Below are 57,671 nucleotides of genomic sequence, written 5' to 3' on the forward strand. Positions count from 1 at the left end.
CGCACTGCTCTTCGGGCTGGGCGCGCTAGCAGGTGTCGCCGCGGTGTGCGGATGGGTGGCCGACACCTATCACGATCAACACGTCGCTGATCAGCAGGAGGCCGCTTACCTGCAAACCGCACGCCAGGGTGCTCTGAACCTGACCACCATCGACTGGCAGCACGCCGACACCGACATCGCGCGCATCCTCGATGTGTCCACCGGCCAGTTCCGCGACGACTTCTCCGCCCGTGCGCAAGACTTCACTACAGTGGTCAAACAAACCCAGTCCCGCACCGAAGGCACGATTGTCGATGCCGGCATCGAATCCGAAACACCCACCGGTGCACAGGTTCTCGTTGCAATCAACGTCACCAGCACCCAGGGCAATCAGCCAGAACAGCGCAGCCGAGGATGGCGCATGCGGATCCTCGTCGAACGCGACGGCGAGAACGCCAAGATCGCCAACGTGGAGTTCGTTCCATGACCAACCCATCTACAGACGCGCCCCCGCAGGCCGCCCCCCTAACCGACTCGCTCACTCCCATCGAGACGGCGCTCGTCGAACAGACCTCCGTCGCTTCTGAGGCCACACCCGTAGATGAGCACTCCGCGCGCGCTGGCGACACGGGCTCCACTGACAGTCATCCTGGCCCTGGCCGGATAACCCGCGTGGCAGTGTTCCTGGTGCTGCCGCTGCTCGTGTTTGCGGTAACCGGCGCAGCCGGCTGGTTGAAGTACCTCCAGCTGCGCGATCACGCGCTCGCCGCTGCCCGCACAGAATCGGTCAGTGCCGCCATAGACACCACGGTAGCCATGCTGTCCTATAACTCCACCGACGCCGCTGACACCCTCAACGCGGCCCGTGATCGACTCACGGGCGCGTTACGCGACTCCTACACGTCGCTGATCAATGACGTCGTCATCCCGGGTGCGCAGCAGAAGCGCATCTCGGCAGCCGCGAACGTCGCGGCCGCCGCCTCGGTCGACGCCTCCCCTCAGCACGCCGTGGTACTGGTCTTCGTCAACCAGTCGATCACCCAGGGTCAAGACGCACCCAGCGGCACCGCCTCCGCTGTGCGGGTCACCCTTGACAAGGTCGGAACCCATTGGCTCGTCAGCGGTTTCGACCCCATCTGATGTCCCATGAGTTATCAAATCATCGCCGATACCCGTCCCCGCGGCACAGGATGACGCCCCACACGATGACAATACGACCCACCCGAGCCGCCGCGGACCCGCGCTGCACTCGACGCTGGCGAATCACTGCGCTTGCCTGCTTAGGCATCGCCGCGCTACCGGTCGGCGCCGGTGCCACGGGCACCGCGCAGGCTGATGCCGTCGCCTACCTCGTCAACGTAACGGTGCGCCCGGGCTACCACTTCGCTCACGCCGACGCCGCGCTGGCCTACGGGCGCAGCCTGTGCGATGCGCTGGCCAACGGCGTTGGCTACCCGCAGCTGGTCTCCACCATCGAGCGTGACTTCGCCACCACTGACGAGTACCAGGCCACCTATCTGCTCGGTCAAGCCGCCAACGAACTGTGTCCCGCCCAGATCTGGCGGCTACGCCGATCCGCAGCCGACAGCCACATCCAATGACCGCAGCCTCGAAGGCCACGCTTCGTCGCGGCGCCCACCTGCTCACTATATGTTGCGCCGCAACGCTGTTGGCGACACCGGTAGCGCACGCGGACAACAGGCGGCTCAACGACAGTGTGGTGGCCAACGTCTACACCATCCAGCAACAGGCCGGCTGTTCCAACGAGGTGCACATCAACCCGCAACTGAGGCTGGCCGCCCAATGGCACACGCACGACGTGCTCGCCAACCGCGCTTTGGACGGTGATATCGGATCAGATGGCTCTATGGTGCAGGACCGCGCCAACGCCGCAGGGTTCCGCGGTGTGGCCACGGAAACCGTGGCCATCAACCCCGCGTTGGCCATCAGCGGCATCGAAATACTTAACCAGTGGTACTACCGCCCCGACTATCTGGCCATCATGGCGGACTGCGCCAACACCCAGATTGGCGTGTGGTCGGAGAACAGCTTCGACCGCAGCGTCGTCGTCGCCGTATACGGTCGCCCCGCCTAGCGACCCGACCACGACCACCGCGCCACTTCGACACCTAGGAGTCATCGATGGACCCCAACCCCGATTACGATGTCAGCGATGAACTCGAATACGGCATGAACTGGTTCGCCTGGATCCTGCGCGGCGTCTACCCGCCTCCGGCCTACCCGCCCGTGTAATCCAGCCGGATCAACACGCTGTGACGGGGCAGCGCCGCGACACCACCCACGCATGCAGCGAGACGCCGCCACAATGGAACTCGGCATTACCGTCCAAGCCGGCCGCGCGGCGCCAGTAGCCGTCGTGAGCTTATGGACTGCATCTGAGGCGACGACTATCCCGTCGAATATCTACTGGTGCCCTCGGCGGCCACGGGTGGCGACATCCCCCGTCGACTTCCAAGGCGGTGGCCAGCACGACGTGTTCTGCTCGACGTGTTCAACGCCGCACCCGAGGTCAGCAACTGGGTCACGGCGGACGACGCATGGCAACCCTGGCCGGTCGCGGGTTTTCGGTCATCGCCCCCGCCGGCGCCGCGCGGAGCCTCGACATCTGCACCGACGGGGAATTAGGCGGCAGCCGCCAATGGAAGACCTTCCTGTCCGCTCAACTGCCAATCAAATGGCTGGGCAAAGGAATTGACGGGATCCGGACATCCCGTCGTGGGCGCGGCCCGAGGCGGCACTGCCACGGCCACCACTCGCCGCCTTCCATCTCGGCCGGTACCGCTCGGCCGGTTCGCAGTCACGGGTTCACATCTCCTCCGACATCACCTGGAGCCGGTGATCACCGCCGGGCCTACCTATTATCTCGAGGCCAACACCCACCACATGTGGCGCACCGCCGCACCGTGGTCGCTGGAAAGGGCGCCACCCCGACGGACACGTGCAAACTGCTCACTGACAACAACTCTCGGCTGTCGGCCACAGTCCCGCAGCCGTCACCTGCAGCGGTCCAGCCGCGATGGTCGGCTACTGCGACGAAGGAGAAGGCAGCAGCCTGCTTCTGCGCCCACTACCGTCGGGTAGGCGGTCACAACCTTCACGTCGATATTTCGATCGTAATCGCCGAGCTTTCACAGTCATTCTGCATTGGGTAACGAACTAGGCGAAACGGACCGGAGCAGGGTCCGCAACCATCGATGGGCAGGGTCGTTGGTCAATCGCGGATGCCACAACATGGCGTAGTCCAGTGACGCGAATACTTCTGGAGGGCGGGCCATTCGGAGATTCCCGGTCAGGTGTCTCAGTGCGTATCGTCGCGGTATCACTGCGATCAGCGTCGTGGACATCAACGCAGTGATAAGCGTCGAGAAGTAGGGAACCGTGACGGCGTGACGAGGATGCACGCCGAGCTCAGCCAAGGTGGCGTCCACGAGCATCTGTTGGCCATGCAACATCGCCACACGTGCATGCGGGTACGCCCGTAGCTGTTCCACCGTGAGCGCGTCGTCGGTGACAGGATGCCCGTCAGACATCAGACAGACGAATTCGTCGGCGAACAGGGTCTCGGCGATCATCGGTTCCGGTGGAGCCAAAGGCCCGAGGACCAGGTCGACGCGCCCTCGTTGCATGTCCTCGTAAGTCGACGGAACGACCTGATCGATGGTCAGTGACATGTTCGGCGCCTGCCGGAAGAACTCGCGAAACAATCCGTCGGCGAGCACGTCGGTAGCGTAATCGCTTGCAGCCAAACACATCGTGTTGCTGGCCAGCGCCGGGTTGAATGTGTCGGCGGCGATGAGTGCACGCAGTTGGGGCATCACCTCGGCCATCTCGCTGCGCAGGATTCGCGCTCGGGGGGTCAGCTCGTAGCCGGCCGGAGTTTGGACTAACAGTTCATCATCGAAGGTTCTGCGCAGGCGGGCAAGCACGCGGCTCATCGCCGACTGACTCAAATTTCGGCGTTGCGCCGCACGTGAGACCTGCCGCTCGTCCAGCAGTGCCTCTAGCGCGGGAAGTAAGTTCAAGTCCACGTTATCGAAATGCATGGGATGCATAGTTAAGGTTACCAATATGCATTTGACGCATGATGTGCTCGGTCGAAGGATTGGAGGTGCAGGACCAACCGCAACCCAGGAGGCAGTACTGATGACAAGTAGCGCCGCAGTTGATTCCATCATCGACGGATCGACACCACCCACGTATCGCTGGTACGCCGACGGGCAATTCCGCGATGCGCCCGCTGGAACCTTCGAAGACTTCAACCCCTACACGGGCGAAATCCACGCCCACGTCGCACGGTGCGGACGCGCTGAAGCCGCCGAAGCCGTCGCCGCGGCAGAACGCGCCTTCGATGAGTGGTCACGGATGTCACCCGGAGCCAGAGCGGAACTCTTCCGCCGGGCGGCCGCAGTCGTTCATCGGCGCCGCGATGAATTGGTCGCCCAACTGGCCCGCGAAACCGGTGCGGCCGCTTTCAACGCAGGCTTTCAGATTGATCTGCTCGGCACCTTGATGGAACAGGTCGCCGGGTGGGGTTACAACCCAACCGGCGAGAGTCTCCCGTCGGATCTGCCGGGCGCCCGGCACTACGTCGAACGGCGGCCACTCGGCGTCGTGGTCAACTTCGTGCCGTGGAACGGCGCGTCCCTGCTGAGCTGGCGTTCTGCGCTGGCCCCGTTGGTCTTTGGCAATACCGTCGTGATTAAACCGTCTGAGTTGGCTCCGTTGTCTGCTGGGCTTCTCATCGCCGAGGTGGTCCACGAGGCCGGCTTCCCGCCTGGCGTGATCAATGTCGTGACCCATGCCCCGGGAGAGGCCGGACCAATTGCAGACGAGTTTTTCGACAACCCGGCCGTGCGCTGCCTCAATTTCATCGGCAGCGTCGCTACTGGCCGCCACCTAGCCGAGAGGGCCGGCAGAGCCCTCAAGCGCACGGTGATGGAGCTCGGCGGTTACAACCCACTGCTCGTAATGGACGACGTCGACCTCGACTACGCCGTGCAGGTTGCCACGTTCAGCGCATTCTGGCATCAGGGCCAAGTCTGCATGAACGCGCGAAAGATCCTCGTCCACGAGCGAATCTATGAGGAGTTCACCCAACGGCTGGTGGCCTCGGCGCAGACGCTGCCGACCGGAGATCCCAGTGACCCAACAACGTTCATCGGGCCACTTATCACCCCGGCCGCAGTTGAACAGGTTGACCGCCGGGTCCGCGAGGCGACTGATCTCGGTGCCCGGGCGCTCTGCGGGGCCACCTACGAAGGGCAGATTTACTCGCCCACCGTGCTCATCGATGTTCCGGATTCCGCAACAATCAATCATGAGGAGACATTTGGACCTGTGGTCGTCGTGCAACCGGTCCGTGACGAGACCGAAGCCATCGATATCGCCAACCGCCCCATGTACGGGCTGTGCGCCGGCGTTCTCTCCGAACAGACGCGTGCATTGGAGATCGCGGCCCGCCTGCAGGCCGGAGCGATCCGCGTCAACATGGTCACCATCAGCGATGAGATCCACCTCCCGCTGGGTGGCGTCCGTGACAGCGGTTGGGGCCGCAGCGGCCCGACAGGCTATCGCGATGATTTCACCGACGTCATCGCCATCACCATTCAGTCTGGCCAGCAACAGCTTCCGATCAACTGACCTATCAGCAGCGCCTTCCACCCGCAACCGGGGTGGAAGGCGCTGTCCCATCGCCCACGCAAAGGAGTAGTGGTCACCGTGCTTACCCATGAGCAGCTCTCGTCGCTCGATATCGTCACTATCAATCAAATACTGGTGCAGGAACGACAGGCGCGGGATCGCGGATGGTGGTCGCAGATGCTGACCTTCTTCCACGACGACTCACGCGTCACCATCAGCTGGTTTGATGGCAGCGGAGCCGATTTCGTTGCCAGCTCGCGGGCCCTTGCCGAGCAGGGCGCCGTCGGATGCCACCGGCTTGAGCCGCCGGCCATCCACGTGCACCAGGATCGCGCCGTCGCGGTCATGCCTGTCGTGGTCGAGACCTACCCCACCGTGGAGGGTGTCGGCACTGTGCTGACCGGCTACGCGCGTCTGGTCTACCAACTCGAACGACGCTCCGGAACGTGGGGAATCGTTCGGATGCAAGCCATTTACGAGCGCGATGAACTGCACTCCACACCGGCTGCCTCGGCACCGTTGGTGCCAGCCGACGAGCTGAAAGCGTTCCGGCCAAGCTATGCGTGGCTGGCGTGGAGCCTGAATCGACTCGGACTTCGCGTCCCTGCCGATCTCCCCGGCGACGATAAGCCTTCCTTGGCAGAAGCGTTGTACGACAACGCCTTTGCGTGGATTACCGAGTGACCATCCCGTCAACCAGTCGACGCAGCGATGGCCTCACCGACTGACTCGGGTGGATCCACGACACGGACCGCCGCTAGGGCGTTCGACTCGGCGGGGGTCCTCAACCGCGACCGTCGCTGTCGACCTCCGGCTCTGCGGGCTTTGTCGGCTGGAGATGACCGCTGGCCAGTCGGCAGGCAATGACCGACTGTGAGAGCCCGGCGAACGAACGCGCTTCGAGTCCGGTGAGCCGGGACCAGCGTTCAAGCCGGTAGGTGACGCTGTTGGCGTGCACGTGGACCGCCTGCGCTGCCGCCGCGATCGACATGCCAGCCGCCGCGAAGGCCAGGACTGTCTCGGTGAGGTGTGGGTTGGCTTGGGCCACTTCGACCGTCGGGGCCAGCAGTACATGTAGCCGTTCCCGTTGAGCGAGCAGGACCGCCTCATTCCAGTCGTGCTCGAAGGTGCGAACCGGGTGCGCAGTGGACGTGCAGGTGAATGCCAGGCGCGCGTCGCCGAGACTTTCACCTGCGCCGGCAAGTCCCGGCCGCGCCAACCCGATTCCCCAGCGCCCGGCAAGGCTTCCCTCGGCCGGGCCGTGAACCACGATCTCCGGTAGCCGCCCGACCTGAGTGATCATCTCCAGCTGACCGCCGGCCACCGTACGACTGACGACGTCGGTGGCCAAGTGCGGCGGCAATGTCACTACGCTGCCATGCACTGAGAACTCCGTGACGCCCGGGGCGGGCTGCCAGACCAGCCCCACGAACTTCCCTCGCGGGTCGAGCCGCAGCCGCGCGGCGATGACCGCGGCGGCCGACTGTTGCTCGGGGTCCTCCAGGCACTCCAGGAATTGGTGAGCCAGGGTGATTCTGTCACCGTCGATTGCTCGGGCAACGCTGCTGTGTGCCCCCGCCATCGCTGTGGTGGTTTCACGGATCGCCTCGAACATGAGGGTGCCGATGCGGGGTAAGAGGGCAACCATCGGAGGGCTCGAGCGCTCAACCAGGATCCGCCAGATCTCGGCATCGGCCACCTGATAGGCCGCGATCAGCGCATCGATGGGTACCCCTCCCGCGGCGCGCTTGGCAGCCAGATCGGTGGCCGCCGTGAGCTCGGAGGAGCTCAACCCCCGTTGTTCAGACAGCGCGTGAAGTCGGTTGAGCACCTGCAGCGCGACGGCGCTGCGATGTTCGGGTTCGGGGACGACGGCGTACACGGGTTGGGCACTGCGAATGGAACTGGTGACGGTGTCCGCCAAAGCCGACACCTCATCGACCATGACGCTCAGGGTGCGCTGTACCGCCACCCAACCCTCACGGTCGGATCCGTGATTTCCACTAATCACTTGAGCTCCTTACTGCCTAAAACTGGGAATCGGCCGTAGATCGCCGTGCCGTAGAACACAAATAATAGGGATAAGCCCAAATGATGTGCAGCAGAAGGACCTTTCATGACGACTCAAGCAGCCGCGGCCGACCGCCCTGTCGCCAGCGGTAGTCCGCTCGACGATCGCTACGATCTGCTCGACGGAGAAGTCCACCTGTCCGGGATCCAGGCCCTTGTCCGACTCCCCCTGGACCTGCGGCGTCTGGACCAGCAGCAGGGACTCGACGTCGCCGTCTTCATCTCCGGATACGAGGGCTCGCCCCTTGCTGGGCTCGATCTCCAACTGTCGCGGCAGAAGAAGCGCCTTCTCGAACATCGCGTCGTCTTTCAGCCCGGCGTCAACGAGGAGCTGGCCGCCAACGCGGTCCAAGGAACGCAGATAGCGTCCGCGTCGGCAGACCGGATCGGAGACGGTGTGGTCGGCATCTGGTACGGCAAGGCGCCGGGCCTGGATCGAGCGACCGACGCCATCCGCCACAGCAACCTTGGCGGAACCCATCGCAGCGGCGGCGTTCTCGCCCTGGTAGGTGACGACTCGATAGCGAAGTCCTCGACGGTGCCGAGCAGCTCGGAGTCTGCCATCGCCGAGCTTGGGATGCCGTGTCTGTCCCCCGCCGACCCCCAAGACATCCTCGATCTCGGCCTCCATGGTGTTGCGATGTCACGGATATCGGGATTGTGGATTGCCATGAAGCTGGCGACCAACGTCGTCGACGGTTCGGGCACGGTGCGCCTCGATCCCGCCCGGGTCAGACCGGTCGTTCCCGACACCTCGTTCGACGGCGCGGCGTTCGAGCATGAACCGACGGGACACCTTCTGCAGCCCACACTTTCACGGCTTGAGGCCACGCAGGTTCGCCAGCGCTTGGAACTCGCGCGACGCTATGCCGCAGCCAACCACCTCAATCACGTCATCGGCGATGAGGCGGCAACGCTGGGGATCATCTGCGCTGGGGCCACCTATCTCGACGTCCGGCAGGCCCTCTCTGATCTCGGCATCACCGACGACAGCCTCGTCGGCAGCGGCGTGAAGATCTTGAAGTTGGGGATGATCCATCCCCTAGAGCCAGGCGTCATCGACGCGTTCAGCTCGGGGCTGCGCGAAATCGTCGTGGTCGAGGAGAAGAAGGCGTTTATCGAGCTCGCCCTGAAAGACTTGCTCTACGGAACGTCCGAAGCGCCACGCGTCGTCGGCAAGCGAGACGAGCTGGGCCGCGAACTGTTCCGAGCCGACGGCGATCTCCCTGCCGACTATATTGCGACGCGATTGGCTCCACGCATCCGCGACCACGGGGGACCTGCCTCAGTGGCCACGTGGCTCGAGCAACGATCGGCGCGGCGGGTACCTACGCTGCTACCGATCCTGCCGCGGCGCCCGTCCTTCTGTTCCGGCTGCCCCCACAACAGCTCGACGAAAGTTCCCGATGGCTCGCTCGTGGGCGCCGGCATCGGTTGCCATGCCCTGGTCGCCTTCATGCCCGAGAGCCGGATCGGCGACTCGATCGGTCATAGCCAAATGGGCGGCGAAGGGGCTGCGTGGATCGGCATGGCCCCGTTCGTCACGCGGGATCACCTGTTCCAAAACCTCGGCGACGGCACTTTTCACCACTCGGGCTCCCTGGCCATTCGCGCCGCCATCGCCAGCGGCGCCCACATCACCTACAAGCTGCTGTACAACGACGCCGTCGCCATGACCGGTGGCCAGCAGGCGATCGGCAAGATGGCCGTCCCGCAGATCGTCTCTGAACTCCTGGCCGAGGGTGTTGCCCGCATCGTGATCACCAGTGACCAACCCAAGCAGAGCCGTCGAGCGTTCGGACGCCGTCTGCCCGCCCGAGTGTCGATCCGTCACCGCGACGACATGATCACGGTGCAGGAAGAGCTGGCTCACACTGCCGGGGTGACAGTGCTGATCCACCAGCAGGAGTGCGCCACCGAGCTGCGTCGCAAGCGCAAGCGGGGGCTTGTCGAGTCGCCTAGCCGTCGCATCTTCATTAACGAACGGGTCTGCGAAGGGTGCGGCGACTGCGGCGATAAATCGGGCTGCCTGTCGGTCCGCCCGACCGAGACCGAGTTCGGCCGAAAGACCGAAATCCACCAAGCCTCCTGCAATTTGGATTTCTCCTGCCTCAAAGGTGACTGCCCGTCCTTCGTTGAGGTCGTCCCGCGGAAAGCATCGAAGAAGCGCAACCACCGGCTTCTATCGGCGACGCCGACAAAGACACCAAAGCCTGAGACGACGGACCTGCCCGATCCGCAGCCGCTGGTCACGGCTGAGGACTTCTCGATGCGCATCACGGGCGTCGGCGGCACCGGTGTGGTGACCGTGGCACAAGTCATCGCTGCCGCCGCATCCCACGCCGGACTCCAAGTCAAAGGGCTCGACCAACTCGGTCTGGCCCAGAAAGGTGGGGCGGTCGTATCTGACATCCGCCTGTCGACGTCAAAAATCCTCGGCACCAACAAAATCGGCCCCGGTGGGTGCGATCTCTATCTCGGCTGCGACATCCTGGTAGCCGCCACCGAGACGAACCTGGAGGTGATAGCCCCAGAGCGCACCTACGCGGTGGTCTCGACCTCGATCACTCCGACCGGCCGGATGGTGACCGATACCGCCACGCTCTTCCCGGCGATCGAAGATCTGATCGGGCGAATCGAGTGGTCGGGCGCGCGGCCTGAGAATGTCTTCGTCGACGCTCACGCCGTGACCGGCGCCGCGGCCCTAGACGAGGACCAATACGACAACATCTTCCTCCTCGGCGTCGCCGTGCAGTCAGGAGTCGTCCCCCTCTCCCCCGAGAGCGTGGAGTGGGCGCTGGACCTCAACGGTGTCCAGGTGGAGCGAAACCTCGCAGCATTCCGGCTCGGTCGTCAGCACGTCGCTAACGGCGACCCCGGGGTCAACTCCTCCCCGGCTTCCTCCGCGCTGGATGCTCTCATCCGCCGCAGAGTCGCCGAGCTTACGGCTTATCAGAACGACAAATGGGCCGCACGGTACGCACAGCAGGTGCAGGACGTCCGCCGAGCAGAGGCAACCGCGATCGGCGAAAGCACCTCGATCACCGAAGCTTTCGCGCGTCACCTGTTCAAAGTCATGGCCTACAAAGACGAATACGAGGTGGCTCGACTGCACATCGACCCGGACCTCGAAAGTCAGATCCGCGAGGAGTTCGGCGAGGGCGCACGCTACTCGATCCTGCTCCATCCGCCCCTCCTTCGAGCCCTCGGACTGAAGAAAAAAATCCGCCTGCAGGCCTGGTGGGCGAAGCCGGTACTGCGAATCCTCTACGGCCTGCGCACGCTGCGCGGTACCCGCCTCGATCTCTTCGGATACGACAACGTCAGGCGCGAGGAGCGTCGACTTATCGAGGACTACGCCACGTCGATGAACGCCGCGATGAAAGCGCTCTCGCCTGCAACGCACGACGCCGTCCTCGAGCTGGCCGCCCTGCCGGATGTCGTCCGCGGCTACGAAAGCATCAAACTTCAGTCCCTCGAGAAGTATCGGTCACGTCGCTCAGAGATCCTGCAGCAGTTGAGTTCTGAGCCCGCCCATATCTAGAGCTCGGCAGGCCCTGCAGTGGCTTCGAGTTATCCCTCTGACGCTGTCGTGCCGGTAAGGGCGGAGCACTAATGGTGACCGGGCTCGTTGCCGAGCAGGAGGCTGACCGCGTCATGAAGGCGTTGGGCAGCCACGTCGTAGGGCATCGCGCCGGTCGCAGTTTGGATGAGCGCGCCGGTGAATGCCAGCCCGAGGGTGTGGAGCACTTCGGGCCATGCTCCGGGTCCTGTTGCTGATGCGATGACTCGGTGAATCTCGTGGCCGATCTCCTCGCGCGGGCGCGCGTCGCCGCCGGTCCCGTGTCGAGAAGTACTAGTGCGCAGGCTGTCGCTAGCGCGGGCTCTTCGGCGACTATGTGGAGGACAGAGTTCAGCTGCGCGACAATGCGTGTCGTCGAGCCACTGGCGGTGGCGCTGCCGATGGGAGCATCGTGGATGCGGCGCAGGCAGATATCGACAACGATCTCGCTTGCCGAGCGGTATAGCGCTGCCGCAGCCGTTTCGGCGATGCCCGCGCGCAGGGCGACCGCGCTCACGGTGAGGTCGTAAAAATCGACTTCGCGGAGCATCATGACGGCGGTATCGAGCAGTGCCGCTGTTGTGCGGGTGCGTCGGCGTCGACGCCGCAGGTTTATGAGGTCGACGAGGACAGCCATCTCGTCCTCGCCGGATCCTCCCGCGAAGGTGTTCCACGTGAAAACTACCGCTGCGTGATCGCGAAAGTGCCTACCGCTAGCCAGTTTCGCGCGGATGCAGCAGCCTCCAATGTCGGTGCCGGTAGGGCGTTGAAGGGGGGTCGTGTCACGGCGTTGTCATCGTCGGGTCCACCAGAGACGACTTGATCCTGGCCGCACTGGAGTACTGGATGGAGCGGCAGTCCCTGCCCAATCGGAGGATCGGTGAAACCGACGTATCGGTGCCGCATCACAATCTCGACCAATTCCTTTTCAGCTCAATCGGTTTAACCGGCGCAGGCAACGACGTCGTGGGAGGAAATCGGCAGGCGCTCACCACTGCGTTCGATAAACTGTTGCCCATCACCGACCTCCTCTTTGCCTATCGAAGGTCGTTGTGGTGTGGCATCGGCGGTCTGGTTCCATTCGCCAGGTCACCGCCTCAGTTCTCCGGAGTTCTGATCTCGTCGGGACTCACGCTGGGTGTCGAGCGGTACCGCTACCCGCGGGACCTGCCTAAGGTGGCTGCATCGAGTGGGGACGCGATTACTGCGACGAGTTGGGCCTACCCGAGCTGCCCGCCGAATTCACGCCGCCGCTGATCGTCGGCGACGTCGGGGCGAACCCCGCGCAGTATTGCAACTCGGGCATTGTGCTCAACTCAGAGGGTCTCAAAAAATGGCTGTTTGGGCCGTTGGACGGTCCGCCGCGCAATACTGCGCAAGTGGGGATGCCCGGATAGTCCTGGCATCCAAAAGCGAACTGCTACGTCGATCCGCCTGACCGGTGGCCCTGAAACCAAGTATGGCGACACCACCAAACCCAGGGCGCATCGCCTCCGGCTAAACCGGGGCGATCACAGGAGAGCTTAGTGAGGCGTTAGCTGCCTGGGTTCGCGTTGCCTTCGAACGTTCGAGGGCTCCGTCCTGTGTAGTCAGGAAGGAGCGAGCGCGGGATGGGCCCCTTGTTGCGGCCGCCCTGCTGGGTCTGCTCCCAACCGTGAGCCAGAATTCCCACCGAACGGGAGAGCACGAACAGTCCTCGACCAAGCGGGGGTGGGAAGCCTAGCTCGGCGTAGACGACGGCGGTGGCTCCGTCGATGTTCATGGGCACCGGCTTGCTTCGCCCTTCGGCGAGTGAGGCCTCCAACGCCGATGCTGCGTCGAGGAATTCGCCCGTCACGGCACCGTCGGCCCGGGCATCGGCGACCAGTGTGAGCAGCGGGTCACGGCGAGGGTCTCGGGGGTGGAAGCGGTGGCCGAAGCCAGGGACGTAGCGCCGCTTGGCGCGGTAGTCGGCGACGGCACGGTCAGCGGCGGCCCGCAGGTCTGACAGAGCTTGGGATCCCTGGCAGAGGCTGGTTAAGAGTTCCATACATTGCTCGCCGGCGCCGCCGTGCACGTCGCCAAGCATGCCGACGCCGGTGGAGATCACATTGTTGAGGCCGACGCCGCACGTTGCGGCCATCCGCGCAGCAGCGATTGAGGGTGCCTGCGGACCATGGTCCACGGCGGCGACCAGGGCGGCGTTGAGGAGTCGTTCCTGCCAGTCCGACGGGCGCTCGCCACGAATCATCAGCCACACCATGCCGGCATAGGACGTCGTGGGGATGATTTCCTCGATGGCGTAGCCGCGGTAACGGATTACGCCGGGGGTGATGTCGCTGATATCGGTGCGCCACCAGGCAGTGACGTCGTCGACGCTGGTGCCGGCTTCGTGGGTGGTCATACCGCCCCCTGCGCGTTCAATGTCGAGATCTCGGTGTCGGAGTAGCCGAGCTCGCTAAGTAGTTCGTTGGTGTGGGAACCGAGCGCCGGCGGAGGTGATTTTGGTTGCAGGGCTTCCCCATTCACGTGGAAGCCACAGCCGAGGACCTTTGCCCGGCGGTCGGGCAGTTCAACCTCGTGCACGAGTGATCTTTGCTCGATCTGTTCGAGTTCGAGCGAATCGGTGACGTCGAGGACCAGCCCGGCGGGTACCCCGGCGTCGTTGAAGAGGGGCTCCCACTCCCGCGCGGTCTTTGCGGCCAGCGCCGCCTCCAACTCGGTTCGAAGCTCTGTCCTTTGCATCTTGCGGTCGTCGCGCAGGGCGAATCTGGGGTCGTCGATGAGATCTTCACGGCCGATCAACTTGCAGAGGGTTTCAAACTGTTCTTGCTTGTTGGCGGCGATGTTGAGAGAGCCCGCGCGTGTGGCGAAGGTCGCCGACGGTGCGCCCGTGGGGTTTTCGTTGCCATTGGCAGTGGGTGTGCGCCCGGCGATGAGGTAGTCGGATACCACCCAGCCGAGTGCGGTCAGTGAGCTTTCGAGCATGGAGACGTCGAGATAGGAACCTTCGCCGGTGCGGCTGCGCGCGACGAGGGCGCCGTTGATCGCCATCGCTGCGGTCATCCCGCCGAGGGTGTCGCATACCGGAAAGCCGACGCGCAGCGGCGCGGTTTCCGGAGTGCCCGTCACGGCGCTCATACCGGAGAGGCCTTGGATGATCTGGTCGTAAGCAGGTCGGGTCCGCATCGGACCGGTCTGTCCGAATCCAGAGATGGCACAGTAGACCAACTTCGGATTGGTACGACGAAGATCGTCCCAGTCATACCCGAGCCGGGCCATGACGCCTGGGCGGAAATTCTCGACGAGCACGTCGGCACCCCTGACGAGCCGATCGAAGACCTGCCTGCCGCCACCGTGTTTGAGGTCGACGGTGATCGACCGCTTGCCGGCGTTCTGCGCGACGAAAGATGCGCCCATGCGTTGCGCCGACAACTCTGCATCAGCGCCCAATTGCCTTGCAAGATCACCGGTTCCGGGGACTTCGACCTTGATGACGTCAGCGCCCATGAGTGCGAGTTGGTAGCTGGCGTAGGGACCGGCCAGAACGTTGGTGAGGTCGAGAACTCGAATTCCATCGAGTAGATGCATGGCGGACCTCCGCAAGAAATGGCGTTCAGTGGACCCAACTGTATCACCCTGAACCATACAATGGGTTTCTAGATCCATCTGACGGTTTTCAGTGGCGCGCCGAGTTTCGCGCGAGCGGTTCCGGCGAACCGTAGAGTGGTCGAGACAACTTCTTCCCGAGACGAGGTGCTATGAGCACTGATCTACTGGACCCCGCCGAGAAACCAACGTCCGGTGACGCCGGTGTTCGCAGCGTGACCCGTGTCATCGACCTGCTCGAGCTGTTCGATAGCGCGCACCCCACCAGGTCGCTGAAGGAGCTAGTCGAGGGGACGTCGTTACCCAAGACAACCGTGGTTCGGTTGGTAGCCACCATGTGCGCCCGCAGCGTTCTGAGCGTGCGTCCGGACGGGACCTACTGCCTGGGGCCCTCGCTGTTGCGGTGGGTACGGCTGGCCGGTAAGACGTGGACGCCACCGGACGAGGTGGTAGCCGTGATGCGGCAGCTCTCAGCGGACACCGGGGAAACGGTCAATCTCTACATCCGGCAGGGCCTTTCGCGCGTTGTGGTGGCACAGTGCGAGAGCACGGCGACGGTGCGCAGCGTGATCCCCCTCGGTGTGCCCTATCCGTTGTGGGCGGGCGCCGCGGGGAAGATCCTTCTGATGTCGATGCCCGATCTCATCGACGACGTGGCCGCCGATTCGCCGCATGGCCCCGGGTATGCCGAAAAGCTCCGCAGCGCAATCGAAGGGGGGCGCATGCGCGGATATCAGATGGTGCACGGCGAGCGGGAGCTGGGATCGACCGGGCTGTCGTTTCCAATCTTCAACGATCGCGGAATTGTCGTTGCCGCACTGACGCTGGGCGGCCCGACCGGTCGTTTCACCGACGACCGCGTCCCGCGCTACGTCGAGTTCACGCGGCGTGCTGCCGCCACCATCTCGGAGATCGGATTACCAGGCCTGGACTAGTCGCCTGGCGCGGTTAACGGATCGGCTTGGCGTTGGCGATCCGTTTGTCGGCTTCGGCTGAGGCGAGTTCGTCAGCGCGGGTCAAGGTTTCGTCGAGGGAGCTTCGAGCCACAACCGCCACTCCGTCCCGGTCTGCGATGACCGCATCCCCTGGGAACACGCAGACGCCACCGACGGCCGTGGGCTGCAACAACTGGAACGGGCCATGCTTGAAGGGCCCTGCGGGTGTTGCGGCTCGGGCGAAGACGGGCACGCCCAAGATCCGGAGAGCATCGATGTCGCGCGCCGCGCCGTCGAGGACAAATCCGGCGATGCCACGAGCCTTCGCCTTGATGCCGATCATCTCTCCGATCAGCGCGCGGCCCTCGTCACGTTCGCCGTTCACGATGACGACGTCGCCGGGTGCCGCCACGTCGAGGGCCTGGTGGATGCCGAGGTTGTCCCCTGCCCGCGTCCACACGGTGAAGGCGTTGCCGTGAAGTCGAGCGTCGGGCCATTGCGCCGCAATCCGTGAGTCGAGCGCTCCGAATCGTCCCATCGCATCAGTGACTAGGGCGGTTCCGAGCCCGGCTAACCGCTCGAGTGCCTGCTTCTCACAGCGGCAGAACGCTGCCACCGGACGTCCGAATTTAGCCATTGACGAGCCCCTTTCCCCACGATCGCCCCGAAATCGCCCTGACGCTGTGACCACTGTGTGGTTTTTATAGACCATTAGATGGTCCATCGTGTAGCGTACGCCACATACCTGCTGTGATGAGGAGCACTCCATGAAGAACGTCAACAAATCGACGACTCTGCGTCGCCTGGCATCGAAGGCCATCGTCATCGGAGCCGCCGCGACGGTCGTAGTGACCGCGGCCTGCGCACCTGGTGGTGGCGGGAACGGCGGCGGCGGCGATGCAGCCAATTACCCAAGCCGGCCAATCGAATTGCTCGTGCCGGCCAAGCCGGGTGGTGGATGGGACCAGACCGCGCGCGGCATGCAGCAGGTGGTGCAGGAAGCCAACCTGACCGATCAGAGCATCGAGGTCATCAACCGCGAAGGTGGTGGCGGCGCGACGGGCCTGGCCGAGCTCACCAGCAACGACAAAGGTAACCCGAACACGCTGATGATCGGCGGCCTGGTCATGATCGGCGCGCTCAAGCAGGCCGGCTCCCCGCTCTCGATTACCGACGCCACCACGATCGCGACCCTGACCTCTGAGGCCGAAGCCCTTGTGGTGCGCGCTGACTCGCCGTACCAGACGATCACTGACGTCATTAACGCCTACAAGGCCGACCCCAAGTCGGTCGTCTTCGGCGGCGGTTCGGCAGGCGGGTCCGATCAGATCCTTGTCGGGCTCATGCTCAAAGCCGCTGGCCTGACGCCCGGCGATATGAACTACGTCGGCTACTCCGGTGGCGGCGAGGCCACCGCCGGCATTCTCTCCGGCGACGTCAAGGTCGGGGTGTCCGGCGTCTCGGAATTCGAAGGACAGATCGAAGGCGGCGAAATGCGCCTTCTCGCAATCAGTTCCGACGACGAGGTCACTGTCGCCGGCCAACCTGCGCCCACCCTCAAGAGCGCCGGACTCGACGTCGACTTCGTCAACTGGCGCGCCATCTTCGCCCCACCGGGGCTCGACGATGCCCAGGTCGACGGCATCACGTCGTTCGTCACCAAGATCCACGACACCGAGCAGTGGAAGACGTTGGTTGAAGAACGCGGTTGGACCGACGATTTCCGCACCGGCGATGACGCCTCCAAGTTCGTCTCCGAAGCGCAGGACGAGACCGCCTCAATCCTCGGAGAACTCGGACTGTGAACGTCTCCGACGACGGTCTCCTGAAGAAAGAGGTCGACACCGCCCCGTCGGAGAGCTCCTCCGACGGCGGCGTCGACATGGAAAGCGACACAACGATCGTCGCGAGCTCGCCCGGCGCACCCGCCGCTCTCGGCGCAGTCATCGTGGCGATCGGCGCACTGCTGCTGTGGCAGGCGTGGCAGGTGCCAGGAACCATGACCCCACAGGGTCCGCGATTCCTCCCTGTCGTCATCGCAGTCGCATGGACGTTGCTCGGGGTTGCCTACCTCGGCGGCGCCCTCGCCGCACTGGCTGGCCGAAGGCATCAGCCGGCCGGCGAACGGTTCGACCATCTGCTGCGCGTCGGGGTACTTCTTGTCGTCCTGGTCGTCTACGCCTATGCCATCGATCCGATCGGGTACCTCGTTTCGACCGCCGTGCTGTTCGGCGCGTGCGCCGCGCTGCTGGGAAGTCGCAGCTTCATCCGCGACGGGGTCATCGCCCTCGTGCTGACCGTGGCGATCTACTTCCTGTTCAGCTATGGACTCAACATTTACCTACCTCCGGGACTGCTGCCGCTATGACGGTTTTCACCGATCTCCTGGGTGGCTTCGCCACCGTCTTCACCCCCACCAACCTGCTGCTCGCGGCGTTGGGCGTCACCTTGGGCACACTCGTCGGCGTTCTGCCCGGCATCGGGCCCGCGGTCACGATCGCCCTGCTGCTGCCGGTGACCTTCCAATTCGACGATCCAGCAGGCGCTTTCATCATGTTCGCCGGCATCTACTACGGCGCCATGTACGGCGGCTCGACCACCTCGATCCTGCTGAACACCCCCGGGGAATCCGCTTCCGTCGCAACCGCCATGGAAGGCCACCTGATGGCCAAAGCCGGACGAGCACGGGCCGCACTGGCCACCGCCGCCATCGGGTCGTTCGTCGCCGGCACCATCGCCACCGTTCTGCTCACCTTCGTCGCCAAGCCGATCGGCAAGCTCGCGGTCACCTTCACCGCCGCCGACTACACCGCCCTGATGGTCTTGGCGCTGGTCTCAGTGACCGCCCTCGTCGGGCGTTCGCTCGTGCGCGGCCTGCTGGCACTGCTGGTCGGCGTGACCCTCGGCATGATCGGCCTGGACTCACTATCCGGTCAGGCGCGGCTCACCTTCGGACAACCGCTGCTCTACGACGGCATCAGCGAAGTTATCCTCATCATCGGCCTCTTCGCCATCGGCGAGACCTTGTACGTACTGGTCCGCGGACGCACCAGGCCCGGCGTTCTGGCACCGCTGGACCCGCCGCAGAAGGGGGATATCTTTTGGATGAGTCGCAAGGACTGGAGCCGCTCCTGGAAACCCTGGCTACGGGGCACCGCGTTCGGGTTCCCGTTCGGCGTCCTCCCCGCGGGTGGGGCCGAGATCCCCACTTTCCTCTCCTACACCTACGAGAAGAAGCGCTCAAAAGGCAAGGGCGAGTTCGGCAAAGGAGCCATCGAAGGCGTCGCGGGACCCGAGGCAGCGAACAACGCATCGTTCTCCGGCGTCCTCGTCCCACTGTTGACACTCGGCCTGCCGACCTCGGCGACAGCCGCCGTGCTCATCGCCGCGTTCCAGATCTTCAACCTGCAGCCAGGTCCGCAACTCTTCGAAGAACAGTCCGGGCTGGTGTGGGCGCTCATCGCCTCGCTGTACATCGGCAACGTGATGCTGCTGCTGCTCAACCTTCCCCTGATCCGGTTGTGGGTCAAAGTCCTTCAAATCCCACGCCCAGCCCTCTACGCAGGCATCCTGGTCTTCGCCACCCTGGGCGTCTACTCCGTCTCCGGCAGCGCGATGGATATCCTCATCGCCTACGCAGTCGGTGTCGTTGGACTGTTCATGCGCCTCTACGACTTTCCCATCGCACCAGTCATTCTCGGTGCCATCCTCGGACCCAACCTCGAAAACCAATTCCGCCGCGCACTCACCGCCTCCAACGGCGACTGGAGCGTCTTCGTCACCCACCCCACCTCCGCCATCATCCTCATCCTCGCCGTCATCGCATTCCTCGTCCCCTACCTCCCCTGGATCATCAAAAGAATCAAAGGCCAAGAAACGCGAGGCTCCGTCAAACTCGCAGTCGGCGATGACGACTGACAGACGAACGCACAGTCCCCAATTTGTTCTCGTGGTGACCGGGGAGGAGGGCACGGGTCACTCGCAGAAGGCTGCTTAACCGCGGCGCACGTCCGGGTCCTGCGAGCACCGCACTTCGGAGGACCTGTGCCCGTCACAAATTGATGCGCGCGGCTAGGTTCACAAACCCGTTCCCACAGCCCATGAGAACGGCCCTCGGAGTGATCTCCGGGGGCCGTTCCACCCAGTGGCGGGCGTAGATTTCGAACCTGCGACCTCTGGGGCGTCATGAGACACGATTCGGGCGTTTCACGCGCTCCCGCTTTCGCATTGGTGCAGCCGGTGCGGGTGTGAGATCTCGACGATTCCGCCTGATTGCACCCGTTTGGGAACGTTGCGCGGAGTTCTGTTCCCAAACTGGAGGCTTAACAAGTCAGACTGGCTTTGGCAAACATGCCCCCTCAAACCGCGTTAATGCGAACCGAACTCCCATAGATCAGCATGATTTAGCGGACCGGTCTGATGATCGGCGCCCCCTTTAGCGTCAGCGTTGCATCCAGACTGCGCAGCCCACGACGAGTAGCGCGGCCGTGGCTCCCAATACTCCAGACGCACCGGCGGATGCGGCGACGAGCCCGATGGACCCGGGCAGCACCACGACACCGATCCTGTTGCCAAGCAGCCGGAGTGTCATCGCTGTTCCTCGCTGATTCGACGGTGCCAGATCTGAGACGGCAGCCATTGTGATCGGTTGACACACGCCGAGTCCCGCGCCGAGGACGACAGCACTCACCAGAAGGACGAGATGGCTGTGCCAGTTGGCAACAGCGATCAGTGCACTCGCCGACGCGGACATCCCGATGATGAGCATCCGTCTCCGACCAAGCGCATTCACGAGAGGTCCGGTGACGAGTCGAACTGCCATCGACGTAACAGCGCGGAGTGCGAGCACCCATCCGACGAAAGCCGGAGAGAACCCAGCTTCGTGACCGAGCGCCGGCAGGTAGACCAGCGTGATGTCGACAGCGGCCATGACGATGCCGCTGACAACGACGGCTCGGCGCAACGAACGATCCCGCAGCAGCGATCCCACGGAAACCGGCGCTTGTTCGCCGGCGCTCTGCCTTCGCCCGCCAATCAGAAACGATGTGCCAAAAAGCACGACCGACAGTCCCAAAGCGGCGAGCAACACCGGCCGGATGCCAGCGGCGGTCCCGTCACCCACAGTAAGCAGCAGCGGGCCTACCGCCTGTCCCAATGAAGACGCGAATGTGTAGGCGGCGAAACGTGAATCAGCCGAACTCCCACCCATGTTGGCGACAGCAGTCTGCTCACCGATCACGCACAGCAGGTGACCGACCCCGGCGAGCATCAGACCGACGATCAACCACGCAGGTTGATGTGTCCCGGCCAGAAGCACACCGCACGACAGCGCGGCCACGACTGCCCCACCGATCAGAACGGGCTTTTCTCCGACTCGATCGACCAGGCGACCGACGGGCAACGCAAGCAGTAATGGGGCGATGGCGTAGCTCGCCGACAGCAATCCGAGGAGCGCCGGTGCTACACCGGCATCCAGCGCTGCATAGGAGATAGCGGGACGGACCGAGAATCCGATGGCCTGAACGGCGAGGGCGTGGACCCCCAGAGGAGTCCACGCCTGCCACCGTTCACCCGATGCGACGTCAGCGCCCATGACTGTGGGTCGCGGGCGACTTCACCTCCGAATCACTCTGCTTCCCAATGCCTTCCGAGTCAGGGTGCTTGTTGACGTATTCCCCGGAGGAATCATCGAACGTCGCAACCGCATCGTCATCGTCGAGCGGCGTCGGCTCCGGCGCGACGGCTGGCTCCTGCGCGTCGCCACGTCGCCGTGCCGCGATAAAACGCCACACTAACGGGACGATCAGGGCCAGCGCGACCAATGTGTACAGGGTGATGGAGAACGGTGAATGCACCAGTACCGAGGGGTCGCCATCACTGAGCTGCAGTGCACGCCTGAGCTCGAGTTCGGCCCGCGGCCCGAGGATCACACCGATGATGATGGGTACGATCGGCAGTCCGAACCGTCGCATGATGACCCCGAGTAGCCCCATCACGAGCAGGATGTAGAGGCCCATCGTGGAGCCGTCAGCGGCATAGGCACCAATCGACGCAAACACCAGGATGCCCGCGTACAGGTATGGGCGCGGAATCCTCAGCAGTCTTGCCCACACCGGCGCCAACGGCAGGTTGAGGAGCAGCAGCAGGGTATTGCCGATGAACAGGCTCGCGATGAGGCCCCACACCAGCGCCGGTTCGTTCTGGAAGAGCAACGGCCCGGGCTGAATCCCGTACTGCTGGAACGCCGCCAGCAGTACCGCTGCGGTCGCCGAGGTGGGCAGACCCAGTGTCAGCAGTGGCACCAACACCCCCGCGGCCGATGCATTATTGGTGGCTTCGGGTCCCGCCACGCCTTCGATGGCGCCGTGGCCGAACTCCTCAGGATGCTTGGACAGCTTGCGCTCGGTGACATACGACAGGTAGGTCGGGATCTCTGCCCCGCCCGCCGGCATCGCCCCGAACGGAAAGCCAATCGCCGCACCGCGCAGCCATGGCTTCCATGAGCGAGACCAATCCTTCTTGCTCATCCACGGACGTCCTACCGGAATGATCTGACCGGGCTTGCGCCGCAGATGCATTGCCGTCCACAGCGCCTCGCCGAGCGCGAAGATGCCAACAGCCACGACGACCACATCGATGCCATCCATCAACTGCGGGATGCCGAACGTGAGCCGTTCCTGGCCGGTCGAGGCGTCGATGCCGATGAGCCCAATGAACAACCCGATTCCCAGGGACGCGAGCCCTCGGATCCGGGAAGTTCCCAGCACCAACGTGACAGCGGCGAAGGCGACGACCATCAGGGCGAAGTAGTCCGCGGGTGTGATGCTCAGGGCGATGTTGACGACGAACGGTGCAACAAGCACCAGCAGCCCGGTGGCAATGGTTCCGGCGACGAACGATCCGATCGCGGCAGTGGCCAGTGCCTGACAGGCGCGACCGGCTCTCGCCATCTTGTTGCCCTCGATGGCCGTCATCACCGACGACGCCTCACCGGGAGTGTTCAGAAGAATCGATGTGGTTGAGCCGCCATACATTCCGCCGTAGTAGATCCCCGCGAACATGATGATCGCGCCGGTGGGATCGAGAGCAAACGTCACCGGCAGCAACAGCGCGACGGTCATCGCCGGCCCGATACCGGGCAGCACACCCACGGCGGTGCCGAGCAGGACGCCGATCAGCGCCATCAATAGGTAGGTCGGCGTCAAGGCCGAGGCGAATCCGTCGAGAAGTGAACTCATGGCATCCATGTCAGATCACCCCGCCCAGCAGCCCCGCCGGAAGGTCGACACCAAGTGCATACGCGAATAGGAAGTAGCTCCCGAAGGCGATCACCAGTGAGATCAGCAGATCGCGGACCAAATGCCGGCTACCCAGTGCCGTCGCCGCACCCCAGAACAGGGCGGTGCCGGTGATCGGCCATCCAAGTGGTTCCATCAGAAAGGCGTTGGCGAGAAAGATTGCACCGATCGCGACGAACGGCACCCAGGCTGTTGGTTGCTCCAGATCAATGTCTTCGCCGCCTTCCATTTCGCCTCGCCCGCCGCGTAATACGTCGATGAAGAGCGCGATGGCCACGCCGATCAGAAGAAGACCGACAACAATCGGCACTGTCGCCGAGTTGAGTGGGCCACGGGTTGCTGCGTTGGTGGTGAGAGTCGCTGCATCGACCAAAGCGATCGCGCCCATCGCGCCCAGCAGGACGGCGACACCCAGTTCGGACTTGCCGGATAGCGCGGTCGTCTTGGGCGCGGTGACCTCCGCGCTCATTGGTTGGTCCCCTCAAGCGCGCTCTTGATCTCACCAGCCTGTTCGTTGAGGTAGGTGCCGAATTCGTCGCCGGTCATGAAGGCATCGACCCAGCCGTTGCGCTCAACGGCGTCCTTCCATGCCTGCGACTGATGCATCTTGTCGAAAGCCTCGATGAGGTCCTGGGCTGCCTCATCACTGACGCCAGGAGGCGCGACCACGCCGCGCCAGTTGGCGACGACGACATCAGTCCCGGACTCTTTGAGCGTGGGCACATCGGGTAGCGAGTCGAAGCGCTCTCCACCGGTGACAGCGATCGCCTTGAGCTCACCCGCATTGACCTGCTCCACCGCGTCGACAGCGCTGAACACCGCGAAGTCGACCTGGTTGCCGAGGACTGCAGGCAGGACACCGCTGCCGCCGAAGGTCACATAGTTGACGTCCGCACGGGGAATGCCGTTGGCCTCGGCCATGCGCAGCGTCGCCACGTTGTCGGCGCCACCAATAGCCGAACCGCCGCCGACGTTCATACGCGGGTTCTTTTTCCACGCGGCAACGAGGTCGGCGTAGTTGTTGATCGGCGAATCCTTGGGCACCACCACCGCGAGGTACTCATCAAGGAGCTTCACCAGCGGCGTGGTGTTGTCGAAGCTCAGCGAAGAATTCTGCGAAACCGTCGCCGCGACGAGGCCGAAGCCCATCTGCATGACAAGTTCACCGTTGCCGTTGTCGTCCATCAGTCGGGACAGGCCGACGGTGCCGTTCGCGCCGTCGACGTTGAAGACGTCGATGCGCTGGGAGATCCCGTCGTCCTCCATGATCTTCGCGGCAGTTCGCGCCGTCGTGTCCCAACCGCTTCCTGCGGCGTTGGGGACCATGTACCGGAACTGGTCAACGCCTCCGGCGGAATCGCCCCCGCGAGGACCGCACGCGACCGCCGAGAAGCTGAGTACCACAGCGGCACTGGCCGCCATCATGGTCTTGATGGATTTGTTCATGATGCACCTCCTTGTGATGGGGCGTAACCCCGTAGAGGAAGAGTGACGGCGGCCACAGACAGTGTCACGCTTGCGCTGACAACGGTTCTTGTGCTCGTTGTGATCGCCGGAACCATGCTCGTTTCCTGCGCATTCCGCCCTACGATCGACCAGTGAGGCTTGGCCGGCTGCCCCTGGCACGCCAGCTCCTGGTGCTACAAGCGGTTCTCATCCTCGTGGTGCTCGCGGTTGTCGTGGCCATCACCTATGTCCAGTCCACCACCGAGTTCCGGCGTACCGCGGGCGATCGACTGCTCGGATTGGCGGAGACGTTCGCGACCGACTCTATTGTGCGTTCCAGCTTGCGCGGCGACGTCCCGCTCGGCTCAGTCCCGCCCATCGCTGCCCGCGTCCAGTCGGTGTCAGGGGCCGACTTCGTGGTGGTACTCGACCGCGCGGGAAACGTTGTCGCCAGCCAGGATCCAGACCATCTTGGTGAACCGTGGCACTTTGGCGACAGCGATGTACTGACGGGACGTGCTTGGGTGGGCACCGTAGAAAGCCCCGACGGAAGATCCTCGATACAGGCGGATGTGCCGGTGCTTGATCCCAACGACCGGAGCCGACTCGGCTACGTCGTCATCGGGCGCTACTCCCCCAGCATCAGCGACCGATTGACGGCAGCCGTCCCCGATCTGCTGATCTATCTCGGCGTGGCCAGCGCACTAGGTTTGCTCGGGTCAGCCCTGCTCGCCGGCCGCATCAAGCGACAGACGCTCGGGCTTGAACCACGTGACATCGCCGGCCTTGTGGAACACCGTGAGGCATTGCTTCACGGCATCAAAGAGGGCGTCCTCGGGCTCGATCTCGACCACCACGTCACCATCGTGAACGCCGAAGCCAGCGATCTGCTTGGACTCCCCGCAAATGCGGTGGGACGCCGACTCGACACCCTTGGGCTGCCACCTCAAGTCGTCACGGCACTGACCGACCAGCGCACTGCCACCGATGCCGTCCTGGACACCAGCGCTCGGACCCTCGTGCTGAACCGAATGCCGGTCAGTACCGCTGATCGCGTCATCGGGTCGGTCGTGACGCTGCGCGACCGGACGGAGGTGCTCGGCCTTCGCCAGGAACTCGACACCACGCGTCACACTGCTGATGCACTGCGCGCCCAAACTCACGAGTTCTCCAACCGGTTGCACACGATCGCGGGGTTGCTTCGCCTCGGGCACGTGCAGCGAGCCCGCCAATACGTCACCGACATCCAGGCGGGCCACAATCAGTTCGTTGAGGCAGTCACCTCGCGTATCGACGATCCGACGCTGGCCGCACTTGTCATCGCCAAAGGCAGTCTGGCCTCCGAGCGCGGTGTCGGTCTGACGATCTCTGAGCACACCCACGTCGGTGAACTGAGCCTCGATCTCGCGGCAACCCTCGAAACGGTGATCGGAAATTTCGTGGATAACGCGTTGGAGGCCTGTTCCGGCGTCCCGGATCGAGCCGTCCAAATCGACATCGAACAGGATGCCGACTGGATCTACATCGAGGTCAGAGACAACGGACCCGGCGTCGACGAATCGGTGATGCACACCATCTTTGAACGCGGTGTCAGCACGAAGTCCGCCGACCGCACCCGCGGCATCGGCCTCGCCCTGGCCAAAGCCGTCTGCGAACAGCGCGGCGGCCACGTCGCCGTGCGCAACGAGGACGGCGCTGTGTTCACCGCTGAGATCCCGATACCACAAGGAGCACAACGAGAACTGTCAGCGAAAGATTGACGATCTCAGGTGGCGCGGATCACGGTGAACTGATTCGGACCCATCGAAGGAGACCCGTGAACGCCCGTCAGACACTCCGCCAGATCCTCGTTTCCCCGCAGTTCGTGCAGGCTCCGTCCGTCTTCGACGGCCTGTCGGCCCGCCTCGCGCAAGCCGCGGGTTTTCAGGCCGTCAGCGTGACCGGCAACGGCATCGCGGCCACCCTGCTGGGTCGCCCCGACGTCGGACTCACCTCACTCACCGAAAGTGCACAGGTCGCCCGCAATATCGCAGGCGCCGTTGACATTCCGGTCATCTTCGACGCCGATACCGGCTACGGAACGGCTGTGAACGTGACGCGGGCGATCGCCGAATTCGAGGCCGCGGGGGTGGCAGGCATCAAGCTGGAGGATCAGGTCACCCCTAAGCGGTGCGGCGTTCTCGATGTCCCGATCCCGGTCGTCACCGAAAGCGAGTACCTCGGCAAGATCGAAGCGGCCCTGTGGGCTCGCAAAGACCCCGATTTCGTCATCATCGCCCGGACCGATGCGGCGAACACACTGGGCGTCGAGTCCGCCGCACGCCGCGCCCAGCGCGCGATCGAGGCTGGCGCCGATGCAGCCCTGGTGATTGGCGCGCGTGAGCCCGAGGATATCGAGATCGTGACCTCAATCGTGAAGGCACCCCTGCTGACACTGGTCGAGGAGAAGGGTCCGCTGTCCACGATGCACGCCTCGGAGATCGGAACATTTGGCTTTTCGGTCGGCCTCTACCCAGGCGTCATCCGTTACTCCATGGTCGCCGCTGCGCAGCGCGCCCTGGCGGTGCTGCGCGACGAGGGTCAAAGCACCAGCGTCCGTCACCTGATGGCGACGCCGGATCAGTGGAACGAGCTCATGGACATCGACACCTATTTCGAGATCGAGAAGAGGTTCGTAAGAGGATCCGGACAGGCAGAGCCGGCCGTATCGTTGGCACATGCCGCCCGGACCGACGCGTGAGCTGACCGTCCTCGTCGTCGACGACGACTTTATGGTGGCGACCATCCACGCCGAACTCGTGACGGAGACCGATGGCTTTCGCGTCGCAGGTACAGCAGGCTCCGGCGCCAAAGCACTGGAGATGGTCGCCGCCGTTCGGCCCGACCTCTTACTGCTCGACGTTCATCTCCCCGATATGAGCGGTCTCGATGTGCTGAAGGCGCTGCGCGAGCGCGGAGACGATGTGGACGCCATCGTCGTCACCGCGGAGCGCGATGCCGAATACGTCAAGGCGGCGCTTCGCGGTGGAGCATCGCAGTATCTGGTCAAACCGTTCGACCTCGACGATCTACAAGCACGCATCCGCAAGTATGCAGGGTCCCGAGTCGACAGCGGCAAGGCCGACCAGCAGACCATCGATGCCGTTTTCTCTGGCGCACCTGGCCGTACCTATGTCGAACGACCGCTGCCGCCTAAAGGCCTCAGTAATGAGAGTCTTGATTTGGTGCGCAAGGCATTGGCCGACGGTGAGGAATACTCAGCCACGACCTGTGGCGAGGCAACCGGCATGGCGCGGCCGACCGTGCGCCGCTACCTCGAATACTTGGTGAAATTGAACGAGGTGACGGTGCGGTTGAAATACGGCGGCGGTCGCCCGGAGCGGATGTATCGATCGGCTAGTTAACGCGCCGCCGATCGGGACCAGGCTGAATAGTTCTGTTGTGCAGGGAAATTCGCAACGGCACGCGGGTAACAGCTTCTATTCAGCAGCTCGCAGCAACGCGACGTCCGACACCATCGTGATGTGGTCGGCCATCGCCTGAGCGGCCTCATTCGGGTCCTGTCGACGCACCGCCTCAGCTATGCGTTTGTGTCCTTCGAGCGAGGCGCGCGGCCGATTCTGCTGGGATAACGATTCAATCCGCGTCTCGCGCACCAGACCAGAGATCTCGCGCATCAACTTGGCCAGGAGCGAGGAGTGCGCGGCGGTCGTGATCGCCTCATGGAACAATTCGTCGCCGACCACGCCGCGGTCACCCGACCCGATTTCCTCTTCCATCTTGGCAATGGCGGCGTCTATAGCGGCCATCTCGCTGTCGGTGCGTCGCAGCGCCGCCAGGCCCGCCAACTTCACCTCAAGCGCTTCGCGGGCTTCGATGATGTCGGGGATCCGGTCGGCGTGCTCACGCAGCGCCTTGATCGCCCGCTCTTCCGTCGGGCGCCGCATGAGGATGGCGCCGTCACCGTGGCGCACCGACAGCACGCCCTGCACCTCGAGCGCCACCAGCGCCTGACTAATCGAGACACGACTTACGCCGAGCTTGGCGGCCAGCTCACGCTCCGCGGGGAGACGATCGCCTGGCGCCAGATCGTTGTCCGACATATAGGCACACAGCTGCTCAACGATTACCTCATACAGCCGCGGCCGGGCGACGGGCTTCAGTTGCTCTACCACTGACTCACCTACTCTCTAGGCCACAGAATACTCCGAGGCCAGGCCGGCTCGTTGTAGGCCAGCGCACTTTCATGGTTGACAGTGACTGTGCTCACTGGTGTACTGGCTAGGCCAGTGATCCACTGGTCTAGCCGTAGTGAACTCGGAGCCACTCATGCCGCTCGAACTAATCCCGATCCTCGCTCTCATCGCGATGTTCCTGGCCGCAACTCTCTTGCCGATCAACATGGGGACACTGGGCTTCGTCGCCGCGTTCCTTGTCGGAACTCTCGCGGTTGGCATGAACACCGACGACATCATCGCCGGATTTCCGAGCGACCTGTTTCTGACGCTCGTCGGCGTGACCTACCTCTTTGCCATCGCCCAGAACAACGGGACGGTCGACTTGATGGTTCGCGGGGCGCTCCATCTCGTCCGCGGACGCGTGGCTTTCATCCCTTGGGTCATGTTCGGCATCACCGCAGTCCTGACCGCGCTCGGTGCACTCGGGCCAGCTGCGGTCGCCATCATCGCTCCCATTGCTCTGACATTTGCGCGGCAATACAAGATCAACGCCCTTCTGATGGGCATGATGGTGATCCACGGCGCACAGGCTGGCGGCTTCTCCCCCATCAGCATCTACGGTGTCACGGTCAACAACATCGCCGCAAAGGCAGGCCTGGCGAGCAGTCCGCTCACGTTGTTTCTCGGCAGCCTGTTCTTCAATGCCGGTATCGGGCTGTTGCTCTTCATCTTCCTCGGCGGCCGAAAGCTCATCGGGCGCACGATCGACGATGTGCATGCGGACGACGTGCACGCGGACGACGACGACACAGTTGGCGCCGGCCCGGCCCCGAAGGCCTCGCACGCACCTACCGGCACGCCGGTTCTCTCCGGCCACGGCACCAATGCCTCCGCCGCCACACTGACGGCGCCACCGAACACACCAACGAGTTCGCTTCCCCGACACTCAGTTTCGTTCAACCAGATCCTTACGCTCGTCGGGCTCGGCGCACTGGCGTTGTTCTCACTCATCCTGGATCTCGACATCGGCTTCGTGTCGATGACCGTCGCTGCGGTGCTTGCTCTGGCCTCACCGAAGGCCCAGAAAGGCGCTGTCTCGCAGATCAGTTGGTCGACCGTCTTGCTAATCGGCGGCGTGCTCACCTTTGTCGGCGTGCTCCAGGAAGCCGGCAGTGTCGAATGGGTCGGCAACGGCGTCGCGAGCATCGGCATGCCCCTACTGGTTGCACTCTTGCTCTGCTACCTGGGAGCGATCGTGTCAGCCTTCGCATCATCGGTCGCAATTCTCGGAGCGACAATTCCCCTTGCCGTGCCACTCCTGCTGGCCGGTGAGATCGGCCCGGTGGGAGTCATTGTCGCACTGGCGATTGCGTCGACGATCGTCGACGTCAGCCCCTTCTCCACCAACGGCGCACTGGTGCTTGCCAACGCCCAGGGCGTCGACAGAGACAGGTTCTACAAACAGATTCTCAAGTACAGCGCCATCGTCGTGGCCATTGGACCACTCATCGCCTGGGCCGTTCTCGTGGTGCCTGGCTGGCTCTAGAAATCGCGACGAACGGCGCCCACGGTCCTCGGGTCCCTGGGTGCCGTTTGCGTGTCCGCGGCACTCCAAAGGTGCCATAGTTCACATCCATCAACTCTGCGCTGCCGGTTGACATTGCTGGTCAGAGCTGTTTTCCTTAATTGGCTAGTCCACTAGGACACCACTCCACTAGGCCCGAAGGCAGGCTGATGACCTCTACCCGCTCCCCCGAGACGGCGCCTGAAAGCGACATCTCGGGCCCGCTGCATGGCCTTCTGGTCGTTGACCTGACCCGCGCGTTGGCAGGACCGCACGCCGCGATGATGCTGGGTGACCTCGGAGCCGAGGTGATCAAGGTCGAGAACCCGCAGGGCGGCGACGACACCCGAGGCTGGGGCCCGCCATTCGTCCAGCCCGAAGCGGCCGACCGCGAGTCGACCTACTTCCTCTGCGCTAATCGCAACAAGAAGTCCGTGACGCTCGACCTGAAGGCAGAAAAGGACAAGCGGGCGCTCGCGGCGTTACTGACTCGCGCTGACGTGCTGATGGAGAACTTTCGCCCCGGTGTGCTTGATCGCCTCGGCTTTTCACAGGCTCGGCTCCAGGAACTCAACCCGCGGTTGGTGGTTTTATCGATCAGCGGGTTCGGCCACGACGGACCAGAAGCGGGACGGGCCGGTTACGACCAGATCGCTCAGGGCGAGGCGGGACTGATGTCCGTCACCGGTTCTGGGCCGAATGACCTTCAGCGCGTGGGCGTTCCCATCGCCGACCTCCTCGCAGGAATGTACGGCGCTTTCGGAGTCGTCGCCGCGCTCCAGGAACGCGAACGCACCGGCCGCGGTCAGGTCGTTAGATCATCGCTCCTTGCCGCAGTAGTCGGCGTGCATGCCTTCCAGGGCACGAAGTGGACGGTAGCGGGCAAAGTCGGCGAAGCCACGGGCAATCACCACCCCTCCATCACCCCATACGGCTTATTCGATACGGCGGACGGGTCCGTTCAGATTGCGGTAGGCAGCGAGGGGTTGTGGCACCGTTTCTGCGAGGGCTTCGACCTTGACTCGGCAATGCCGGGCATGGAGTCCAACCCCGATCGGGTCGCGAATCAGAAGCGCGTCAATGAGCTTGTCCAGAGTGTCTTCTCGCTCTACCCGACGGACGAACTGCTCGAAAAGCTTGACCGAATTGGCGTTCCCGCCGGCCGAATTCGCTCGATACGCGAAGTGTACGAATGGGATCAGACGCGATCGCAGGGCCTCGTCATCGGCGTCGAGCACGCGACCCTAGGCAATATCGAGCTACCCGGTCCCCCACTGCGATTCTTCGGCCCCGACGGAGCCGAGCGCACCCGCCGCGAACACACCGCACCTCCAGTGCTCGGAGCCGACAACTACCTGCTCGACTCGCTGCAGGTGAGGGCGTGATGACGAGAGCAAGCGCCAATCGACTCATCGAGACGCTCGTCGATGCGGACTCCTGGCGGTCGTGGGATGTGCCCGCGGTCGATCCACCGCTCGGTCCCGGTTACGCTGCGGAGCTCGCACGCGCCCGCGCCAAGACCGGGCTGGACGAGGCGGTCCTGACGGGGCAGGCGACGATCCGTGGCCGCCGTATTGCAATGCTGTTGTGCGACTTCGGTTTCCTAGGAGGATCGATCGGTGTCGCGGCAGGCGAACGGCTGACAACGGCGATAAGGCGCGCCACCGCTGAACGGTTGCCCATCATCGCCCTGCCCACCTCGGGCGGTACACGCATGCAGGAAGGCGCCACGGCGTTCCTGCAAATGGTCAAAATCACGGCCGCGGTGGTGGACCACAAAGCAGCGCATCTGCCCTACCTGGTTTACCTCCGCGATCCCACCACGGGCGGCGTCTTCGCCTCGTGGGGGTCGCTAGGCCACGTGACCCTCGCCGAACCCGGTGCGCTGGTGGGTTTCCTGGGACCGCGCGTCTACGAGGCGCTGTATGGCAGCCATTTCCCTGTCGGTGTTCAAACCTCGGAGAATCTGTTCTCCTGTGGCCTCATCGATGCCGTTGTAGCCATTGACGAGCTGGGCGACATGGTCGATCGGGCGCTGAATATCGTTGCACACCCTGACGGCTCCTCGCGCCCGCCGGCACCGCCGTGGGCGGCAGCGGTCGACGTACCTGCATGGCAATCAGTGACGGCAACGCGCCGTTCCGATCGGCCGGGTGTCCGTGACCTTCTTCGGCATGCAGCGGCGGATGTGCTTCCGCTCAACGGAACCGGCCAAGGTGAGAATGAACCAGGCCTGCTCCTCGCGCTGACAAAGTTTGGTGAATGGCCCTGCGTACTCCTTGGCCAGGATCGGATCGGGCAGACTGCGGAAGAGCCGCTCGGCCCTGGTGCGTTGCGTCAGGCACGCCGCGGTATGCGGCTGGCTGCTGAGTTGGGAATCCCCCTCGTCACCGTCATCGACACCGCGGGCGCCGCGCTCTCGCGGGAAGCAGAGGAGGGCGGTCTCGCAGGCGAAATCGCGCGATGCATCGCCGAAATGATTGCGCTAGAAGTACCTACCGTGTCGGTGCTGCTGGGTCAGGGCACCGGCGGTGGAGCATTGGCGCTCGTACCCGCCGACCGTGTGCTCGCCGCACAGCATGGGTGGCTCTCGCCACTGCCGCCCGAGGGCGCCAGCGCCATCCTTCACCACGACACCAGCAAGGCTGCCGAGATGGCAGCCCAACAGGGGGTTCGCTCGTCTGACCTTCTCGATGCTGGCATCATCGACCATGTCATCCCTGAATACCCAGATGCTGCAACAGAACCCGAACAATTTTGCGCTCGGGTCGGCACCGCACTTCGACATGAACTCGCCACACTCACCGCAGCTGATGACAGTCAACGACGAACCGAGCGCGCCCGCCGCTTCGAACGGCTTGGCAAAGCTGGTCCTTTACTCGCTCGCGTCGGCTGATCCAGCGCGACCGAAGGAGAGCGACACGACCGTCATGCACGTACGCGGCCATCGTCCCAACACGCCCTTATTCTCCCGGAATCGCTCAGCGGAGACGACATACGTCCAGCCTTTGCGCCGACTATCGGCCGGTGGTCCTTCAGGACGTCGATACCGGAGCGGTGAGGTGACCAGTGACCGCACCATCGAGCGCTCGACACCTGATGGGTTGCGAACGCTAGCGCGACATCGGTATGGCAACGACGTTGAGCGACAACGTGATCGCAGGCTTTTGCACTCTTCTGGGGGGGCGCCGGGGCGGAAACGGTGACTAAGCTTGTCGGCTCTGCCATGGAGCTGTTCTCGCGCCATCCTGACTGGCCGGACCCCGTTGATTGGTCCAGTCCAGATGAGAGCCGCTGGGGTGAGATGGTCCGGTGAGTGTAGTGCCGGGACGCGTCGGTTGACGGCGACGGGTGCTTGTCGGCGCGTCGCCGTGAGCATCTGCCACTTCGAGTGGGTCTCGTCGTGCCCGAGTGCGGTGTCGTAACCTATTGCGAGCGTGCCAGTTTGAGTGTGTCGGTGAGGGTCATGGCGGCCATGACGCCGCCGTCGCAGATGATGTCGGTACCGGTGAGGTATCCGGGTTTGTCGCTGGCGCAGAACGCGAGCAGCTCGGCGATCTCATGGGGATGACCGAAGCGTTTGAGAGCACCCAGCTGAGCCAGCGCGCCCGCACCGACACTGTCCTCGAGCTGGCCCATGGTGGTGTCGAACGATCCCGGGGACACCGAAAGCACCCGTGCGCCCCTGGCCCCAAATTTGGCGGCTATCACCTTGGTGTACCAGATCACGAAGTTCTTGCTCAGCACGTAGGCCAGTTGCGGTCGCCGCGCTTGGGGGAACAGGTTGCACACCCTGACCAGCTCGGTGAGCAGGCGGTCGGGGTCAGTAGATGACCGCTTATAGCTGCGGACGGGGGCCAGCAAAGCCGGGAGTTGGTGTCCGGCGACCGATGCCACGTTGACTACGCCCATCCCGGGGTGAGCAACCGGAAGGAAGGCCTGGTTGATCAAGATGGTGCCGACGGCGTTGATCCTCACGATGAGCTCGGCCGAGCACATGCTGGGGCTGACCCCGGCGGTGTGGACGACCGATGTCACGGTCCCCAGCGCTTGGGCTTGCTCGACGAGTTCGGCAACGGATTCGCGGTTGGTGATGTCGCAGATGGTGGCGGTGCATTTGACACCGGCCTCACTGAGTTCGCGCTGCGCGGCCTGCAGGCGATCGGGATGGACGTCGCTGATCAGTACGGCTGTGTCGCGGCCAAGGACGCGCGCGGCGGCCAGCCCCATTCCTCCAGCGCCGCCGGTCACCACCGCCACCTTCGACATCGCTAGTCACTACTCCTCGCTGACAGGCCGCGGGGACGGGACGTCATTCTTGGTCACCCGAGGTGGGCGGTTGACGGGGTCACCCGGTGCGTGCAGATCGAAGCATAATGAGCTGGCGATTGGTAGCCCAATGAGGAGTGCCGCCGGTGATGGTTGTACTCGTGTTTCCAGTCGCCGATGACGACGCGGGCCTGGGCTAGGGACCAGAAGCTGTTGATGTTGAGGCATTCGTCACGGATGCGGGAGTTGAATGACTCGACGTAGCCGTTGCGCCACGGCTCGCCTGGTGGGATGAAATGCAGCCCGACCTTGCCGTCTGCCCAGTCGGCCATGGCACCGCAGGCCAATTCGGGTCCGTTATCGCATCTCAGGACCGCAGAATAGGTGCCGCGCGCGGCGGCCACTCGGTCGAGTTCATCGATCAGGTGATCGCCGGTGATGCTGCGCTCGACCATGCCGCCGAGGCATTCGCGGGTGTGCTCGATGATCGAGACGATCTTGATCGGCCGCCCGTCGGTGCTCACGTCGAACTGAAAATCCACCGCCCATACCCTGTCGGGCGCATCAGCGATGACCGTCGGCGGGGCGGTGGAGGTGCCGTGCCGTTTCCGCTTTCGCCGCTGCGGGACCCGCAGCCCGTCTTCACGCCAAAGCCGTTAGATCTTCTTGTGATTCACGACTCAGCCATCGCCGCGGGCATCGTGGTAAGCGGGCCGGAACCCGCGACGCGGATGCTTCTTGGCGTAGGTCCGCAGCCACTCCCGCAGCGCCGCGTCCGGGTCGTCCGGCGTGCCCGCGATCGGTTTGTGACGTTGGGTTGCGCGATGTGCTGCCCGGCGACGCGGCAGGCGAACCGCTCGCTGACCCCCAGCGCGCGCTGGAGATGACGAACGGCTGCCCGCCGGCGCTCCGGGCCTAGAAGTTTCCCCGCGCGATCTCCTGCAGCGCGTCCTTCTCCAACTCGGCATTGGCCAACAGGCGCTTGAGGGTGGAATTTTCGCGTTCGAGGTCTTTGAGGCGTTTGGCGTCCTCGGCTTTCAGCCCGCCGAACTGGTTGCGCCACCGGTGATAGGTGGCCTCGGACACCCCCAGTTCACGGCACACCGCCGCGGTGTCCCTGCCCTCGGCCAACAGCCGGTCCGCAGCCATCAACTTGCGCACGATCTGCTCGGGACTGTGTCGTTTCCTCGTTGCCATGATCTTGTCGAGCCTTCCTGGCCCACAACGTGGACCGCAAGACTCTCATAGGCCATGGAGCAACCCATCGGGGTCAGGCCAGATACGTCCGACCATTGACCACCGGGGCCCACTTGCCCGGTTGCGGCGTTTTCGTTGGCAGGGTCCGCGCGAAGGACGTGCCCTGCCCGTGTCGACCGCATCACCGACGGCAGGTGAGCAACAAGCACCCTGCGATGGGTCCGCCACCAGCGGCGGCCACCCCGACCTGTGGTCGCGGCGACACCTGACGATCGCCGGCCTCGCCACGCAACTGCAGGATGGCCTCGTGGATGAGCCAGTAGCCGTGCATTCTTCCGGCCGACAATTGGCCCCCGTAGGTGTTCAACGGCAACATTCCGTCCAGGGAAATCCGCTGTGCTCCCTCAACATAAGGACCTGATTCGCCCTCGCCGCAGAATCCGAGCGCCTCTAGCCAAGCTAGCACCAGAAACGTGAAACCGTCGTAGAGTTCTGCCACCTGAACGTCTGCTGGCTTTAGGTCTGTCCTCGACCACATCTGTTCTGCCGCATCCGTGGAAGCCATTCGGGGATAGTCGGTTCGGTGTATCCAGCCTCCAGAGCCGTAGGATCCGCCTACCGCTTCGACCGCGACCGCGGGGTGGGGGCATTCCGCTGCATGGCTGCGGTGTGAAACTACAAGGGCGACAGATCCGTCCACCGGTACATCGCAGTCGAACAGCCCGAAGGGCGTTGATATCGGGCGGGCGTTCAGGTAGTCGTCCATTGTCATCGGTTGTTGATAGAGCGCCGCCGGATTCCGTCCCGCATGGCGCCGGGTGCCGATGGCAAGCCAGCCGAGGTGTTCTTTGGTCGTGCCGTATTCGTGCATATGCCGTTGACAATGCAGAGCGACCCAGTTGGCGGCGGAATAGGCTCGCGCGGAGAGTAATTCGTCGATATCGTCGTTGGCACCGATCTGGCGGCGCGATCCCGGCGTTCGCGGCTCGATGGGTGGGGATTTGAGAACTGTCGGCTTCGGTGCGCTCGGAGCGCCGCCGGTCATTGCGCCGCCGAGCATCTGCACCGTCCGGTACACCAGGATGTGTCGGGCCTTGCCGCAGCCGACCGCCGAGAGGGCCGACATCACCGGGTTGATGACGCCACCTGTGAGGAACTCGTCGCTGTAGTCGCCGCCCGCAATACCTAAGTGGGTCATCGCCTCTAGGGCCGAAGTGTCCCCAAGTGTGGCCACGCCGTCGATGTCGGAGGGCTCTAGTCCGGCGTCGTCAATCGCCTGGCGCGCGGCATCGGCGGTCAGAGCCAGGCTGGGTATTCCCGTGCGGCGGCCCACCTTCGACAATCCGACGCCGCTGATGATCGCGTCCTTTTCGAACGCCGATGTTCGGAGTAGGTTTGTCACCGTGGTGCTTTCTCGTTGTGCCGAATGTTCATTCTGGGTCACCCAACCGCAACCTGACTGCCCTGAGTGCGGCGGGAAGCTGGATCGTCGGGAAGGTTCGGGGCGTGGAAAGGTGTTCTCCTACACCGTCAATCACCACTCCTTCAACCCTGAGATTCCTACCCCCTATGTCATTGCCATAGTCGAACTGCAGGAACAGGACGGCCTGCGCGTGGCAGCCAGGATCGATTGCGATCCCGAGTCCGTTCATATCGGCCTTTCGGTACAGACCGCCGGCGGCGAAGCGGACGGCTGGGTGTTCAACGCCCGCTGAGCACGTCAACCACCCCGTCGAGCACGTCAACCACCCCGTCGTGCGTGTGTGGTTTGCAAGGCCGTCCGCATCATCGCGGCAAGCGGACCGCGGAGGTCATCGGCAACGCGTGCACGTACCCGCGGTGCAGTGCCGAACACCCGGCCGAGCGCTGCCTCGGTGGTGTCGGCGCCTACAGTGACGCAGAGTGTTCCGATGCCGCGTGAGTTCGCCTCGCGTAACGCCTGCCGGCTGTCGGCCTCAGCGTAGCCACCTTCGTACCCGGAGTCGTAGGCGACGCCGTCTGATATCACGAGAAGGAGTCGACGATTTGCTCCCTGGTCGTCGTCAATGGTGTCTGCGGCGCGTCTGATGGCCGCGCCCAGGCGGGTGAAGCCGCACGGTTGACACGCGTGGAGGCGGCTTCGCGCTCGTGCGTCCCAGGGGGTCCCGAACGGGACGATCCGAACCATCTCGACGTTGCGGCGGTCTTGAGATCTGAATCCGTGGAGAGCAACTCGCGCACCCACGCCGCCCAGCGCGTCGGTGATGATCTCTGCTAACTCGATCTGCCGCCGATGCGTGGACACCCCTGCCGATGTCGACGAGACAGAACCCGACAGGTCCAACAGGACCATTACGGCGAGGTCCGGACGTCGGGGACGTGGTGCCAGCCACACCCGGTCCTCGGCTTGACCTGTCGCCGCCCACGTTGCTCTTGCGTCCACTGCGGCGTCGAGGTCCAGTTCGTCACCGTCGCTGTGCCGCCGGCTCGGTGCCGGGGTAAGAATGACCGACGCTAGTCTTCGTCGTAGTTGTGGGTCCGCAAGCTGCGGCAATGCGGCGCCGGTCTGTTGTTCGGTTGCGTCGATGTCGTAGACGGTGCAATGGTCGGCACGCATCGCCATCCGATCGATGTCGAACTCGGGATATTGTCGCGCGTTTTCCCGCCCCCGTCGCGACGTCAGCGCTCTCATGGGGGTGCGTTCCGGGCCTGTGGACGCGCGCGTCCACAGCAGCGCGCCGGCCTCGCCACCCCGCCTGCGGACCCGGGATCGGGCTTTGGGTGCTGCCTCAGATGCCGTCGAGCCGGCGGATCCACGCCGTGATCGTCTGAGCTTGCGCAGCAACCAGTTGTCGTCGATCTCAATGGCAAGATCGGCCAGAACTTTGGCCAGTTCAGCGGCGTGCGGATTCACCTCCGCGTCAACCGGATTGGGTCCGTCGTCGATCTCGCTGGCATGAATATCTCGGTGCGGTGTCTCCGCGATCTCGCGTGCGGGGAGGTCGGGCGCCAGCCGGCCGAACCAGGCGGGAGGATCGGGCAGAGCTTCTCGCTGGGACGCGCGGCGCAGCGACTCGTCCGCACTCGATGAGGTTGGCCATTCGGGGCCCAAGGTGGCCGCAAGCTCGGCGAGCTCAGGTAGGCATTCAGCGCGAGCCCGCAAGGCGCGCGGCACCTCCAGCGTCAAAAAGCGTTCCGCAACACGACTGCGACGTCCATGGTCGCGCAGACCGGCCGCCCAAGCCGCGTGAAGAGCGCCCGCACCTGAAAGCGCCGCTTGTACAAGGACGACATCGCGCACCCGCTCTGGTTCGGTGTCGAGGGCTACTAAGATCTCGGTGGAGGTCGCGTGGCTGTGTCCTGTCGACTCACCAATCTCAAGCCAGTGTCCCGCGGCGACGGCGGCGAGAATTTCGAATTCCCGCAGGTTCTGCTGGATCGGTTCGTCCCTTGCAGGTTGCCGTCGTAACGGCAGCATCGCCGCCAGTGTTTGCGCGTCTGCCGATGGGCGCATGTGTCGATCAACGATGCCGGCCGACGAAGCTGTTGACCAGCTCCACCAGACCGTTGGTCAAGGTTGCGTCGTCGGTGAGCGGTTCGGCGATGGCGGCGCGGCAAGCGATCTCGGGATCGAGACCGGCGACGATGAGCGTCGCCGCCGACACCAGCGTCCGTGTGGATGCGACTTCCCGCAACCCTGGCACCTCAATCGAGCGTATCGCCTGCGCTAGGGCGACCAGATGCTCGATCAGAGTGTTGTTGAGGCCTGTCTCCTGTCGAAGGATCTCCGCCTCGATCTCTGGAGGGGGAAAGTCAAGACTGATCGCCACCATCCGCTGTCGCGTCGAATCTTTCAGATCTTTGATCGCGTTCTGATAGCCGGGGTTATAGGACACCACCAGCGTGAAATCATCAGGCGCGCGCAGCTGTTCACCGAGCCTGTCAATCGGCAGGATTCGCCGATAGTCGGTGAGTGGGTGGACAACTACTGTCACGTCCTGTCTGGCTTCCACGATCTCATCTAGGTAGGCGATTCCGCCGCTGCGCACCGCCCTGGTCAAAGGGCCATCCACCCAGACCGTTTCGGCACCCTGCAGAAGATGGCGTCCGACCAGATCAGCGGCAGTCAAATCCTCGTGGCACGCCACGGTGTGTACCCCGATGCCGAGTTCAGCGGCCATCGCTTCAACAAACCGCGTCTTGCCGCAGCCGGTCGGTCCCTTGATCAGAATTGGGCGATGAGCCGAATGGGCGGCGAGGAAGATGTCTCGCTCGAAGCCGACAGGATGGTAGTAGGGCACACTGGTATTACCGTCGGCCATGCGATCTGACGAATCACGAAGCGCTGCATGGGAACTCATTATCGTCCCTACCCTCTGGCGGCATCGAACAGCACGGGAAGAGATGTCGGTGACCGGAAAATTTGGCCCCGTATATGAGGGTCGTCGCCGTCGGGATCCAGCCGCAGGTTCGGCAGGCGGTCCATCAGTAGGTTTACCGCCGTCCGCATCTCCAAGCGGGCGAGATGCATACCGAGACATACGTGTGGGCCCGACCCGAATCCGATGTGAGCACGCGCCTGGCGCAAGATGTCGAAGGTGTCCGGTCGTTCGTGCCGGTCCTCTTGGCGGTTGGCTGCGCCCAACATAGGCATTAGTTGGGCGCCTTGGGGAATGGGCACACCGCCTAACGTGGTGTCGCGTGTCGCCACCCGGGTGATCGCTAAGAGGGGCGCCTCCCAGCGGACTGCCTCTTCGATGGCCTGCGGCATGAGGGTACGATCCGACCTGAGCGCCGCCAGCTGATCGGGGTTGGACAGCAGACCGAAAAGCATGTTTCCTAATGCCCGGTAGGTGGTTTCGATGCCCGCAGGCAGCAGCAACCGCATGAACGAGAAGATCTCGTCGTCGGTCAGTCGCTCGCCATCGATCTCGGCGGCTGCGAGGCTACTCATGAGGTCGTCCCGTGGATCGGCTCGCCGTGCAGCCAGGATCGGACCAGCGTACTCGGTCAGCGCGGCCGCCGCGGTCCGGCCACGATCGGGTGCCACCATAAAACTCAGGACATCGATCGACCAGCGTTGGAACTGCAGAAAGTCCGCCTCCGGAAGGCCGAGCAGTCCGGAGATGATCCTGGTCGGATAATCGAAGGTGAACTCCTTGACCAGGTCTGCGCGTCCCCGATCAACGAAGCGGTCGATGAGGTCGTTGGCGATCGATGTCACCAATTCGTCTTCCCACCGCTTCAAAGCTTTCTGGGAGAACGCTTTCGACACGAGTGAACGGAGTCGGCCGTGGTAGGGCTCATCCATGCCTAGCATCACGCGTTGACCGAGAACTTCGCCGAATGCGGCGATGACGCCGGCAGACGAGAATGTCTCCCCGTCACGGAGCATCTGTGCAATCTCCTCATGCCGGTAGACCATGAACATGGGCGCCGACTCGTCGATGGTCAGCCCTGGCATGTCGATCCGCTGGATAGGGTTCGCTTGTCGTTGCGCGGCGAGTTCGGTGTAGGGGTCTCGAACATCGCCAGACACCGCATCGTCGAACGACATCGTCTCCAGGCTATCGCCGTCAACGTGGGACATGCTTTCCTCCATAGTGAATGAGAGACCGTGGTGCGCGGGGCGCGGTTCAGCGAACGCGTAGCCCGGAAATCAGGCTGTTGACCACGGCGCTGACGTTTTCGCGTGCTGCCACCGGGTCATCACTCTTGGCGATCAACATCGCCGCCTCGTCGATGACGGCGAGGAGTAACTGTGCCAATACGTCGACGTCCTGGGCTGCGACCGCTCCATCCGAGATGGCCAGTGCAAGCTGGTCGGAGATGGCGTCGACGCCGCGGCGCGACTGCAGCGCGCGCCAACGGTCTGCGCCGAGCACCGCTGGTCCGTCGATCAGGATAATACGTTGCACCGCAGCGACATTCGCGGCGCCGGCGAGGAAGCCGAGCAGGCCGTGCCGTAATCGATCTAGGTGGTCTCCGCGGTCGTCGATCAGTGCGTCGGACATCGCCATGAACTCTGCGACCACTTCGCAGTAAACCTCTTCGAAAAGATCTGTCTTGCTGGAGAAGTGGTGATAGAGCGCGCCCCGGGTTCCGACGCCGGACTCGGCGACGATGTCCTCGATGCTGGTGTTGAAGTATCCGCGATCGACAAAGAGTCTCCGCGAACCGTCCAGTATTGCCGCCCGGGTGGTTGCGGCTTGATTTTCCCGTACTCGACTTCTCGACATGGTAGCGGTATGTTAACTCACCTACTGGCAGTATGTGAAGCCCAGTCCATAAAGGATGGCCTATGACCACCACCAAGCCACCGGTAAGCGCCGGCACACTGTTGACTCTGAATTCGAGTGCCCACACCCAACAGCCGATGACCCGCCCGAACGCCACAGCCCTCGTGGTAACGGTGGTCATCCTCACGACCCTTTTCGGCTGGATGCTGAGCTTCGCCACCCGGGAACCGGGTGCGCGCATCGCCCGTCCCGGTGTCGACGATCAGACCTTGATGTCGGCCGAACCACTTTTTGGCTGGACCACATGGCCCTACATTTTCGAGGTCGGCGCCGTGGTCATGTTCGTGGGGGGCTTGATTGTCCTTGTGCTGCAATCGATCAAAGCGGGCCGGATAACTATCGGCTTGCTGTTCTTCATCGCAGGCAACTCGTTGGTGTGGCTCGACCCGTGGGGCAACTGGGGGCCCTACGCGACGTATGACTCACGCCTGCTGCACTGGCCGGAAACCTGGTGGTGGGCATCGGTATCCCCCACCGTCGAACCGGTTTTCAACTTCATCGGCTACTACGCGTTCTACATCGGACCGTCTGCCCTGTCGATCCTTCTCCTCAAACGGGTCATCGGACCTCGCTTCAGCTCGGGGGCGTTCATCCACCGCCACCCCTTGATCTCGCTAACGATCATTACCGTGATCGTCGGGTTCATCATCGATGCAGTCATCGAGACTTTCTTCGTACGAACTGGTCTGTACGGGTATTCTCAAGTGCCGAAGTTTGGTTCGATTTTCGTCGGAGAGGCCCACCAGTTCCCGCTGCTACTGGAGTCGCTTTCCACCACCTTGCCGTTCATCGCAGTGAGTCTGCTCTGGTGGCGTAACGACACGGGCCTGACCGGCGCCGAACGCTTCGCCAATAAGTTCGCGATCACTCGCAAGACGGGTAGGGCCGGTGTGCTCGCCGTGATGATCCTGTTCATGAACATTGGCTATTTCGCCTATCTGGCACCATTTTTCGTCATTCGTTATTTCGATCTGTCCACCGAGGTGGCGCGGCCGTGGCGGTGGTGTGCGGTAATGGTCTACGACCCTCAGGGTCACTATGAGAAGGCTGGCGAACAGGGACCCTTCTTTGAGGGCATCTGGGCGCACTGGCCGTCGGGTCAACCCAACGGGCGTGAGGTGAGCCCGCCTGTGGGCGAACCTCTTCCTAACGCATGTAGGCCGTCGTGAGCCGTGCAATGCGATCTCCTCGCACGGCTCTCGTCACAGGTGCGTCAAGGGGATTGGGGCGAGCTTCGGTAGTCGAGCTCATCGGCCGCGGTTGGCATGTCCTCGGCGCGATGCGTTCCCCTGATAGGGACGGACCCGACCTCGTCGGCCAGGTGTCCGGACTCCGTGGCGACCTCGAACTCGTACGGCTGGATCTTGACAGTGACGCATCGATCCGTGCTGTCGGCGGACTGTGCACCGAAAGGGTACCCGACGCGCTGATCCACATCGCCGGTCTAGCGCCGTCGGCGGCATTTGAGGACATCCCCCACGAGGAACGCGTCAGCACGTTGCAAACGAACCTTCTGGGGCCGATGCTGCTGACGGAATTACTCCTTCCGGCAATGCGCGCACGCGGTACAGGAAGAATAGTTGCGGTGGCCAGCCTGGCCGCCAGGATCGGACTTCCGCTCGCATCCGTATACGGGGCCAGCAAGGCCGGACTTGAACGATGGATCGAAGGCCTGGCGACAGAGATTCACCAATTCGGTCTGTCTGCTCACGTGATCGAGTCCGGCATGTTCGCCACCGACATGATGGCGAACTCCGATGTGCCGGCGCCAGAAGGTCCGTATGGCCCGATGTACGCGAAATTCTCGAAGCGTCGAGCGGGGGTCGTTGCGAAAGCCAAGCCTGCCGAACAGTTCGCGCGAGCGTTGGCGGATTTTGTCGAGCGGCCCAAAGCGCCGGTATTGAAGCCGGTTGGCACCGATGCGATCGGCGCGTACTACGCACAGCGACTCATCCCGGCCGGCGTCATCAGCACTGCGCTCAAACATGTTGTCAAACCGTGAAATTGGTACCACAGACAGGGCAGATCGGTGGACTTCAGCTATCCAGAGAATGCGCAGCATCTGCGCGCGGAGTTTCGGGCCTGGCTCGCAGATAACCTTAACGACGAAGTCATCGAAGCAGACCGTCACCGGGGCCGCTGCGACCAGGCATTCCAGACACTTCGATCCTGGGACGCAGCGGTCGCCGACGCAGGTTGGGCAGCGATCTCTTGGCCAAAAGCGCTCGGGGGCCGGGATGCCGGCGCGCTCGAAAAGCTTGCCTACGCCGAAGAGGCGGCACGGGCTGGCCTACCGGCCCCGTTGAACCTGATCGGGATCAGCAACATTGCGCCCGCGATCATGTTGTACGGGTCCGAGCAACAGATGCAGACTCTGCTGCCGAGAATGGCTCGATCAGAGGACATTTGGTGCCAGGGAATGTCGGAGCCCGATGCCGGCTCCGACTTGGCGTCGCTGCGCACCCGAGCAGTACGTGACGGTGAGGACTTCGTGATCAACGGCCAGAAGATCTGGACCTCATTGGGTCACCGCGCCGACTGGTGCCAACTCTATGTCCGCACTGACCCCGATGCCCCCCGCCACCAGGGTATCTCCTGCCTTATCGTCGACATGTCGACCCCTGGTATCCGGGTGCGTCCGCTGGTCAGCATTAATGGGGATGCTGACTTCGCGGAGATCTTCTTCGACGATGTCCGGGTGTCTGCCGACGCAATTCTCGGACCGCTGAACGGTGGCTGGCAGGTGGCCATGACGACCTTGGACCACGAACGTGCCGCAGCGGCACAGTTGTACGTCGAGATGCGTCAGCGGTTACGCGATTTGGTGACCGATCTCGGTCAGCTGCGCGATACGAGTGTCTTGAGCGACCCAACGGTGCAATGCCGGCTGGGAGAGCTCGCAATTCGCATCAATAATCTCGAAATACTCTGTCTGCGCGCCGTTTCGGCAGTGATGAGCGGTGGTGACGTCGGAGCAACGGCCAGCCTGGCCAAATCGACGTGGGGCGAGGTCGGCCAGGATCTGGCAGCTTTGGGTTACGAACTGCTCGGTCACCACGTCTTCGGAGGGCAGTGGGCGCATCAGCGTCTGTCCGCTAGAGCGCTGACCATCGCGGGGGGGACCACTCAGGTGAGCAAGAACATCACGGCTCAGCGGGTCCTGGGGATGCCGCGACGATGAACCTCGAACTGTCCGCCGAACAGGACGCCATGCGGGCGACGGTGCGGTCCTTCCTTGCTGATCACGCCGGTGCCGAAGAACATGCACGATCTGCCGCAGACCCTGACCACGCAGGGTCGTCGGGGATCTGGCGAGGTCTGGCTGACTTGGGCACGACAGGATTGCTGGTTGAAGAACGCCTGGGCGGCGCAGGGCTGACGATGGTCGAAGCAGGCATGGTTCTTGAAGAGCTCGGCGCCGTCCTACACCCGGGGCCGTGGACATCATGCGCGGTGCTTTCGGTGCGACTGCTCGACCAACTGCTCGAACCTCCGGCAGAACTCTATGCGGGCATCGCCGACGGAACGCTCATTGTGACCTCAGCATTGGAGGCACCCGGGGTATCGCTCGACAGCCACACCGGCACAACTTTGTCGGGTGAACTACACCACGTGCCCGACGCCAGCACCGCCAACCTCCTGCTGATCCCTATCATCGCGGAGCAAGACTTCAGGGTTTTCGCCGTCGAGGCCGAGCATCGGCACCTCCATACCGAACGGGTCCCAGGCATCGACCACACGCGGCGGCGGTATCACGTGAAGCTCGACGGAGTGCCCGGCCGCGACCTCGGTCATATCGCAGCCGAATCCCTGGCTGCAGTAACCGATGACGTACTCATCGCGACTGCGGCCGAAGCACTGGGTGCGGCGCGGGCGGTGCTGGATGAAACCGTCGCCTACACGAAGGTGCGCCACCAATTCGGGCAACCGATCGGTGCCTTCCAGGCAGTTCAGCACCTCTGCGTCGACATGCTCGAGACCGTGGAACTCATACGCAGCGGCGTCCTGCACGCCCTGTGGGCATCCGCGTCAGGACCATCGCCGGAACGGCACCTGGCGGCAGCCAGGCTGAAGGGAATGTCGGGCACTCTGGCCGAGGTGGGTGACACCGCCATCCAGGTACTTGGCGGGATCGGATACACCTGGGAGCACGACGCGCACCTGTATCTTCGGCGCCTGCTCGACTGGAGCTCTTTCCTCGGCCGGCCCACGGCCTATCAGCGGGAAATCGGCGCCGCACTCATCGCCGAGATCCTCCCTCATCTCGCGCAACCGTTGGGCATGGGAGTGACGAGTTGAGCAGGAACCTCGGCCCGGGACCGATACACAGGTCCGAAACCTCAAGCAGCGCAGCACCGCTAGCGGCATCTTCCGGCCGCCACTTCGGCGTCTCGCACTACATTCGCCCACTCGCCGGTTTGGGTTTGGTCATAGCGCTGGTCGTGATCGTGTTCTTCGCGATCAGCCTGTTCGGCGGAAGATTCACCGAAACCGTTGCCGTCACGGTGATCTCGGATCGTGCCGGGTTGGTCATGAATCCCGACGCCAAGGTCAAGATGCACGGCGCGCAGGTGGGCACGGTCAAGGCGATCGACTACCGGGCCGACGGCACCGCAGTGCTCACTTTGGCGATGAACCCCGACATGCTGCAGGACATTCCGTCGAACACCCAGGTCGACATCGCGTCGTCGACGGTGTTCGGAGCCAAATTCGTCCAGCTCAAAGCCCCTGACGAGGTAACCGATTTCGAGCCGATGACCGCCGGCCAGGTGATCACTGCCGAACGCGTCACGGTAGAGGTCAACACCGTGTTCGAGCGTCTGCGCTCGGTGTTGTCAACGATCCAACCCGACAAACTCAACAAGATTCTGAGCGCCCTGTCCAGCGGGCTCGACGGGCGCGGTGCGACGATGGGACGTGGCCTGTCTGACTTGAATCAGTTGTTGGCGCAACTGGATCCGAGTCTGCCCAATCTTGCGCGCGACATCGAGACTGCACCCGAAGTTTTCGACGCATTCGCCGATGCGGCACCAAATCTGCTCGTCGTTGCACAGAATGCCTCGACGATGAGCCAAACACTGGTAACCGAACAGGACGCTCTCGACCAGATGCTCACCAGCGTCATCGGACTGGCGGATACCGGAGAACCTGTCCTGGTCGATAATCGGGTGGCCCTAGTGGACACGCTGCGCCTGCTCAATCCGATCACGGGGCTGACCAATAAATACAACGAGGCGCTCAATTGCGCGCTGACAACACAATTGGTGAACTCCAAAATACCACCGCTGAAGAATGCCGGCGCGGAAGTGCTGACGAGTTTCTCCTTTGGGGTGGAACGGTACCGCTACCCCGGTGACCTACCGAAGGTTGCAGCGACCGGGGGTTCACAGTGTGGCGGACTACCGGTACTACCCAAGGAATCGCGCCTCCCCTGGTTGGTGGCCGACACGGGCGCCAATCCTTGGAAGTACGGCAATTCGGGCATCGTCCTCAACGCGGCCGGACTCAAGGAGATGCTCTTCGGGCACATTGACGGCCCCCCACGAAACAGCGCACAGATCGGGCAGCCAGGATGAGGCGCATAAACCGGGCCTACCCGAAGTTCGGGGCGTTCGTCGTCGTGATGACGATACTCACGGCAGGCTTGTTCTTGATATTCGGCGACTACCGATCGGGTTCGGTGAATAACTACACCGCGGTGTTCACCGACGCTTCCGATGTGAAGAGCGGCGATTCGGTACGCGTAGCGGGCGTTCGAGTCGGCACGGTTACGTCGGTTGATCTCCAGCAAGACAATACGGTCCTCGTAGCATTCGACGCCGACCGCAGCACCGTCCTCACCAGCGGCACGAAAGTCGCCGCTCGCTACCTCAATCTGGTCGGCGACCGTTATCTCGCGTTGATCGACACCCCGGGGGCGACCAACGCGATATCGGCGGGGTCACGGATCGATGTTGACCGCACGGTCCCAGCTCTTGACCTGGACCAACTACTCGGGGGACTGAAACCAGTTATCCAAGGGCTGAAGCCCGACGAGATCAACGCGCTCAGCGCCTCTTTGATTGAAATTCTGCAAGGTCAGGGCAGCACGGTGGAGTCTCTGTTTTCCAGGACTTCGTCATTTACCAACACCCTGGCTGACAACGGCCAGATTGTCCAAGATCTTATTGATCACCTCAATACTGCGATGGCGACGCTGGCGCGGGACGGCAACCAATTCTCGGCGACCCTCGAGCGCATGCATCACCTTGTCAGCGAACTCAGCACTGAGCGTGAACCCATCGGCGAAGCAATCGAAGCCCTGAGCAACGGTACCGCCTCCCTGACATCCTTTTTGGGACAGGCACGCCCGCCCCTGGCCGAGACTATTGATCAACTCAATCGGCTGGCCCCCAACCTCGACGCCCAACTGGACCGCATCGACACCGCGCTGGCGCGGGCCCCGGAGAACTATCGAAAACTGGCGCGCATCGGCTCCTACGGCACCTTCATCAACTACTACCTGTGCGGACTCTCCTTTCGGGTCAGCGACCTGGAGGGGCGCACGGCGGAGTTTCCCTGGACCAAACAAACCGAGGGAAGGTGCGCCGAACCCCAATGATCAAATACCGCCATTCGAAGATGATGCGGGCCGGAGTTCTCGGCTTCGTGCTGATTGTGCTCGTGATCGCCGTCGGTCTGCAGCCCGAACGCATCATCACCTGGGCCGCGTCCCTGCGATACCAAGCAGAATTCCTGGATGCCGGCGGTCTCGCCGTAGGCGACGAAGTCAGGATTTCGGGCGTCAAAGTTGGTTCAGTGTCCGATATTTCGTGGCACGAGGGTGATGCACTGGTGACGTTCACCGTCGATGGCGGACATACCCTGGGGACCGATACGACTGCGCACATTCGGACCGGAACCCTCCTTGGACAGCGTGTGCTGACCCTTGAACCTGCCGGTGCCACCACGATGCGTCCGCTGCAGGTGATACCGACTTCGCGGACAGCATCGCCATATTCGTTGACGCAAGCTGTCAATGAGTTCACTGCGAACACCGCGGGTACTGACACCGCGTCGCTCAACCAGTCACTCGACACGTTGGCCACGACGATTGGGCAGATCGCACCAGAACTCGGCCCCACCTTCGACGGGCTCAGCCGACTGTCCTCCTCGATCAACGGCCGCAACGAGAATCTCACTCAACTCCTCGCCAACACCGACAAGGTGACCACCGTGCTCGCGGAACGGAGCAACGAGGCGAACTCCCTGATCTTGAATGCCAATGACCTGCTGGCTGTTCTTGTCGAGCGACGGCAGGCGATCGCGAACTTGCTCGCCGACACCTCAGCACTGGCGTTGCACATCAAGGGGATGATCGCCGACAACGAGGCGGAACTGGCGCCGACGCTGGACAAGCTCAACACACTCAACGCGATGCTGGAGAAGAACCGCGACAACATCGCCAAGGCTCTCCCGGGTCTGACCAAGTATCAGACGACCCTCAGCGAGATTGTCGCTAACGGACCCTTCTATCAAGCATTTGTCCCCAACCTGATACCCGCCTCCGTGCTGCAGCCATTCCTGGACTACGCCTTTGGCTTTCGCCGCGGCGTCGAGGCGGGCCACCCGCCCGATGACGCAGGCCCACGGGCCGAACTTGACCTCCCGTTCAACGGGATCCCCCTGACCCCGCAGCCGCCGCGATGACTGGGCGGGCATGGTTGTGGCGTGCAACACTAGTGATGCTCCTGGCATGCGCCATGGCGGCTGCTCTGGTGCTGGTCACCGGCATCGTTCGCAGCCCAATCCGGATCACAGCTATGTTCACCACGGCGACAGGCGTCTATCCCGGCGACCAGGTACGGGTGGCCGGCGTAGAGGTGGGACAAATCGAGACGATCGACGCCGACGGGGCGGTGGTGCGACTGTCGATGACAGTCGACCACGCGGTACCGATCCCCGCCGACGCGCAAGCTGTGATCGTGGCACAGAACCTGATCTCTGCACGCTACGTCCAGCTCACGCCATCGTATCGGGGACCGGGACCCACTCTGGGTGACGGTGCCGAGATCCCCGTCACGCGCACCGCCGTGCCTGTGGAGTGGGACGAGGTCAAGCGTCAAATAACCAGATTAGCAACGGAATTGGGGCCGACGGTGGGCGCTGAGGGCACCTCGGTGTCGCGTTTCATCGACTCGACGGCGGCGGCGATGGGCGACAATGGTGAGAAGCTGCGCGAGACGCTTCGACAGCTGTCCGGGGTTGGCCGTGTGCTCGCGCAGGGCGGCGGCAACATCGTGGATATCATCGCCAACCTCCAGACGTTCATCACAACGTTGCGAGACAGCAACACTCAGATCGTTCAGTTCCAGGATCGGCTGGCAACTCTGACAAGTGTTCTCGAGGGGTCGCGCTCCGACCTCGACGCGGCACTGACCAATGTCGCCGACGTGGTGGCAGATGTGCAGCGTTTCATCGCTGGCACGCGAGACAAGACTGCGGAGCAGATTCGGGGACTCGCGGACGTCACCCAGAATCTCGTCGATCACCGCAGAGATCTCGAGCAGTTGTTGCACATGGCGCCGACTGGCCTCGCCAACACCTACAACTTCTTCGATCCTCGTGACGGTTCAATCAACGGGGCGTTCGCCTTCAATAACTTCGCCAACCCAGTCGCGTTGATCTGTTCTGCTCTTGGCGCCGTGGAGAACACCACCGCACCTGAAACCGCGAAGCTTTGCGCCCAGTATCTCGGGCCCGGCCTGCGACTGTTGAACTTCAACGGCCTACCGTTCCCGGTGAATCCCGTAATTAGCGCGATGCCGCCGCCGGAACTGATGAGGTACACCGACGCTAGCCTGGCACCAGGTGGGGCCGGTCCCGCACCGCAGCCTCCGGAGACACCGCCGTCGGTATCTGCCTTTACCGGGATGGGCGGCGATGTGATCGCGCCCCCGCAGGCAACGAGTTTTCCCGAGATGATGTTGCCCTCAACCACGTTGGCGCCCCAGCCCCCGGGCCCCTTACTGCCAGCTGAAGGGCCCCCGCGCGCAATGCCGCCTACCTCGACTCCCGAAGGAACACCAGCACCGTGATCATTCGCCGCGTCTTCAGAACGATCGTCGTGGTTGCGTGCTGCCTTGCGCCCGGCAGCGTCGGTTGCGCGTTCCAGGGGGTGAACTCACTGCCGCTGCCCGGCACGGTCGGGCGAGGCGACGGCGCGCAATCTTTTCACGCCAAGCTTGCGAATATCGGTTCACTGGAACCTAATTCACCGGTCATGATCGACGACGTCGTGGTTGGAAGCATCAAGACACTGACTGCTTCGGATTGGACTGCCGACGTGCAATTCACGGTCAAACCCGGCGTGGCCGTGCCGAGCAACGCCCTGGCAGCGGTCGGGCAGACGAGCCTGCTCGGATCGATGCACCTGTCCTTGAACCCGCCGGTCGGCGAACAGCCCGTCGGTCGATTACGGCCCGGCTCCACGGTACCGCTCGATGACACCTTCACCTATCCGTCAACCGAGGAAACACTCGCATCGGTCTCGGTGCTGGTCAACTCCGGTGGCCTGGGACAAATCGGTGACATCGTGCGCAATATGAACGCCGCCCTCGGCGGGCGCGAACAGGAGGTCCGCGAGCTTCTCGGACGGCTCGACCGACTTGTCGGGGTGTTCGACAGCCAGAAAGAGAATGTCGTCGCCTCCATCCAGACGATGAACCGACTCGCCGAGACAGTCGCACGACAGCGCGACGCGGTATCGGATGCGCTCAGAGATCTGCCCCCCGCTCTCGATGTCCTGATAGCGCAGCGGCCCCGCATCACCGAAGCGCTCAACCGGCTCGGTGACTTCAGCGATACCACCACCACGGTCGTCAACGAGGCTGAGGGGGACCTCATCGCCACGCTGCAGAACCTTGGTCCGACCGTCCGTGCGCTGGCCGACGTCGGCCCGGAGATCGGCAGCGCCATCGCACACACCACGGTGTCGCCGTTCAGCCAGAACATCATCGACCGCGGCGTGCATGGCGACTATATGAACCTGTTCATCACCATCGACCTGACCGTAAACAGGCTGAAGCGGACACTGCTGTCAGGCACTCGATGGGCCAATCCCTACGTTCCGCTGGTCCCGGCACCGGGTGACAGCGGCTATGACGCCTATTACGCGCATGATCCGCTCACGGTCCCGCTCGCGATCCCGCCCGCGGAAACCGTTGCCCCTCAAGCTGAACAGCCCGCGGTAACCGAACCAACGGCGGGAGAGGGTTAATGCTGTCCCGCTTGGTACGAATCCAGCTCATCATCTTCTCCGTCGCCTCAGTCGTCGGCATCACAGTGATGCTGCTTGGGTACGTGCAGCTGCCAACGCTGCTGGGCGTGGGGCGCATGAGCGTCACACTGCAGCTCCCCGAACTGGGCGGGCTGTACAGGTTCGCGAACGTGACCTACCGCGGCGTTCAGGTCGGCAAGGTCACCGAGGTGGACTTCACCCGCAAAGGAGCAGACGCTGTTCTGTCCATCAAGGGGTCAGCCCGCATCCCGGCCAATCTGCGCGTCGAGGTGCGCAGTATGTCAGCAGTGGGAGAGCAATACGTCGACCTGCAGCCGGTCGACGCCGCACCGCCCTATCTCACCGACGGGTCGGTGATCACCGCCGACCGGGTATCGGTGCCACAACCCGTCGGCCCCATGCTCGACAAGACCAGCGAGCTGCTGGCGAGCATCCCGAAGGAGACCCTCGCCGCGCTCATCGATGAGTCGGCGCAGGGCCTCGACGGCGCCGGCTTCGATATCGGATCTCTGATCGACTCGTCGGCCACCCTCAGCGGTGACGCAGCCTCAGTCGCAGGCCAGGTGAGAGCTCTCGTGGACGACAGCGGTCCGTTGCTCGACGGCGCCGCCCAGTCGGCCGAAGACACACGCGCGTGGGCATCGAACCTCGCTGGCGTTACTGATCAACTGGTCGAGAACGATCCGCAGTTCCGTACCATCCTCCATGATGGTCCGCCAGCAATCGACGAGGTAACCCGCCTGCTCGATCAGGTGAAACCGACATTGCCTGTGCTTCTTGCGAATTTGAGCAGCGTTGGCCAAGTGGGCGTCACATATTTACCTGCGCTGGAACAGATCTTCGTGCTGCTGCCGCCGACGCTGGGGGCATTTCAGGGCACGTCGCAGGGCAGGAACTACACGGGAATGCCTCTGGGTAACTTCAGGGCGCAAATCGCTGACCCGCCGCCGTGCACCGTTGGATTTCTTCCGCCTTCTCAGTGGCGTTCGCCGGCCGACACTACAACGATCGACACCCCCGACGGGCTGTACTGCAAGCTGCCGCAGGACTCCCCGACGGCGGTGCGGGGCGCTCGCAATCTGCCGTGTCTCGCACATCCGGGAAAGCGGGCGCCGACCGTAGAGATCTGCGACAGCGATAAACCGTTCGTGCCGCTGGCTATGCGTGAGCACATATTGGGGCCGCCGCCGGTGGACCCCAACTTGATTGCCCAGGGGATCCCGCTGGACAGTCGTGTCCCCGGTGAAGCCGACAGTCGGATGTACGCGCCGGTCGAGGGCACGCCGCTGCCGCCCGGGGCTGCGCGCGCGGGAGCCCCACCGGAGCCGCCGCCACCTGCCCCTGTGCTGCCGATCACTCCACCGACGCCGGCACTTGGGGTGGCGACATATGATCCGAGCACGGGAAGTTACGTTGCGCCCAACGGGATTCGGTACCAGCAGCAGGATCTCATTGCCACACCGTCGTTGAAAGATCTGATGTTAGGTCCCACGCGATGAGTTGGATTCCGCCGACACGAACCGCAGGCGCAGCGATCACGGTGATAGTCGCCATCTTTGTGCTCGTTGTGCCCCCGGCCGGGGCAGACGACAGCGTCGCCCTCAACGGCCACTACCTGGCGGTGTCGGATGGCAAGTGGTCCAAGACGGGCGATCGGGACTATGACCAGCCCACCGTGACAAACATATGGACCATCGCGACCGTATGCGAGAACTTCCAACGGTGCCAGGGTGAAGTCGTCAGCGATGCAGGCTGGACTGCGACGATCAAACTTCTCAGTGGAACGTGGTACGTCGGGCCGCGGGTACATGAGAGCTGGGCGCCATGCCCCAACGGCACCGCCGCATCCGGAAGCCAGCAGTATCGGTTCTGGACCGACCCGGACAACCCAGCGATCCTCACCGGTTGGGACAAAACTCGAACAGCGAGCGGCGCCTGCGGAAGGAACCGCTCGGTGGAGGTCCAGATGCCGTTCCACCTGAGTCCGCTTTAAGCCTCACCATGGCAGCGAGGGAGTCAAAAACGCAGGCGGACAGTCAGTTTAGGAACTGCGCTCACGTTCCACACGCGGATGAAATCGGAGGATGACGATGGCCGGACGACTCGAAGGTAAAGTCGCTTTCATTACCGGGGCGGCGCGGGGCCAGGGTCGCGCGCACGCGCTGGCGATGGCCCGCGAGGGGGCGGACATTGTCGCCGTCGACATCTGTGCCGACATCACGTCCAACCCTTATCCACTTGCAACGCCTGATGATCTGGGTGAGACCGAGCGGTCGGTCAAGGAATTCGGCCGACGCGTGTATGCCCGCGTGGCCGACGTACGCGAGCGGTTCGCGTTGCGTGAGGCCTTAGACGCGGCGCTGGTCGATTTCGGGAGACTCGACATCGTCGTCGCCAACGCCGGCATCCTCCCAATGGCCATGGGGTCGCCAGATCCGATGCATTTCGTTGATGCCACCGACGTGGACCTGGTCGGTGTCCTCAACACTGTTGCCGTGTCGGTTCCGCACCTGTCGGAAGGGTCGTCAATCATCATCACCGGCTCAACCGCGGGCATGATGCCAGGCAACGCGGACAGCCCGCAGATGGGTCCCGGCGGCGCAGGCTATGCGTGGAGCAAGCGAACCTTAATGGACTACGCCGAGCAGATCGCGATTCACTTGGCGCCCAGATTCATTCGTGTCAACGTGATGCATCCGACGAATGTCAATACCGACCTGTTGCACAACGACGGAATCTACTCTGTGTTTCGGCCGGACCTCGTTGCCCAAGGGCAGAAGCCGACCCGCGAGGACGCGGATCTGGCGTTCACATACTTTCAAGCGATGCCGATCCCCTATGTCGAGCCCGAAGACATCGCGAACCTCGCCGTCTTCCTGGCCAGCGATGAGAGCCGCTATATCACCGGCCAGCAGATCCGAGTCGATGCGGGGTCCTACTTGAAATTCCCCAACGGGCCCGGTAACTGAGGGCCAACTCGCAGCGCGTTGGGCGTGCCGCCTGCTGGCGCGCGGTACGCCTGAGATCGGTACGGCGGGTGCTCCTGCTCAAAGCGCGTGGCCAATTCGCTGGGATGCACCTGGGTGTGCTCCGCGCCGAGCGAAAGGCCCGCGCAGCGGCATGACCGGAAGCGGTGCTAGGAATTCAGAAGATGCTCACCGATGATGTGTCGTTCGCGGAGGGACTCGATCTGCCGCTCCGATAGACCCAGCGCCCCGAGGACCTGGTTGTTGTGCTGGCCCAGCGTTGGAGACACGGACCGGTGGTGATGATGGGGGCCGGGAGTGATGCGAAAGGGCCAGCCGGGAAAGCGATGCCGACCGGTGATCGGATGCTCGAGCTCCTGGTAAAAGTCACGTGCGTTGAGCTGCTCGACGTCGTACATGCGATCTGCGCTGAGCAACCGTTCTGCAGGTACGCCGCGCAGGCCGAGCTCGTGCACCACGTCTTCCGATGTGCACGTCCGGGTCCACGCTGTGAGAACGTCATCGAACGCATCGTGGTTGTCCAGCCGGGCCTGCGAAGTGGCGAATCGCGCGTCGGCCAGGTGTTCCGGCTGGGCGAGAAGTTCCGTGACCGCCATCCAGTCGGAATCGTCACGCACCGAGATCGCCACCCAGTCGTCGTCGGCAGCAGTCGGATAGACACCTTGTGCGTAGATGCGGTGCCGATTGCCTTCGCGCGCTCGCACCCGGCCCGTCAACGAGTACTCGATGACAGGCTCGGCCGTCACTGCCGCGCCCACTTCGATCTGCGCCACCTCGATGAGCTGGCCTTCGCCCGTCCGGGAGCGATGTTCCAGCGCCGCTAGTAGCGCGACGGTCGCGTGCACGCCGGCGATGGGGTCCGCCGGACCCTGCAGATTGCACGGCGGCCCATCTGCATAGCCGGTCGCTGACGACATCCCGGACAGCTGCTCGATGTTGAGTGCCCATCCCACGTAGTCACGCCATGGACCTTCGAGCCCGAAGCCGGGCATCCGGACCATGACCACGTCGGGGTTCACCTTGATCAGCGAGTCATAGTCCAAGCCGAACTGTTCGACGACGCGGGGTGAGAAGTTCTCGACCACGACATCGGCATCGGCAGCCATTTTCAGCGCAAGCTCGCGACCAGCTTCTGATGCCAGGTCGAGCGTGATGTCTCGCTTGTTGAGATTGGTTCCCTGCCACAGGGGTCCGCGCTCGTACCAATCATCGCCGTCGCGCAACAGGGAGCCCGAGTAGCGGTGCCCGTCAGGTCGCTGGATGGACTCCACCTTGACGACGTCTGCTCCGAACGCGCCGAGGTAACAGGTCAGGTAGGCGCCCGCCCAGAAGGTGCTGAGGTCGAAGACCTTCAACCCCGCGAAGGGCAATGCCGGGTCTGCGGGAGGCGATACCGAGAAGGCGCCGGGACGACGCTGAGAGCCACTTCCTGCCGCCTTCTCCCATCCGTCTCCGTCCGTGGCCCGACGTGGCGCAGACCCCGGCGCCACCACCGGTGTCTTCGACAATCGGAAGGGCGCTCCCGGCCTGACGAGACCGGAAGTGGGCCCCTCGCTTCGGGAGTCGATGAAAAAGCCGCGCTCGGCGTATTGCGGACACCCGCGGATGGATTCTCCGTCCGTCACTGGTGCTGCCGGAATCCGCAACGCCTGACTCAACTCGACAAGGTCGGCGACCGTCATCGATTCGAGCCAGGGCCTTGCTTTTTCGAAGAACTCTTCGCGTTCCGGGCCACCGATCATGATCGCGATCTGGTGTTCGCCGAACTCGGGTAGCCCCATCATCGCGCACACGTCCAACCAGTGCTGGCCCGTCAGGCAGTTGATTCCGATCCAGCCATCTGCTGCCTTGACGATGCCCAGCATCGGCGCACCCTTGGCGTTACCGGGCAGCCCCATCTTGATGAGGCGCTCGGCCAGCAACATCGGGTACGGCAGCGTCGAAAGCAGCGTCTCGAAGGCCGAAACATCCACCTCCACAGGATGATCCACCCCGCCGGCGGCGATCCGCAACGCGGTCAATGCGCCCATCGCCGCGTAGGAGCCCGCAATGTACTCAGGAATCCGAGCACCAGCTTGCACAGGGGCCCGGCCAGGCTCACGTTCGTTGACCCACCCCGAAGCGGCCTGCAACGTCAGCGGGGTGGTCTCACGATCCCGCAGCGGGCCGTGCTGACCGAAGCTCGAGATCCGTACCACCGTGAGGTGAGGGTTCAGCCGCGCCAGGCTGTCTGAATCGAGCCCCAGATCCGACCGCACCGCAGACTTCGGGTCCAAGTTCTCGACCAGGAGATCCGCCTCGACCACGAGTTGACGAAACATCGCCAGGCCAGCGGGCGACGCAAAATCTAGCGCCGCCCCGCGCTTACCGGCATTGAGGT

48 protein-coding genes and 2 pseudogenes (2 of these 50 running past the window's edge) are annotated in these 57,671 nt (G+C 63.5%); 31 read left to right on the forward strand and 19 right to left on the reverse strand.

The window, feature by feature from the left end:
• The 4 genes from P9A17_RS26340 to P9A17_RS26355 all read left to right on the forward strand — a co-directional run.
• On the forward strand, window positions 1–466 hold the 3' portion of the coding sequence (locus tag P9A17_RS26340; RefSeq protein ID WP_278041695.1) for an Mce protein. 287 nt of this gene lie to the left of the window's left edge; only the last 466 of its 753 coding nucleotides appear in the window; its start codon lies off the left edge, out of view; its stop codon occupies window positions 464–466.
• A 185-nt stretch (window positions 467–651) separates the two neighbouring features.
• The gene (locus P9A17_RS26345; RefSeq protein WP_278041696.1) at window positions 652–1,119 is read left to right on the forward strand and encodes a hypothetical protein; all 468 of its coding nucleotides are present in this window, start codon (window positions 652–654) and stop codon (window positions 1,117–1,119) included.
• Between the two features lie 65 nt (window positions 1,120–1,184).
• Entirely contained in the window at window positions 1,185–1,580 is a 396-nt protein-coding gene (locus P9A17_RS26350; protein WP_278041697.1) for a DUF732 domain-containing protein, read from the forward strand.
• On the forward strand, window positions 1,577–2,074 hold the full coding sequence (locus P9A17_RS26355) for a CAP domain-containing protein (protein ID WP_278041698.1): 498 nt from the start codon (window positions 1,577–1,579) through the stop codon (window positions 2,072–2,074). The genes P9A17_RS26350 and P9A17_RS26355 overlap by 4 nt, the downstream gene beginning before the upstream one ends.
• 1,060 nt (window positions 2,075–3,134) lie before the next feature.
• Here the strand turns inward: P9A17_RS26355 and P9A17_RS26360 are convergent.
• Window positions 3,135–4,052, reverse strand: a complete 918-nt coding sequence (locus P9A17_RS26360; protein ID WP_278041699.1) for a LysR family transcriptional regulator — start codon at window positions 4,050–4,052, stop codon at window positions 3,135–3,137.
• A 16-nt stretch (window positions 4,053–4,068) separates the two neighbouring features.
• On the opposite strand from P9A17_RS26360, the gene P9A17_RS26365 reads away from it, so the two are divergent.
• Window positions 4,069–5,640 carry an aldehyde dehydrogenase family protein gene (locus P9A17_RS26365; RefSeq protein WP_278041700.1) on the forward strand — a complete coding sequence of 524 codons (1,572 nt, stop codon included), beginning with the start codon at window positions 4,069–4,071 and terminating at the stop codon, window positions 5,638–5,640.
• A 69-nt stretch (window positions 5,641–5,709) separates the two neighbouring features.
• The gene (locus P9A17_RS26370) at window positions 5,710–6,324 is read left to right on the forward strand and encodes a nuclear transport factor 2 family protein (RefSeq protein WP_278041701.1); all 615 of its coding nucleotides are present in this window, start codon (window positions 5,710–5,712) and stop codon (window positions 6,322–6,324) included.
• A 100-nt stretch (window positions 6,325–6,424) separates the two neighbouring features.
• On the opposite strand, the gene P9A17_RS26375 is transcribed toward P9A17_RS26370, so the two are convergent.
• The gene (locus tag P9A17_RS26375) at window positions 6,425–7,585 is read right to left on the reverse strand and encodes a helix-turn-helix domain-containing protein (RefSeq protein ID WP_278041702.1); all 1,161 of its coding nucleotides are present in this window, start codon (window positions 7,583–7,585) and stop codon (window positions 6,425–6,427) included.
• Window positions 7,586–7,756: 171 nt separating this feature from the next.
• Here P9A17_RS26375 and P9A17_RS26380 point away from each other — a divergent pair, with 171 nt between their 5' ends.
• Window positions 7,757–11,254, forward strand: coding sequence for an indolepyruvate ferredoxin oxidoreductase family protein (locus tag P9A17_RS26380; protein ID WP_278041703.1), 3,498 nt, complete (start codon window positions 7,757–7,759; stop codon window positions 11,252–11,254).
• A 68-nt stretch (window positions 11,255–11,322) separates the two neighbouring features.
• Here P9A17_RS26380 and P9A17_RS26385 read toward each other — a convergent pair whose 3' ends face one another.
• Entirely contained in the window at window positions 11,323–11,460 is a 138-nt protein-coding gene (locus tag P9A17_RS26385) for a hypothetical protein (RefSeq protein WP_278041704.1), read from the reverse strand.
• A 721-nt stretch (window positions 11,461–12,181) separates the two neighbouring features.
• Here P9A17_RS26385 and P9A17_RS26390 point away from each other — a divergent pair.
• Window positions 12,182–12,669 (forward strand): annotated as a pseudogene (locus tag P9A17_RS26390) (MCE family protein); the annotation flags it as partial.
• Window positions 12,670–12,806: 137 nt separating this feature from the next.
• On the opposite strand, the gene P9A17_RS26395 reads toward P9A17_RS26390, so the two are convergent.
• Window positions 12,807–13,655, reverse strand: a complete 849-nt coding sequence (locus P9A17_RS26395; protein ID WP_278041705.1) for a citryl-CoA lyase — start codon at window positions 13,653–13,655, stop codon at window positions 12,807–12,809.
• On the reverse strand, window positions 13,652–14,842 hold the full coding sequence (locus P9A17_RS26400) for a CoA transferase (RefSeq protein ID WP_278041706.1): 1,191 nt from the start codon (window positions 14,840–14,842) through the stop codon (window positions 13,652–13,654). The genes P9A17_RS26395 and P9A17_RS26400 overlap by 4 nt, the downstream gene beginning before the upstream one ends.
• Before the next feature lie 170 nt (window positions 14,843–15,012).
• Here P9A17_RS26400 and P9A17_RS26405 point away from each other — a divergent pair, with 170 nt between their 5' ends.
• The gene (locus P9A17_RS26405) at window positions 15,013–15,795 is read left to right on the forward strand and encodes an IclR family transcriptional regulator (protein ID WP_278041707.1); all 783 of its coding nucleotides are present in this window, start codon (window positions 15,013–15,015) and stop codon (window positions 15,793–15,795) included.
• 13 nt (window positions 15,796–15,808) lie between these two features.
• Here P9A17_RS26405 and P9A17_RS26410 read toward each other — a convergent pair whose 3' ends face one another.
• Window positions 15,809–16,621, reverse strand: a complete 813-nt coding sequence (locus tag P9A17_RS26410) for a hypothetical protein (RefSeq protein ID WP_347403860.1) — start codon at window positions 16,619–16,621, stop codon at window positions 15,809–15,811.
• On the opposite strand from P9A17_RS26410, the gene P9A17_RS26415 reads away from it, so the two are divergent.
• From P9A17_RS26415 to P9A17_RS26425, 3 genes are read left to right on the forward strand one after another with little or no spacing between them, the layout of a single operon-like run.
• Window positions 16,563–17,600 carry a tripartite tricarboxylate transporter substrate-binding protein gene (locus P9A17_RS26415; RefSeq protein WP_278041709.1) on the forward strand — a complete coding sequence of 346 codons (1,038 nt, stop codon included), beginning with the start codon at window positions 16,563–16,565 and terminating at the stop codon, window positions 17,598–17,600. The two genes, P9A17_RS26410 and P9A17_RS26415, sit on opposite strands and share 59 nt — an antisense overlap.
• Complete coding sequence (locus P9A17_RS26420; protein ID WP_278041710.1) at window positions 17,597–18,163, forward strand: tripartite tricarboxylate transporter TctB family protein; 567 nt, start codon at window positions 17,597–17,599, stop codon at window positions 18,161–18,163. The genes P9A17_RS26415 and P9A17_RS26420 overlap by 4 nt, the downstream gene beginning before the upstream one ends.
• Complete coding sequence (locus P9A17_RS26425; protein WP_278041711.1) at window positions 18,160–19,713, forward strand: tripartite tricarboxylate transporter permease; 1,554 nt, start codon at window positions 18,160–18,162, stop codon at window positions 19,711–19,713. The genes P9A17_RS26420 and P9A17_RS26425 overlap by 4 nt, the downstream gene beginning before the upstream one ends.
• A gap of 523 nt (window positions 19,714–20,236) precedes the next feature.
• Here the strand turns inward: P9A17_RS26425 and P9A17_RS26430 are convergent.
• Genes P9A17_RS26430 through P9A17_RS26445 form a run of 4 tightly spaced genes read right to left on the reverse strand, consistent with a single transcriptional unit; the run spans window position 20,237 to window position 24,539 of the window.
• Window positions 20,237–21,388 carry an MFS transporter gene (locus tag P9A17_RS26430; protein ID WP_278041712.1) on the reverse strand — a complete coding sequence of 384 codons (1,152 nt, stop codon included), beginning with the start codon at window positions 21,386–21,388 and terminating at the stop codon, window positions 20,237–20,239.
• Window positions 21,378–23,042 (reverse strand): tripartite tricarboxylate transporter permease, encoded by a 1,665-nt coding sequence (locus tag P9A17_RS26435; protein ID WP_278041713.1) that lies wholly within the window; start codon window positions 23,040–23,042, stop codon window positions 21,378–21,380. The genes P9A17_RS26430 and P9A17_RS26435 overlap by 11 nt, the downstream gene beginning before the upstream one ends.
• 1 nt (window position 23,043) lies before the next feature.
• Window positions 23,044–23,562 carry a tripartite tricarboxylate transporter TctB family protein gene (locus P9A17_RS26440; RefSeq protein WP_278041714.1) on the reverse strand — a complete coding sequence of 173 codons (519 nt, stop codon included), beginning with the start codon at window positions 23,560–23,562 and terminating at the stop codon, window positions 23,044–23,046.
• Window positions 23,559–24,539: a tripartite tricarboxylate transporter substrate binding protein gene (locus P9A17_RS26445; protein WP_278041715.1), complete on the reverse strand. Its 981-nt coding sequence runs from the start codon at window positions 24,537–24,539 to the stop codon at window positions 23,559–23,561. Before P9A17_RS26445 ends, P9A17_RS26440 begins: the two co-directional genes overlap by 4 nt.
• Window positions 24,540–24,691: 152 nt before the next feature.
• Between P9A17_RS26445 and P9A17_RS26450 the strand changes: the two genes are divergently transcribed.
• From P9A17_RS26450 to P9A17_RS26460, 3 genes are read left to right on the forward strand one after another with little or no spacing between them, the layout of a single operon-like run.
• On the forward strand, window positions 24,692–26,299 hold the full coding sequence (locus tag P9A17_RS26450; RefSeq protein ID WP_278041716.1) for a sensor histidine kinase: 1,608 nt from the start codon (window positions 24,692–24,694) through the stop codon (window positions 26,297–26,299).
• A gap of 56 nt (window positions 26,300–26,355) precedes the next feature.
• Window positions 26,356–27,279: an oxaloacetate decarboxylase gene (locus tag P9A17_RS26455; protein WP_278041717.1), complete on the forward strand. Its 924-nt coding sequence runs from the start codon at window positions 26,356–26,358 to the stop codon at window positions 27,277–27,279.
• Complete coding sequence (locus P9A17_RS26460; protein ID WP_278041718.1) at window positions 27,257–27,943, forward strand: response regulator; 687 nt, start codon at window positions 27,257–27,259, stop codon at window positions 27,941–27,943. The genes P9A17_RS26455 and P9A17_RS26460 overlap by 23 nt, the downstream gene beginning before the upstream one ends.
• Before the next feature lie 75 nt (window positions 27,944–28,018).
• On the opposite strand, the gene P9A17_RS26465 is transcribed toward P9A17_RS26460, so the two are convergent.
• Window positions 28,019–28,714 carry a FadR/GntR family transcriptional regulator gene (locus tag P9A17_RS26465; RefSeq protein WP_278041719.1) on the reverse strand — a complete coding sequence of 232 codons (696 nt, stop codon included), beginning with the start codon at window positions 28,712–28,714 and terminating at the stop codon, window positions 28,019–28,021.
• Window positions 28,715–28,868: 154 nt separating this feature from the next.
• Between P9A17_RS26465 and P9A17_RS26470 the strand changes: the two genes are divergently transcribed.
• From P9A17_RS26470 to P9A17_RS26480, 3 genes are all read left to right on the forward strand, one after another.
• Window positions 28,869–30,263, forward strand: coding sequence for an SLC13 family permease (locus P9A17_RS26470; RefSeq protein WP_278041720.1), 1,395 nt, complete (start codon window positions 28,869–28,871; stop codon window positions 30,261–30,263).
• A 188-nt stretch (window positions 30,264–30,451) separates the two neighbouring features.
• A complete protein-coding gene (locus P9A17_RS26475) occupies window positions 30,452–31,666 on the forward strand; it encodes a CoA transferase (RefSeq protein WP_278041721.1) in 1,215 nt (404 codons plus the stop codon).
• A complete protein-coding gene (locus P9A17_RS26480) occupies window positions 31,666–33,177 on the forward strand; it encodes a carboxyl transferase domain-containing protein (protein WP_278041722.1) in 1,512 nt (503 codons plus the stop codon). The genes P9A17_RS26475 and P9A17_RS26480 overlap by 1 nt, the downstream gene beginning before the upstream one ends.
• A 530-nt stretch (window positions 33,178–33,707) precedes the next feature.
• Here the strand turns inward: P9A17_RS26480 and P9A17_RS26485 are convergent.
• The 3 genes and pseudogenes from P9A17_RS26485 to P9A17_RS26495 form a co-directional block, all read right to left on the reverse strand.
• A complete protein-coding gene (locus P9A17_RS26485) occupies window positions 33,708–34,550 on the reverse strand; it encodes an SDR family oxidoreductase (protein WP_278041723.1) in 843 nt (280 codons plus the stop codon).
• 53 nt (window positions 34,551–34,603) lie between these two features.
• A pseudogene (locus tag P9A17_RS26490) lies at window positions 34,604–35,747 on the reverse strand (IS3 family transposase).
• 181 nt (window positions 35,748–35,928) lie between these two features.
• Window positions 35,929–37,149 carry a thiolase family protein gene (locus P9A17_RS26495; RefSeq protein ID WP_278041724.1) on the reverse strand — a complete coding sequence of 407 codons (1,221 nt, stop codon included), beginning with the start codon at window positions 37,147–37,149 and terminating at the stop codon, window positions 35,929–35,931.
• A gap of 1 nt (window position 37,150) precedes the next feature.
• Between P9A17_RS26495 and P9A17_RS26500 the strand changes: the two genes are divergently transcribed.
• Window positions 37,151–37,462: an OB-fold domain-containing protein gene (locus tag P9A17_RS26500; protein ID WP_347403861.1), complete on the forward strand. Its 312-nt coding sequence runs from the start codon at window positions 37,151–37,153 to the stop codon at window positions 37,460–37,462.
• A gap of 26 nt (window positions 37,463–37,488) precedes the next feature.
• Here the strand turns inward: P9A17_RS26500 and P9A17_RS26505 are convergent, their stop codons facing one another.
• The 4 genes from P9A17_RS26505 to P9A17_RS26520 are packed head-to-tail and all read right to left on the reverse strand — an operon-like array spanning window position 37,489 to window position 41,965.
• Window positions 37,489–39,204 carry a VWA domain-containing protein gene (locus P9A17_RS26505; protein WP_278041726.1) on the reverse strand — a complete coding sequence of 572 codons (1,716 nt, stop codon included), beginning with the start codon at window positions 39,202–39,204 and terminating at the stop codon, window positions 37,489–37,491.
• Between the two features lie 43 nt (window positions 39,205–39,247).
• Complete coding sequence (locus P9A17_RS26510) at window positions 39,248–40,048, reverse strand: CbbQ/NirQ/NorQ/GpvN family protein (protein WP_278041727.1); 801 nt, start codon at window positions 40,046–40,048, stop codon at window positions 39,248–39,250.
• Between the two features lie 47 nt (window positions 40,049–40,095).
• Window positions 40,096–41,316 (reverse strand): cytochrome P450, encoded by a 1,221-nt coding sequence (locus tag P9A17_RS26515; protein WP_278041728.1) that lies wholly within the window; start codon window positions 41,314–41,316, stop codon window positions 40,096–40,098.
• Between the two features lie 46 nt (window positions 41,317–41,362).
• A complete protein-coding gene (locus P9A17_RS26520; RefSeq protein ID WP_278041729.1) occupies window positions 41,363–41,965 on the reverse strand; it encodes a TetR family transcriptional regulator in 603 nt (200 codons plus the stop codon).
• Window positions 41,966–42,027: 62 nt separating this feature from the next.
• Between P9A17_RS26520 and P9A17_RS26525 the strand changes: the two genes are divergently transcribed.
• The 12 genes from P9A17_RS26525 (at window position 42,028) to P9A17_RS26580 (ending at window position 55,273) form a co-directional block, all read left to right on the forward strand.
• The gene (locus tag P9A17_RS26525; RefSeq protein ID WP_278041730.1) at window positions 42,028–43,194 is read left to right on the forward strand and encodes a spirocyclase AveC family protein; all 1,167 of its coding nucleotides are present in this window, start codon (window positions 42,028–42,030) and stop codon (window positions 43,192–43,194) included.
• 8 nt (window positions 43,195–43,202) lie between these two features.
• On the forward strand, window positions 43,203–44,027 hold the full coding sequence (locus P9A17_RS26530) for an SDR family NAD(P)-dependent oxidoreductase (protein ID WP_278041731.1): 825 nt from the start codon (window positions 43,203–43,205) through the stop codon (window positions 44,025–44,027).
• A gap of 27 nt (window positions 44,028–44,054) precedes the next feature.
• Window positions 44,055–45,206, forward strand: a complete 1,152-nt coding sequence (locus P9A17_RS26535) for an acyl-CoA dehydrogenase family protein (RefSeq protein ID WP_278041732.1) — start codon at window positions 44,055–44,057, stop codon at window positions 45,204–45,206.
• Entirely contained in the window at window positions 45,203–46,324 is a 1,122-nt protein-coding gene (locus tag P9A17_RS26540; RefSeq protein WP_278041733.1) for an acyl-CoA dehydrogenase family protein, read from the forward strand. Before P9A17_RS26535 ends, P9A17_RS26540 begins: the two co-directional genes overlap by 4 nt.
• The gene (locus tag P9A17_RS26545; RefSeq protein WP_278041734.1) at window positions 46,321–47,601 is read left to right on the forward strand and encodes an MCE family protein; all 1,281 of its coding nucleotides are present in this window, start codon (window positions 46,321–46,323) and stop codon (window positions 47,599–47,601) included. Before P9A17_RS26540 ends, P9A17_RS26545 begins: the two co-directional genes overlap by 4 nt.
• A complete protein-coding gene (locus P9A17_RS26550; RefSeq protein ID WP_278041735.1) occupies window positions 47,598–48,626 on the forward strand; it encodes an MCE family protein in 1,029 nt (342 codons plus the stop codon). The genes P9A17_RS26545 and P9A17_RS26550 overlap by 4 nt, the downstream gene beginning before the upstream one ends.
• Window positions 48,623–49,714: an MCE family protein gene (locus P9A17_RS26555; protein WP_278041736.1), complete on the forward strand. Its 1,092-nt coding sequence runs from the start codon at window positions 48,623–48,625 to the stop codon at window positions 49,712–49,714. The genes P9A17_RS26550 and P9A17_RS26555 overlap by 4 nt, the downstream gene beginning before the upstream one ends.
• Window positions 49,711–51,102 carry an MCE family protein gene (locus tag P9A17_RS26560; protein ID WP_278041737.1) on the forward strand — a complete coding sequence of 464 codons (1,392 nt, stop codon included), beginning with the start codon at window positions 49,711–49,713 and terminating at the stop codon, window positions 51,100–51,102. Before P9A17_RS26555 ends, P9A17_RS26560 begins: the two co-directional genes overlap by 4 nt.
• A complete protein-coding gene (locus P9A17_RS26565; RefSeq protein ID WP_278041739.1) occupies window positions 51,099–52,283 on the forward strand; it encodes an MCE family protein in 1,185 nt (394 codons plus the stop codon). The genes P9A17_RS26560 and P9A17_RS26565 overlap by 4 nt, the downstream gene beginning before the upstream one ends.
• Window positions 52,283–53,803 (forward strand): MlaD family protein, encoded by a 1,521-nt coding sequence (locus tag P9A17_RS26570; RefSeq protein ID WP_278041740.1) that lies wholly within the window; start codon window positions 52,283–52,285, stop codon window positions 53,801–53,803. The genes P9A17_RS26565 and P9A17_RS26570 overlap by 1 nt, the downstream gene beginning before the upstream one ends.
• Window positions 53,800–54,297, forward strand: a complete 498-nt coding sequence (locus tag P9A17_RS26575) for a hypothetical protein (RefSeq protein WP_278041741.1) — start codon at window positions 53,800–53,802, stop codon at window positions 54,295–54,297. The genes P9A17_RS26570 and P9A17_RS26575 overlap by 4 nt, the downstream gene beginning before the upstream one ends.
• Window positions 54,298–54,394: 97 nt before the next feature.
• On the forward strand, window positions 54,395–55,273 hold the full coding sequence (locus P9A17_RS26580) for a mycofactocin-coupled SDR family oxidoreductase (protein ID WP_278041742.1): 879 nt from the start codon (window positions 54,395–54,397) through the stop codon (window positions 55,271–55,273).
• 167 nt (window positions 55,274–55,440) lie between these two features.
• On the opposite strand, the gene P9A17_RS26585 is transcribed toward P9A17_RS26580, so the two are convergent.
• Window positions 55,441–57,671: the 3' portion of a CoA transferase gene (locus P9A17_RS26585; RefSeq protein WP_278041743.1), read on the reverse strand. It continues 190 nt past the right edge of the window; only the last 2,231 of its 2,421 coding nucleotides appear in the window; its start codon lies beyond the right edge, outside the window; the stop codon is at window positions 55,441–55,443.

The organism is Mycobacterium sp. 236(2023) (genome assembly GCF_029623955.1).
In the GTDB taxonomy this organism is placed as follows: domain Bacteria; phylum Actinomycetota; class Actinomycetes; order Mycobacteriales; family Mycobacteriaceae; genus Mycobacterium.

What these genes read in the sequence shown, in the direction of transcription:
- P9A17_RS26375 (WP_278041702.1), bottom strand. Translation starts at nt 7,585, where the DNA reads ATGGTCGATGAGGTGTCGGCTTTGGCGGACACCGTCACCAGTTCCATT.
- P9A17_RS26425 (WP_278041711.1), top strand. Translation starts at nt 18,160, where the DNA reads ATGACGGTTTTCACCGATCTCCTGGGTGGCTTCGCCACCGTCTTCACC.
- P9A17_RS26460 (WP_278041718.1), top strand. Translation starts at nt 27,257, where the DNA reads ATGCCGCCCGGACCGACGCGTGAGCTGACCGTCCTCGTCGTCGACGAC.
- P9A17_RS26515 (WP_278041728.1), bottom strand. Translation starts at nt 41,316, where the DNA reads ATGTCCCACGTTGACGGCGATAGCCTGGAGACGATGTCGTTCGACGAT.
- P9A17_RS26440 (WP_278041714.1), bottom strand. Translation starts at nt 23,562, where the DNA reads ATGAGCGCGGAGGTCACCGCGCCCAAGACGACCGCGCTATCCGGCAAG.
- P9A17_RS26540 (WP_278041733.1), top strand. Translation starts at nt 45,203, where the DNA reads ATGAACCTCGAACTGTCCGCCGAACAGGACGCCATGCGGGCGACGGTG.
- P9A17_RS26445 (WP_278041715.1), bottom strand. Translation starts at nt 24,539, where the DNA reads ATGAACAAATCCATCAAGACCATGATGGCGGCCAGTGCCGCTGTGGTA.
- P9A17_RS26365 (WP_278041700.1), top strand. Translation starts at nt 4,069, where the DNA reads ATGCATTTGACGCATGATGTGCTCGGTCGAAGGATTGGAGGTGCAGGA.
- P9A17_RS26350 (WP_278041697.1), top strand. Translation starts at nt 1,185, where the DNA reads ATGACAATACGACCCACCCGAGCCGCCGCGGACCCGCGCTGCACTCGA.
- P9A17_RS26505 (WP_278041726.1), bottom strand. Translation starts at nt 39,204, where the DNA reads ATGCTGCCGTTACGACGGCAACCTGCAAGGGACGAACCGATCCAGCAG.
- P9A17_RS26510 (WP_278041727.1), bottom strand. Translation starts at nt 40,048, where the DNA reads ATGGCCGACGGTAATACCAGTGTGCCCTACTACCATCCTGTCGGCTTC.
- P9A17_RS26570 (WP_278041740.1), top strand. Translation starts at nt 52,283, where the DNA reads ATGCTGTCCCGCTTGGTACGAATCCAGCTCATCATCTTCTCCGTCGCC.
- P9A17_RS26415 (WP_278041709.1), top strand. Translation starts at nt 16,563, where the DNA reads ATGAAGAACGTCAACAAATCGACGACTCTGCGTCGCCTGGCATCGAAG.
- P9A17_RS26355 (WP_278041698.1), top strand. Translation starts at nt 1,577, where the DNA reads ATGACCGCAGCCTCGAAGGCCACGCTTCGTCGCGGCGCCCACCTGCTC.
- P9A17_RS26485 (WP_278041723.1), bottom strand. Translation starts at nt 34,550, where the DNA reads ATGTCGAAGGTGGCGGTGGTGACCGGCGGCGCTGGAGGAATGGGGCTG.
- P9A17_RS26555 (WP_278041736.1), top strand. Translation starts at nt 48,623, where the DNA reads ATGATCAAATACCGCCATTCGAAGATGATGCGGGCCGGAGTTCTCGGC.
- P9A17_RS26435 (WP_278041713.1), bottom strand. Translation starts at nt 23,042, where the DNA reads ATGGATGCCATGAGTTCACTTCTCGACGGATTCGCCTCGGCCTTGACG.
- P9A17_RS26400 (WP_278041706.1), bottom strand. Translation starts at nt 14,842, where the DNA reads ATGCATCTACTCGATGGAATTCGAGTTCTCGACCTCACCAACGTTCTG.
- P9A17_RS26395 (WP_278041705.1), bottom strand. Translation starts at nt 13,655, where the DNA reads ATGACCACCCACGAAGCCGGCACCAGCGTCGACGACGTCACTGCCTGG.
- P9A17_RS26550 (WP_278041735.1), top strand. Translation starts at nt 47,598, where the DNA reads ATGAGGCGCATAAACCGGGCCTACCCGAAGTTCGGGGCGTTCGTCGTC.
- P9A17_RS26360 (WP_278041699.1), bottom strand. Translation starts at nt 4,052, where the DNA reads ATGCATCCCATGCATTTCGATAACGTGGACTTGAACTTACTTCCCGCG.
- P9A17_RS26480 (WP_278041722.1), top strand. Translation starts at nt 31,666, where the DNA reads ATGACGAGAGCAAGCGCCAATCGACTCATCGAGACGCTCGTCGATGCG.
- P9A17_RS26580 (WP_278041742.1), top strand. Translation starts at nt 54,395, where the DNA reads ATGGCCGGACGACTCGAAGGTAAAGTCGCTTTCATTACCGGGGCGGCG.
- P9A17_RS26405 (WP_278041707.1), top strand. Translation starts at nt 15,013, where the DNA reads ATGAGCACTGATCTACTGGACCCCGCCGAGAAACCAACGTCCGGTGAC.
- P9A17_RS26380 (WP_278041703.1), top strand. Translation starts at nt 7,757, where the DNA reads ATGACGACTCAAGCAGCCGCGGCCGACCGCCCTGTCGCCAGCGGTAGT.
- P9A17_RS26575 (WP_278041741.1), top strand. Translation starts at nt 53,800, where the DNA reads ATGAGTTGGATTCCGCCGACACGAACCGCAGGCGCAGCGATCACGGTG.
- P9A17_RS26410 (WP_347403860.1), bottom strand. Translation starts at nt 16,621, where the DNA reads ATGACGATGGCCTTCGATGCCAGGCGACGCAGAGTCGTCGATTTGTTG.
- P9A17_RS26430 (WP_278041712.1), bottom strand. Translation starts at nt 21,388, where the DNA reads ATGGGCGCTGACGTCGCATCGGGTGAACGGTGGCAGGCGTGGACTCCT.
- P9A17_RS26530 (WP_278041731.1), top strand. Translation starts at nt 43,203, where the DNA reads ATGCGATCTCCTCGCACGGCTCTCGTCACAGGTGCGTCAAGGGGATTG.
- P9A17_RS26470 (WP_278041720.1), top strand. Translation starts at nt 28,869, where the DNA reads ATGCCGCTCGAACTAATCCCGATCCTCGCTCTCATCGCGATGTTCCTG.
- P9A17_RS26475 (WP_278041721.1), top strand. Translation starts at nt 30,452, where the DNA reads ATGACCTCTACCCGCTCCCCCGAGACGGCGCCTGAAAGCGACATCTCG.
- P9A17_RS26520 (WP_278041729.1), bottom strand. Translation starts at nt 41,965, where the DNA reads ATGTCGAGAAGTCGAGTACGGGAAAATCAAGCCGCAACCACCCGGGCG.
- P9A17_RS26525 (WP_278041730.1), top strand. Translation starts at nt 42,028, where the DNA reads ATGACCACCACCAAGCCACCGGTAAGCGCCGGCACACTGTTGACTCTG.
- P9A17_RS26560 (WP_278041737.1), top strand. Translation starts at nt 49,711, where the DNA reads ATGACTGGGCGGGCATGGTTGTGGCGTGCAACACTAGTGATGCTCCTG.